The organism is Helicobacter sp. MIT 03-1614 (assembly GCF_000762925.2).
Taxonomy (GTDB): domain Bacteria; phylum Campylobacterota; class Campylobacteria; order Campylobacterales; family Helicobacteraceae; genus Helicobacter_C; species Helicobacter_C hepaticus.
Map to the genome: position 1 here is coordinate 1 of NZ_JRMS02000012.1, position 52,206 is coordinate 52,206.

Annotated in this window: 52 protein-coding genes and 1 CRISPR repeat array; of the genes, 12 read left to right on the top strand and 40 right to left on the bottom strand. The window is 34.2% G+C overall.

All coding sequences use genetic code 11. The features are described 5' to 3' along the window. Positions 1-452: 452 nt before the first annotated feature. The 4 genes from LS66_RS10325 to cas9 all read right to left on the bottom strand — a co-directional run bounded on the left by LS66_RS10325 (position 453) and on the right by cas9 (position 6,325). Entirely contained in the window at positions 453-713 is a 261-nt protein-coding gene (locus LS66_RS10325; RefSeq protein WP_236097018.1) for a hypothetical protein, read from the bottom strand. Positions 714-800: 87 nt separating this feature from the next. Continuing rightward, positions 801-1,695: direct repeats of the CRISPR family, unit length 36 nt; unit sequence GTTTTAGCCGCTTATTAAATTCTTTTATGGTAAAAT. A 236-nt stretch (positions 1,696-1,931) separates the two neighbouring features. Then, positions 1,932-2,255 (bottom strand): CRISPR-associated endonuclease Cas2, encoded by a 324-nt coding sequence (gene cas2 / locus LS66_RS08700; protein WP_034327912.1) that lies wholly within the window; start codon positions 2,253-2,255, stop codon positions 1,932-1,934. Further along, positions 2,218-3,183 carry a type II CRISPR-associated endonuclease Cas1 gene (gene cas1, locus LS66_RS08705; protein ID WP_052057528.1) on the bottom strand — a complete coding sequence of 322 codons (966 nt, stop codon included), beginning with the start codon at positions 3,181-3,183 and terminating at the stop codon, positions 2,218-2,220. Before cas1 ends, cas2 begins: the two co-directional genes overlap by 38 nt. A 22-nt stretch (positions 3,184-3,205) precedes the next feature. Beyond that, positions 3,206-6,325: a type II CRISPR RNA-guided endonuclease Cas9 gene (gene cas9 / locus LS66_RS08710; RefSeq protein ID WP_138092067.1), complete on the bottom strand. Its 3,120-nt coding sequence runs from the start codon at positions 6,323-6,325 to the stop codon at positions 3,206-3,208. Positions 6,326-6,594: 269 nt separating this feature from the next. Here cas9 and LS66_RS08715 point away from each other — a divergent pair, with 269 nt between their 5' ends. The 6 genes from LS66_RS08715 to LS66_RS08740 all read left to right on the top strand — a co-directional run bounded on the left by LS66_RS08715 (position 6,595) and on the right by LS66_RS08740 (position 11,410). Then, positions 6,595-7,632, top strand: a complete 1,038-nt coding sequence (locus LS66_RS08715; protein ID WP_034367259.1) for a 4Fe-4S dicluster domain-containing protein — start codon at positions 6,595-6,597, stop codon at positions 7,630-7,632. After that, complete coding sequence (locus LS66_RS08720; RefSeq protein ID WP_034367257.1) at positions 7,629-8,303, top strand: formate dehydrogenase subunit gamma; 675 nt, start codon at positions 7,629-7,631, stop codon at positions 8,301-8,303. The genes LS66_RS08715 and LS66_RS08720 overlap by 4 nt, the downstream gene beginning before the upstream one ends. A 152-nt stretch (positions 8,304-8,455) precedes the next feature. Next, the gene (locus LS66_RS08725) at positions 8,456-9,184 is read left to right on the top strand and encodes an amino acid ABC transporter ATP-binding protein (protein WP_034367255.1); all 729 of its coding nucleotides are present in this window, start codon (positions 8,456-8,458) and stop codon (positions 9,182-9,184) included. 19 nt (positions 9,185-9,203) lie between these two features. Next, positions 9,204-9,986, top strand: coding sequence for a transporter substrate-binding domain-containing protein (locus LS66_RS08730; protein WP_011116321.1), 783 nt, complete (start codon positions 9,204-9,206; stop codon positions 9,984-9,986). A 1-nt stretch (position 9,987) separates the two neighbouring features. After that, a complete protein-coding gene (locus tag LS66_RS08735; RefSeq protein WP_034367253.1) occupies positions 9,988-10,740 on the top strand; it encodes an amino acid ABC transporter permease in 753 nt (250 codons plus the stop codon). Positions 10,741-10,750: 10 nt separating this feature from the next. Then, positions 10,751-11,410, top strand: coding sequence for an amino acid ABC transporter permease (locus LS66_RS08740; protein ID WP_011116323.1), 660 nt, complete (start codon positions 10,751-10,753; stop codon positions 11,408-11,410). A gap of 639 nt (positions 11,411-12,049) precedes the next feature. Here LS66_RS08740 and LS66_RS08745 read toward each other — a convergent pair. From LS66_RS08745 to LS66_RS08770, 6 genes are all read right to left on the bottom strand, one after another. Continuing rightward, positions 12,050-14,089 (bottom strand): ATP-binding protein, encoded by a 2,040-nt coding sequence (locus LS66_RS08745; RefSeq protein WP_034342980.1) that lies wholly within the window; start codon positions 14,087-14,089, stop codon positions 12,050-12,052. Then, entirely contained in the window at positions 14,086-15,147 is a 1,062-nt protein-coding gene (locus LS66_RS08750; protein WP_034342978.1) for a DNA cytosine methyltransferase, read from the bottom strand. Before LS66_RS08750 ends, LS66_RS08745 begins: the two co-directional genes overlap by 4 nt. Before the next feature lie 149 nt (positions 15,148-15,296). Then, positions 15,297-15,851 (bottom strand): hypothetical protein, encoded by a 555-nt coding sequence (locus LS66_RS08755; RefSeq protein WP_034327567.1) that lies wholly within the window; start codon positions 15,849-15,851, stop codon positions 15,297-15,299. A gap of 56 nt (positions 15,852-15,907) precedes the next feature. Then, a complete protein-coding gene (locus LS66_RS08760; RefSeq protein ID WP_034342975.1) occupies positions 15,908-17,107 on the bottom strand; it encodes a DUF5710 domain-containing protein in 1,200 nt (399 codons plus the stop codon). Continuing rightward, a complete protein-coding gene (locus LS66_RS08765; RefSeq protein ID WP_034342973.1) occupies positions 17,107-17,958 on the bottom strand; it encodes a hypothetical protein in 852 nt (283 codons plus the stop codon). The genes LS66_RS08760 and LS66_RS08765 overlap by 1 nt, the downstream gene beginning before the upstream one ends. Further along, complete coding sequence (locus LS66_RS08770; RefSeq protein ID WP_034342971.1) at positions 17,955-18,215, bottom strand: Ku70/Ku80 C-terminal arm domain-containing protein; 261 nt, start codon at positions 18,213-18,215, stop codon at positions 17,955-17,957. The genes LS66_RS08765 and LS66_RS08770 overlap by 4 nt, the downstream gene beginning before the upstream one ends. Before the next feature lie 387 nt (positions 18,216-18,602). Between LS66_RS08770 and mobC the strand changes: the two genes are divergently transcribed. Continuing rightward, positions 18,603-19,142: a plasmid mobilization relaxosome protein MobC gene (gene mobC, locus LS66_RS08775; RefSeq protein ID WP_138092070.1), complete on the top strand. Its 540-nt coding sequence runs from the start codon at positions 18,603-18,605 to the stop codon at positions 19,140-19,142. Further along, positions 19,139-20,743 carry a MobP1 family relaxase gene (gene mobP1, locus LS66_RS08780; RefSeq protein WP_034342967.1) on the top strand — a complete coding sequence of 535 codons (1,605 nt, stop codon included), beginning with the start codon at positions 19,139-19,141 and terminating at the stop codon, positions 20,741-20,743. The genes mobC and mobP1 overlap by 4 nt, the downstream gene beginning before the upstream one ends. 120 nt (positions 20,744-20,863) lie before the next feature. Here the strand turns inward: mobP1 and LS66_RS08785 are convergent, their stop codons facing one another. The 25 genes from LS66_RS08785 to LS66_RS08895 all read right to left on the bottom strand — a co-directional run bounded on the left by LS66_RS08785 (position 20,864) and on the right by LS66_RS08895 (position 47,280). Continuing rightward, positions 20,864-21,463, bottom strand: a complete 600-nt coding sequence (locus tag LS66_RS08785) for an ATPase (RefSeq protein ID WP_034327557.1) — start codon at positions 21,461-21,463, stop codon at positions 20,864-20,866. After that, positions 21,450-21,755 (bottom strand): hypothetical protein, encoded by a 306-nt coding sequence (locus LS66_RS08790; RefSeq protein WP_034327555.1) that lies wholly within the window; start codon positions 21,753-21,755, stop codon positions 21,450-21,452. The genes LS66_RS08785 and LS66_RS08790 overlap by 14 nt, the downstream gene beginning before the upstream one ends. A 68-nt stretch (positions 21,756-21,823) precedes the next feature. Further along, positions 21,824-22,495, bottom strand: coding sequence for an AAA family ATPase (locus tag LS66_RS08795; protein ID WP_034327553.1), 672 nt, complete (start codon positions 22,493-22,495; stop codon positions 21,824-21,826). After that, positions 22,492-22,818, bottom strand: coding sequence for a hypothetical protein (locus tag LS66_RS08800; RefSeq protein ID WP_023945957.1), 327 nt, complete (start codon positions 22,816-22,818; stop codon positions 22,492-22,494). Before LS66_RS08800 ends, LS66_RS08795 begins: the two co-directional genes overlap by 4 nt. A gap of 167 nt (positions 22,819-22,985) precedes the next feature. Beyond that, entirely contained in the window at positions 22,986-29,120 is a 6,135-nt protein-coding gene (locus tag LS66_RS08805) for an SNF2-related protein (RefSeq protein WP_052057513.1), read from the bottom strand. 55 nt (positions 29,121-29,175) lie between these two features. Continuing rightward, a complete protein-coding gene (locus LS66_RS08810) occupies positions 29,176-31,179 on the bottom strand; it encodes a DNA topoisomerase (RefSeq protein ID WP_034327551.1) in 2,004 nt (667 codons plus the stop codon). A gap of 60 nt (positions 31,180-31,239) precedes the next feature. After that, positions 31,240-31,758 (bottom strand): thermonuclease family protein, encoded by a 519-nt coding sequence (locus tag LS66_RS08815; RefSeq protein ID WP_231944767.1) that lies wholly within the window; start codon positions 31,756-31,758, stop codon positions 31,240-31,242. Then, positions 31,755-32,360, bottom strand: a complete 606-nt coding sequence (locus LS66_RS08820; RefSeq protein ID WP_034327752.1) for a hypothetical protein — start codon at positions 32,358-32,360, stop codon at positions 31,755-31,757. The genes LS66_RS08815 and LS66_RS08820 overlap by 4 nt, the downstream gene beginning before the upstream one ends. Before the next feature lie 61 nt (positions 32,361-32,421). Continuing rightward, positions 32,422-33,036, bottom strand: a complete 615-nt coding sequence (locus LS66_RS10330) for a hypothetical protein (RefSeq protein WP_052057435.1) — start codon at positions 33,034-33,036, stop codon at positions 32,422-32,424. An 89-nt stretch (positions 33,037-33,125) separates the two neighbouring features. Further along, positions 33,126-33,737, bottom strand: coding sequence for a hypothetical protein (locus LS66_RS08830; protein ID WP_034327750.1), 612 nt, complete (start codon positions 33,735-33,737; stop codon positions 33,126-33,128). Between the two features lie 81 nt (positions 33,738-33,818). Further along, complete coding sequence (locus tag LS66_RS08835; protein WP_034327749.1) at positions 33,819-34,787, bottom strand: hypothetical protein; 969 nt, start codon at positions 34,785-34,787, stop codon at positions 33,819-33,821. Continuing rightward, entirely contained in the window at positions 34,777-35,331 is a 555-nt protein-coding gene (locus LS66_RS08840) for a cag pathogenicity island Cag12 family protein (protein ID WP_052057433.1), read from the bottom strand. Before LS66_RS08840 ends, LS66_RS08835 begins: the two co-directional genes overlap by 11 nt. After that, a complete protein-coding gene (locus LS66_RS08845; protein ID WP_034327747.1) occupies positions 35,328-35,615 on the bottom strand; it encodes a hypothetical protein in 288 nt (95 codons plus the stop codon). The genes LS66_RS08840 and LS66_RS08845 overlap by 4 nt, the downstream gene beginning before the upstream one ends. Next, positions 35,616-37,418: a type IV secretory system conjugative DNA transfer family protein gene (locus LS66_RS08850; RefSeq protein WP_034342963.1), complete on the bottom strand. Its 1,803-nt coding sequence runs from the start codon at positions 37,416-37,418 to the stop codon at positions 35,616-35,618. Beyond that, positions 37,408-37,569: a hypothetical protein gene (locus tag LS66_RS10110; protein ID WP_156407289.1), complete on the bottom strand. Its 162-nt coding sequence runs from the start codon at positions 37,567-37,569 to the stop codon at positions 37,408-37,410. Before LS66_RS10110 ends, LS66_RS08850 begins: the two co-directional genes overlap by 11 nt. 34 nt (positions 37,570-37,603) lie before the next feature. After that, positions 37,604-38,308, bottom strand: coding sequence for a hypothetical protein (locus LS66_RS08855; protein WP_052057432.1), 705 nt, complete (start codon positions 38,306-38,308; stop codon positions 37,604-37,606). Beyond that, the gene (gene virB11, locus LS66_RS08860) at positions 38,305-39,294 is read right to left on the bottom strand and encodes a P-type DNA transfer ATPase VirB11 (RefSeq protein ID WP_034327743.1); all 990 of its coding nucleotides are present in this window, start codon (positions 39,292-39,294) and stop codon (positions 38,305-38,307) included. The genes LS66_RS08855 and virB11 overlap by 4 nt, the downstream gene beginning before the upstream one ends. Beyond that, the gene (locus tag LS66_RS08865; RefSeq protein ID WP_052057431.1) at positions 39,291-40,631 is read right to left on the bottom strand and encodes a TrbI/VirB10 family protein; all 1,341 of its coding nucleotides are present in this window, start codon (positions 40,629-40,631) and stop codon (positions 39,291-39,293) included. Before LS66_RS08865 ends, virB11 begins: the two co-directional genes overlap by 4 nt. Then, entirely contained in the window at positions 40,621-41,508 is an 888-nt protein-coding gene (locus LS66_RS08870; protein WP_034327741.1) for a TrbG/VirB9 family P-type conjugative transfer protein, read from the bottom strand. The genes LS66_RS08865 and LS66_RS08870 overlap by 11 nt, the downstream gene beginning before the upstream one ends. After that, positions 41,505-42,269, bottom strand: coding sequence for a virB8 family protein (locus LS66_RS08875; RefSeq protein ID WP_138092073.1), 765 nt, complete (start codon positions 42,267-42,269; stop codon positions 41,505-41,507). Before LS66_RS08875 ends, LS66_RS08870 begins: the two co-directional genes overlap by 4 nt. Next, positions 42,266-42,421, bottom strand: a complete 156-nt coding sequence (locus tag LS66_RS10115; RefSeq protein ID WP_156407288.1) for a hypothetical protein — start codon at positions 42,419-42,421, stop codon at positions 42,266-42,268. The genes LS66_RS08875 and LS66_RS10115 overlap by 4 nt, the downstream gene beginning before the upstream one ends. Before the next feature lie 2 nt (positions 42,422-42,423). Beyond that, positions 42,424-43,494, bottom strand: a complete 1,071-nt coding sequence (locus LS66_RS08880) for a type IV secretion system protein (protein ID WP_034327738.1) — start codon at positions 43,492-43,494, stop codon at positions 42,424-42,426. Next, a complete protein-coding gene (locus LS66_RS08885; RefSeq protein ID WP_034327736.1) occupies positions 43,494-44,237 on the bottom strand; it encodes a type IV secretion system protein in 744 nt (247 codons plus the stop codon). The genes LS66_RS08880 and LS66_RS08885 overlap by 1 nt, the downstream gene beginning before the upstream one ends. After that, a complete protein-coding gene (locus LS66_RS08890) occupies positions 44,230-46,992 on the bottom strand; it encodes a VirB4 family type IV secretion/conjugal transfer ATPase (protein ID WP_034327735.1) in 2,763 nt (920 codons plus the stop codon). Before LS66_RS08890 ends, LS66_RS08885 begins: the two co-directional genes overlap by 8 nt. Positions 46,993-47,007: 15 nt before the next feature. Continuing rightward, positions 47,008-47,280: a TrbC/VirB2 family protein gene (locus LS66_RS08895; protein WP_034327733.1), complete on the bottom strand. Its 273-nt coding sequence runs from the start codon at positions 47,278-47,280 to the stop codon at positions 47,008-47,010. Between the two features lie 81 nt (positions 47,281-47,361). Between LS66_RS08895 and LS66_RS08900 the strand changes: the two genes are divergently transcribed. The 4 genes from LS66_RS08900 to LS66_RS08915 all read left to right on the top strand — a co-directional run bounded on the left by LS66_RS08900 (position 47,362) and on the right by LS66_RS08915 (position 49,268). Beyond that, positions 47,362-47,967 carry a recombinase family protein gene (locus LS66_RS08900; protein ID WP_034327731.1) on the top strand — a complete coding sequence of 202 codons (606 nt, stop codon included), beginning with the start codon at positions 47,362-47,364 and terminating at the stop codon, positions 47,965-47,967. Between the two features lie 94 nt (positions 47,968-48,061). Next, on the top strand, positions 48,062-48,307 hold the full coding sequence (locus tag LS66_RS08905; protein ID WP_034327729.1) for a hypothetical protein: 246 nt from the start codon (positions 48,062-48,064) through the stop codon (positions 48,305-48,307). Continuing rightward, positions 48,304-48,750 carry an EexN family lipoprotein gene (locus LS66_RS08910; protein WP_034327728.1) on the top strand — a complete coding sequence of 149 codons (447 nt, stop codon included), beginning with the start codon at positions 48,304-48,306 and terminating at the stop codon, positions 48,748-48,750. The genes LS66_RS08905 and LS66_RS08910 overlap by 4 nt, the downstream gene beginning before the upstream one ends. A 41-nt stretch (positions 48,751-48,791) precedes the next feature. Then, positions 48,792-49,268 (top strand): hypothetical protein, encoded by a 477-nt coding sequence (locus LS66_RS08915; protein ID WP_034327726.1) that lies wholly within the window; start codon positions 48,792-48,794, stop codon positions 49,266-49,268. 93 nt (positions 49,269-49,361) lie between these two features. On the opposite strand, the gene LS66_RS08920 is transcribed toward LS66_RS08915, so the two are convergent. The 5 genes from LS66_RS08920 to LS66_RS08940 form a co-directional block, all read right to left on the bottom strand. Then, positions 49,362-49,802 carry a virulence-associated protein VapD gene (locus LS66_RS08920; RefSeq protein ID WP_034367195.1) on the bottom strand — a complete coding sequence of 147 codons (441 nt, stop codon included), beginning with the start codon at positions 49,800-49,802 and terminating at the stop codon, positions 49,362-49,364. Continuing rightward, complete coding sequence (locus tag LS66_RS08925; RefSeq protein ID WP_034367189.1) at positions 49,799-50,149, bottom strand: hypothetical protein; 351 nt, start codon at positions 50,147-50,149, stop codon at positions 49,799-49,801. Before LS66_RS08925 ends, LS66_RS08920 begins: the two co-directional genes overlap by 4 nt. Positions 50,150-50,193: 44 nt before the next feature. Continuing rightward, positions 50,194-51,510: an AAA family ATPase gene (locus tag LS66_RS08930; RefSeq protein WP_052057429.1), complete on the bottom strand. Its 1,317-nt coding sequence runs from the start codon at positions 51,508-51,510 to the stop codon at positions 50,194-50,196. Continuing rightward, the gene (locus LS66_RS08935) at positions 51,507-51,803 is read right to left on the bottom strand and encodes a hypothetical protein (protein WP_034342955.1); all 297 of its coding nucleotides are present in this window, start codon (positions 51,801-51,803) and stop codon (positions 51,507-51,509) included. The genes LS66_RS08930 and LS66_RS08935 overlap by 4 nt, the downstream gene beginning before the upstream one ends. A 4-nt stretch (positions 51,804-51,807) precedes the next feature. Next, positions 51,808-52,206, bottom strand: a 399-nt coding sequence (locus LS66_RS08940) for a YopX family protein (RefSeq protein WP_236097019.1), incomplete at its 5' end; no start/stop codon positions are given.

Consider the following 52,206-nt stretch of genomic DNA (forward strand, 5'->3'; position numbering starts at 1 on the left):
TTGCAAATCCAAAATTGCACGATATGCACACTAAAGATAAACATTAAAACTGCTCCTACAACCCACACCGCAAGGCTTAAGGATTCAGGAAGTCCAAGTCTATGGAGTGCAAAGGGCAAAAGCAGTAAAGAGATAAAAATCATATAAATAAAATTCAAAGCATTTTTCTACTTCCCGATAACCTCCCTAATAAGTAATTTTCTTATTTTCTATTATGCGGGTATCTCCTTTCACTTTCATAATCTAATATTTATGAGATTAAATAGATGTTGAAAATATCAAAATCTAATAACTTTAAAATTCCTTCATTATTTTTTGGATTCTCATTTTTTGTTTCTATGAAACTCTCCAATATTCTCTCTCAGTTTTTCTCCCGAGTTGAAGAAACCTTTGCCTACTTCATTCCAATACTCAAAGACCAAAATAATATTATTATAACCTGTATTTTTTCTTTATTGTAATAAAGCCAAGATAAAATCTGACATCCAATCGTAAAAAGCCATAGGATTATTTATACAATCTTTTGTGTGAAATAAAAAAGCATTTTGCATAATATCCATATAATCAATACAATAATCTTTTATATCCTTACCATTTATCTTGACATAAAAAGTATATTTACTTTCTTTTAGATTCTGTGGTATCTCACTTTCATTTTGTATGGTGTAGATTCCGTACTCCATAATCTCATCTTTAATATTTTGTTTTAACACTTTTTGTCCTTTATTTTGGTATCAAATGTATGAAATCATAATAATGATATGGCAAACCTTGTTAATGCTCAACATATCAAAGTATTAGTTTTAGCCGCTTATTAAATTCTTTTATGGTAAAATCTTTGCAAAACGGGTAAACGCCAATCTCCTAGTTTTAGCCGCTTATTAAATTCTTTTATGGTAAAATAAGGATAAGAATCTTACAAAGATTTATGAGGTTTTAGCCGCTTATTAAATTCTTTTATGGTAAAATTGATTGTACATCTAACATTCCTAACTTTTCGTTTTAGCCGCTTATTAAATTCTTTTATGGTAAAATCTCAGACTGATTGTAATCAGCATTGCCTGAGTTTTAGCCGCTTATTAAATTCTTTTATGGTAAAATTTTATAGTTGTTGGGATTATGCTGATCTTAGTTTTAGCCGCTTATTAAATTCTTTTATGGTAAAATAATGAGATTGACCACTAACATTCACACTGCGTTTTAGCCGCTTATTAAATTCTTTTATGGTAAAATCTTATGATCATAAAAGGCATTCGACTATTGGTTTTAGCCGCTTATTAAATTCTTTTATGGTAAAATCTTTAACATTTAACACCTCACTTTACTAGCGTTTTAGCCGCTTATTAAATTCTTTTATGGTAAAATAAGGTTTATTTGCGGCAATATAACCAGCCGGTTTTAGCCGCTTATTAAATTCTTTTATGGTAAAATAAGAACTAAGATGAGAGGGAACTAAAGATTGTTTTAGCCGCTTATTAAATTCTTTTATGGTAAAATTATGTGCTTCCGCAATTGAACGAAATTTAAGTTTTAGCCGCTTATTAAATTCTTTTATGGTAAAATGAAAAGTTCTGGAACCATACTCACCACAAGGTTTTAGCCGCTTATTAAATTCTTTTATGGTAAAATATTTAGCGGGAAATGCCGTTGTCCTAAATGGTTTTAGCCGCTTATTAAATTCTTTTATGGTAAAATACACTTTCTCAATTATCGTATTTTTCGGTATTTGAAAGACTTTAAATATCTTAGATGAGTGATTTTTAAGAAAATCTAAGATATAATCCTAACATAGAATTTAATAAGCGGCTAAAATAAGGAGTTTTCGGTCTCCGCAGGGTTACAATCCCTTTAAAACCGAGTTATCTTATTGATACATTACCTTTTAACAAATCTTTTTAAGAATCTAAGTATTTAGATCTCTATCCTTTAACCTAAAAAAGCGTAAGCTGTCTTGGTGCATTTGCTTTTTCATTCTCGCTTCTACTGCCTAGCAATAATCGCATATTATCAAATTGCTTTTCAGTAAGGATTAATGCCCTAATATGCCCTTTGGGAGGCACAATCAAACCCACCTTATCCAAATAATTATTGGCACTTGCTACACCTTTGCAGATTCTCATATACACGCTATATTGCAGCATCATAAAGCCATCTTTAATAAGATTCTTACGAAATCTCGCATAATCTTTACGCTCTTTTTTACTGCAAGTTGGCATATCAAACATCACTAACACTCTCATAAATTTCTCTTCCATTACTCTTTTCCTCGCAAAATAGCGGCAGTTTAAGCTTAAGATTTTCTCTCTCAAGGCATTTCACTACACTTTGCGCACTCACAACGCCTGCACGAGTAAGTGGATAAAGCTTATTTTCTACGATAACCGCACTCTGCAAAATACTTACCAGCTTCACACGATTTTGCAAACTTAAGCTCTCCTCTAATTCCCCAACTTCAACCATCTGCACGACAACAGAATCTGCAAAGATTCTATAAGGTTCCATCAAATCATCTGCCAAATTAAAGGCATTAAACTGATTTTTATGATTTATCCCAAGTGCAGGATTTAGTCCGCTCACACAAAGGCTTCTTGTAATCACTCCTCGTATAATTGCATAAGCATAATTGAGTGCAGCATTTATCGTTCCCATTTTACTCTCTTCAAAAATTTGCACTTTGCGGGAGAAGTTTTTACCAAAAAGAGCTTTGAAATAAATTACTGCGGCTTTAGCTTCGTTATTGCTTGAATCTCCTAAATTCACGCTTTTTGCTAAAGATTCTAACTCCTCATATTCTTTTTTGTTTTGCATTTTTAGTAAAAGGGCTTGGTTGTGAATTTTTGCCTTGATGATTTGCTGCCACAGAATCGCCCTTCTTTGTTTGCTTAAGTTAATTTGGGATTGCAACACGCTAAAACTTCTAAAATGCCCTAAAAATGGCATAAATAGCCCACTTGGTAGGTGGCATTCATCGCAGGTAAAAACAACAATTTTATGCAGAGCAAATGCATTAAGCAGTGCATTTGTCAATGTGATTTGATGAGATTCTAACATCACGCACAAAATATCCACAAGTGGAATCTTGACGCTCTCTTTGTCCTTTTGGGCTATGCAAAGATGTTTATCCTCTAGGCTTAAGTAGGCAGGTGTGCTTAAAAATAAGGTGCGAAAGGCTGAATCAAACATTCCTTGCCCTCCTTATAGAATCTTAGCCTTTTCTTTTAGAGCTACTTTTGAGCTTAATCTCTTGGCGGGATTCAAACTCTACCTTTTGCACTTTACCCAAAGGTGAGACTTGGTGTTTTTCAAAGGTTTTAAGATTTTGGATTCCTATGCTTTTGCCCACTACCTCCTTTTGTGTAGCATTAGAATAAAGAATCTTTTCATTCTCGCTTAAGCCCTCAAATTTATTATTATGTTTTTCTACTTGAATACTTGCAGTTGAAACACCAAAACCTACAAAATAGCACAACTCCGCCTTTTCCATTTCTTTTTTCTGCACCAAGATTAAATCATCTTTAAAAAGTGAGAAGCAGAATGTATAGTTAGAATCCATTTCTATCCAATCTTTAATCACCCCATCTTCTTTGCTTTTGCCTTGCACTACCGCTTTATTTGGCAGGATTCCAAGTGCAAAGTCCATTGTATAGATTGGCACAGCATAGAATTTACCTTTTTTGTCCTTAAAAATATCTACGCGCACCATTGCACCATTACTCACAATCTTTGTGCCTACTTGGCGGATTTTTCCTAGACTAATCGCCTTTTCTATACCCTGTTTCCCACCATAGCTTTTTAAGAGTTTTTCGTCCTCAAAAGAATAGAATGTCTCCTCGTGCAAAGCTCCTCTCGCTCTTTTTCTAGGAGGCTTAGAGACAAATATTTCATTAATTTTTTCTTCAACTCTTTGCCTAAAATTCGCACAAGGCTCAAAAAATGCTTTTTGCTTTTTATATTCTTGCTCTGAAATTTGCTTAGCATAGAATTTTGCCTTATTTTGTTCTTGCGTTTTCTTAAAATTTGCAAACACATTTTTGGTCTTTGCATTCGTGTAAGCTAAGATGATTGCATCGACTGCGTGGTGGAGGTGATTATTTCTATCTTTATCACCCAAGCCCCAATAATGCCGCAAAGTTGCGGTAAGCTGCCCGCTTACTACTTCTATATGTACTTTGCTATTTTTCTCTCCACTGATTGTGCATTCATTTTCGCTTAGTGGCAAAAACTCCAAACAATCTTTGCTCCATTGACTAGCAAGTCTAGCGATATAGCCTGTATCATTAAGATTTCTTGCAATAAAGCCACGCTCTTTATCTTTAAAGTCCTTATTGCTGATTCTACGTTGCTTTTGTTTAGGAAGATTTGCGCTAAAGCTAAGAATCCTATCCCACTTCTCCTTATCACTCCCAAAGGCTTCAAAGGGTGTTTTATCAAGCTTGTTTTGATTTTCTTTATTAAACACAAGCACCTTATTCATATAGCTATCATCAAAACTGCGCGAATAAGGGTAAATATGATCAATTTGCAAGGCATTAGAAGCTAGCAAATGTTCTCTTGTAATTTTTTGCCCACTATAAATACAACATTCCCCTTGCTCCAACCAAAGCTTCATCTTAAGAATATTTGTGCCATTAATGGGTAATTCTAGAATCTCGCATTGCTGTATTGCTTTTTGATTCACCTCAAAATGCTCTTTTTGTTCTTTTTCATACTTTTGCCTCTCTTTTGCGCTTAGTTTTGCCTCACGCGTAAATTCTAAATGAATCTTATGCACTTTTCCATATTTTCTTAAAAGTGTATTTAGCACCTTACGATACTCACTTAATGCCCTTGCCACAATTGGATTTGCTAAATAGGGTTCATAGTCTTTTAGCGGGATTAAAAACTCGCCCTTTTGCTTATGCTTTCTATGCTCTTGCAATCCTGCCTTTTTCACCGCCTCATCATAGCACAACCCCTCACACATCAAGGGCAGAATCTTATGAAGTGCTTTAAGGCTTAAATCAATATGCTTTGCAAAACTCAAATTGCTTAGGGCTTCTACTTGCTCCTTGCTTAATGCGGAATAGTTCTGCAATTTTTTAGCTAAATTTTCTTTGCTTTTAATGAGGGCAATATCGGTAGCGATTTTATCTAGCTCCTCACGAGGAAACTTGCTAAAGTCTCCACCCATTGCTTTTTTGAAAGCTTTAAGATTTTTTAGCTCAATAAACTTTGCCTTTTCAGCTTCTTGCATTCCTTTGGTATAATCAAGCTTAGAATCTTTAGCAAATAAAATTGACTCATTAAGTTTAAGGATTTTTCGCAATTCTTTATAACTCATCTCGCCTTTATCAAACACATTTTTTAGAATCTCTTGAATCTTATCTTTGCCATAGGTTTCACCAATACCAAGATTCTTACTTTTCTCCTCAAGATTTTTTAGAGTATTGATAATACGCGTGAGTGCGACAAACTCCATAGCACTTAAGGAATCTTTGGGTGCGCGATTTTCATTTTCGTAAAATACACATTTGCCGACTTTATCTTCAAAACTCTTTAAATCTCTTTGGTAAAAGGCGGTTTCTATAATCGCAGAGGTAAAATCTAGCTCTTTTGCCTCACCATTTTCATAAGAAATTTTGTAAGTCTTGGCGCTAAAGGGGAATCCAAATTCTTTTTGCTTTGTAAAGATGAGCTCTAACTCTGCCCTTACTTGCTCTTGTGCCACGCAATGCTCGTAATTTTCGCCCTTATTGCGCACATTTTTAAATTCTTTTGTGGTATTGTTACTTTTTTTCTCACTTTCTAATCTTTCTTTTTGATAAAATTCTTTATAGAGGTATTCACCTACGCTTTGATACTTATCTTTCATAGCTGTTTCATTTACTTTAATCGCACTTAGCACCTTTCCAGAATCTTTATCGCTTCCTGTTTTTGCGTGTTTGTTCCCATAGCCGCGATGTTTAGCGATATGTAAAATCACCCGTGCTAAGTCTTTAGAATCTAGCTTTTGACTTAGGGCTAAAGTGCGTAGCTCATAGGGGCTTTTGGTATCTTTGGTTGTCTCATATGCCTTTGGTAATTCCCCATCATTTGCAAAATAATCGCTTAAATTTAGCCCAAACTCTTTACAAAGCAATCTTTTAATCACATTAAGCCTAGCTTTTCTCCGTGCTAATCTCCGTCTAACCCCTCTTGCTTCTCTACGCGGAGCAGCAAGTGAATCACCATTTTTTGGATTCTCCGCTTTGGTGAAGATTCTCACCCCACAATCTTTTAATTCTTCTCCCTCTACAAAAGCCCAACCAATACTTGTAATACCTATGTCAAAACTTAAAATTTTCACCTACAAACCTCCATCTATTAAAACTCATTAACGATACATTAAATATTGTTTATAATAGCTTAGATTTATATTGCTTTATTCTATTTCGTTATTTTACCACGCTACGCATCATCGTAGACAAATTGCCGCTGCACTAGATATACTCAAATTGAAAATGACTTTAATGGAATGTTTGGGTAGGGCTTAGTGCAAATGTGATAATATCACTTTTATTTTCTTTGCAATTTTATATACTTCCATATTTTTAAGGCTAAATCAAGGTTAAAATTATGGAAGAAACCAATCAAAACAATCAGACAAATACATCGCGTAGAAATTTTTTAAAATTTCTAGGCGTGGCAAGTGTGAGTGCTGTAAGCGTTAATGCGGCACAATCTACAGATTCTAAGCAACCACAATATAAAATGGCTTCCATTATAGATTTGGGATTGTGCGATGGGTGCAGAGATAGGGAGATTCCCGCTTGTGTTGATGCGTGTAAAGCAAAAAATACGACAAATTTTCCCGAGCCAATAGCGGAGATCCCGTATTATTTTCCGCGAAAAGTCTATGAGGATTATTCCAAAGATAGAGCAAATACTAAGCGTTTAACCCCTTATAATTGGACTTATGTGGAATCTCTAAAGGTTGAGGATAGAGATATATATGTGCCTAGACGTTGTATGCACTGCGATGATCCGACTTGCCAGAAGCTCTGCCCCTTTGGTGTTATCTCTAAGGATTCTAATGGCGCGGTAAAAATTGATGATGAATATTGCTTTGGCGGTGCAAAATGTAGAGATGTATGCCCTTGGGGGATTCCACAAAGACAAGCAGGAGTTGGAATCTATTTGAAAATCGCACCTAAACTTGCAGGGGGAGGAGCAATGTATAAATGCGATAGTTGCGCGGATTTACTCGCCAAGAACCAAAAACCAGCTTGTGAGGTGCAATGCCCTAAAAAAGCCATAATCTTTGGAGATAGAGAGGAAATACTTACCAAAGCTAAGGCATTGGAAAAAGCGTATAAGGGAGACAAAGAGGGGACTTATATCTATGGGGATACGCAAAATGGTGGCACTTCTACATTTTATGTCTCGCCAGTGTCGTTTGAGCAAATCCAAGAATCTTTAAACCAAAAACACAATTTCACACAAGAACAACCACAAAAAATGGGGATTCCGCATATGAATCTTGCAATTAAAAACTTTGTGAGTGAAGATTCTGCTTTGATTAAAAGTGTGCTTTTAGCTCCTGTTGCGGGGGTAATAGCAGGAGGTATTGCTGTGGCAATGGCAAATAGAACCGATAAAAAGGAGAGAAAATGAAAGAGGCAAAAATACAAAGACAAAGTGCGCAAAATAGAATCGTGCATTGGGGTGTTGCAATAAGTATTTTTGGGCTTATTTTTAGCGGAATCTTGCAAATGCCAATCAGTAAGCGTTATATGCTCAATGAATTGCCTTTAATGGCTTGGAGCGGGGATTATTCTATCTCTTTAGTTGTGCATTATGTGTTTGCGATTGCTTTATTATTCTTTGTGGGATTCCATTTGATGTTTCATTTTGGGCGAAAGGAGTTTGATATACTCCCTAAAAAGGGCGATTTTGGTAAAAGCATTGCTGTGATTAAGGCGATGTTGTTTAAGGGAGAGGAGCCACCAAGTGAGAAATATTTGCCCGAGCAAAGACTTGCTTATGTGGGAATTGCGATGGTGATTTTGCTTTTGGTTGTTACTGGAATGATTAAAACTTATAAAAACCTAGCGGGATTTAATCTAAGTGAGGGGACAATGTTTTGGGTTACGCAGCTGCATAATTTGGGAATGTTTTTGATGATTTTAGCAATTATTGGGCATTTAGCTGCTTTTATCTTTAAAGCAAATCGTCCTTTGCTTAGTGGAATGTTTAGTGGAAAAGTGAGTGCAGACTACATTTTACACAGGCATACACTATGGAAAAATGGCGTAAAAAAGGCAGAGGAAGCATTGGATTCTTAGAAAAATGCCCATTGATAAATGGTTTGTGGAAAAAATGTGGGCAATTTAATTTAACAATTTTATTATAGAATCTGCTACTTTTTATTTGTTTGGCATTATTTACATTTTTTATGTTAAAGTCGTTTGTTGTATATTTTACATAAGGGTTGAATGTGATTGAATTAAAAAATGTGAATAAATTTTATGGTCGTCATCACGTATTAAAAGATATTAATTTGACAATTAAAGATGGCGAGAAGCTTGTTATCATTGGACCAAGTGGGAGCGGCAAGAGCACGACTATTCGATGTATGAATGGGCTTGAAGAGGTGAGTTCTGGCGAGGTAGTTGTAGAGGGCATTACGCTTAATCATAAAACAAAAACAAAGATTTGTCGAGAATATTGTGCAATGGTGTTTCAGCATTTTAATCTCTATCCACATTTGAATGTGCTTGAGAATCTCACGCTTGCACCTATTAAACTACGAGGTAAAAGTAAAAAAGAGGCTCAAGAATTAGCTTATAAATACCTTGAAGTTGTAGGGCTTGTAGATAAGGCAAAGGTTTATCCAGCGACACTAAGCGGAGGACAGCAGCAACGTGTAGCGATTGCGAGAAGTCTTTGCACCCAAAAGCCCTATATTCTTTTTGATGAGCCTACCTCTGCTCTTGACCCTGAAACTATACAAGAGGTTTTAGATGTTATGCGAGAAATTTCACATCAAAGCAATACAACTATGGTTGTTGTAACGCACGAGATGGGTTTTGCAAGGGAAGTGAGCGATAGAATTATCTTTATGGAAGATGGTGCTATTGTGGAAGAAAGTGTGCCTAAAGAATTTTTTGCGTCTCCAAAAACGGAACGAGCTAAAGCATTCTTGGGAAAAATTTTAAGTCATTAAACCAATGTAAGGAGATGTTATGAGAAGTTGTGTAAATGTGAAAAGATTGCTCAAAGTGGCAGGATTATTTTTGTTTTTAAGTATGTTTGCTTTGCAAGCAAATGCAGGTATGTTGGAAGATATTAAGAAAAAAGATGAGCTTGTGGTAGGTGTCAAAAATGATATTCCACATTTTGCTTTGCTTGACCAAAAAACAAAAGAGATTAAGGGTTTTGAAATTGATGTAGCAAAACTTCTAGCAAAGCATATTTTAGGCAATGAAAATAAACTCAAACTTGTTGCAGTTAATGCCAAGACACGAGGACCATTGCTTGATAATGGGAGCATAGATGTTGTGATTGCGACCTTTACAATTACGCCTGAACGCAAACGCACTTATAACTTTTCTGAACCCTATTATAAGGATTCTGTGGGTTTGCTCGTGCTTAAAGAAAAGGGTTATAAATCACTTGCAGATATGAAAGATGCAACTATTGGGGTAGCTCAAGCCGCAACCTCTAAAAGAGCCATTGCCTCTGCAGCAAAAAAACTAGGCATAAATGTGAAATTTAATGAATTTCCAGATTATCCAAGCATAAAAGCTGCACTTGATGCAAAACGTATTGATGCCTTTAGTGTTGATAAGTCAATTCTTTTAGGTTATGTTGATAAAAAAAGCGAGATTCTCTCTGATAGTTTTGAGCCTCAAGAGTATGGTATTGTAAGTCCAAAAAAAGATAAAGAATTCGCGGCTTTTATTGATACATTTGTAAAAAAGAATAAAGCACAAATTGATGAATTAGCAAAAAAGTGGGGCTTGTAATATCGTGGATAGTGTAAGTTGGGTAGAGAATCTACGCACATTTTTGGAGTATATAGGCTTATATGATGAGGAAAGTTCCAGCCCATTTGCGATGTGGAAGTTTATTGACACTCTTGCTCAAAGTAACGAGTTTCTTTCTGGCTTTGGTTATACTTTGAGTGTGAGCATTTTAGCTTTGCTTATAGCACTTATATTTGGCACGATTGGTGGTGTTATGGCGACAAGCAAGATTACAATTCTTCGTGCTTACACACGAATGTATGTTGAGATTTTTCAAAATACACCTTTAGTGATACAGATATTTTTTCTCTACTTTGCCTTGCCTCCGCTTGGAATCCATCTTGATGTTTTTAGTGTGGGTGTATTAGGAGTGGGTGCATATCACGGTGCTTATGTGAGTGAAGTTGTCCGTAGCGGGATACTTGCTGTGCCTAAAGGACAATTTGAAGCCTCTGCTTCACAGGGCTTTACTTATACACAGCAAATGCGTTATATTATTTTGCCTCAAACTATTAAAATCATCTTGCCTCCAATCACTAATCAAGTAGTGAATCTTATCAAAAATACTTCTGTGCTTTTGATTATTGCAGGTGGAGAAATTATGTATGTAGCTGATAGTTATGCTGGAGATACAAGCAATTATGCACCGGCATATCTTTTTGCGGCATTTTTATATTTTATCGTGTGCTATCCCTTAGCATATTTTGCGAAGTTTTATGAAGATAGACTTAAAACTGCTCACTTAAAGCGATAAGGAAGATATTATGGGAAATGTATTTAATCAATCAAATCTTCATTTTTTACTTGATGGGCTTTATCTAACGCTTGTTGTGGCATTAGCAACTTGTGTGATTTCTATCATTTTTGGCACATTTTTAGCAATTACACGCAATTATGGTGGCAGGATTATAAGTTCTCTTGCAGCTATTTATATTGAAGTATTTAGAAATACACCTTTGCTTTTATGGATGCTTACTGCTGTTTTTGTTTTGCCGAGTTTTTTTGGACGAGCTGAACCTGCAATATGGGGAACTATTGGTTTTTCGCTTTATACAAGCTCGGTTATGGCAGAGATTATTCGCGGCGGGCTTAACTCTGTGCCTAAAGGACAATTTGAAGCAGCATATTCACAGGGTTTTAGCCAATTTTTTACACTTTTTTATATTATTTTGCCTCAAACCTTTAGAAAAGTTATTCCTTCTATGCTTTCGCAGATTATTACGACTTTTAAAGATACTTCATTTTTGGCAGGATTGCAAATAGCAGAGCTTACTTATCAATCTAAGATTATATTAGCCCAACTAGCGAGTTTTCAAGAAATACTTGCTATGATTGGATTGATTGCAGGAGTGTATTTTGTGATTTGTTTTAGTCTTTCTGTGCTTGTGCGTTATCTTGATAAAAAAATGGCATATATTTCATAAAGTTACTTATCAAAAAATGTAAAATCTATGGCAGAGAGGAAGGGATTCTAATAAAATTATCAAATAAGCCTATTTATAGTGTTTTATAAGACTTTAATTGTAAGAAGTTCCCTTAAAAGTTCCCAAATGACAAAAGTTTTTAATTCAGCAAGATAAAAGCTTAAAATTACATTAAATATATAATTTAAGATAAAATCTAATTTTAGATTTTATCTTAAAAATCCTAATCGGTCAAGTAATTTTGCGTAAAGTCAAAATTACCAACATATTTTGTGTGGCAGAACCACACAAATAAATATTGCTTTGATAAATGCCTCGCATTTCTAAAAGCAGAGGAAAAACTCCAAAATAAAAAGCTATTAAGGCAAAAAAACAGGGCGATTATCAATACTAAATTCTTTTTTGGTGTTTCATCACCATTTTTAGAAAAGCGAAGCTCTGCGTAGCTTTTATCAAATATGGCAGAGAGCTGGTCTTACAAAGTAAATGCACAAATCATTGTTTATCCATTTTATCAATTTCTTTAAGTATTTTTAAAATTCTCCCATTCTCTTGGTCTTTATCCATAATTCTTTATAAGAAGTTCTATCTTACAAGGCAGAAGATTTACTTTAATGCGATAACAGGAGATTTAATAAATTAATCAAAATTAGGAATCTTTTTTTCTTGCTTTATGATTTTTATGAACTCATCATAAGATGAATATGCGTTACTAATAATTTGATTATATTTCAACAATTCAATATTAGAATCTTTAAGATACCTCATTTCATCTTCTGAAAATGAAATGGTATTTCCAGTATCTTTCAATCCAGCATCTTCAGAAATAATGTAATATGCTTTAATTTCTGTCGGTTTTATGGGTTTCTGTATATTATTTGGCAAATTTTGCATCACTGCTTGTCTATATTGTTTAATTTGTTTTGTTATATCCTCATATTCTATGTTTGCATGTCCTGTTGGCGTATTTTTCTTTAATTCAACTATGATAGGATATTGTTCTTCCGCTGTTTCAATTAAAATATCAATGAAATTTCTATGTTGATCTCCCTCCTTATCAATACTTTTATAATATTTTTGCCTTATTGTATTAAATGAATCTTGATTGCTAGTTTTTTGATTCCAATATGGATTAATCAACCAAGGATGTTTATATAAATGCTCTTCAAAAAATTTTTCTTTTAATTCTTTTTCTTCCAACATTTTTTCAAGTTCTTTTATTGCCGAAATTCTCTGCTTAGCCAATTCAAAAGCCTTAGTTGCTTCAGATTTTTCTATTTTATTCATTAAGATATTTAAAAAATCAATATACTTATCATCAATTTCTTGTATGTTTAATTTTTTCTCTATTTCCACTATTTGAACATTGTTTATCGTATTTACAATAGATTGTATCATTTGTTTTATTTCCCTATCCTGCATTGTCTCATCTTCTGCTGTATCAATACGCTTCATCATCATATTTAAAAGTTTATCATGCAATTTTTTTTCATTTGGCTCTAGAGTTTCTAACCATTTATTATAACTATCATTGTTCCTAATTGATTCTGGCAAATATTCTATGGTCTCTTTGCTTCTAAATTCATCCCATTTCTCTATAAAAAATTTTCTTATAAAATCAAGATTCTCAATAAATTCTTTTACATATTCATCAGAAGTATCTAATCCTTGTCTGCTTGAAGTAATAGGAGAATCGTCTGAATGCAAAAAATCAGCTTGTATTTCTCCAACTAAATATTGGCTTGCCATACGAGCATTACCGCTATCCTTAAAAATATTCTCATCAGCAATTTTTTTGTGTATATAAACAATGACATTGTTAAAATCATAATCTTTTGTTTGCAATTGTTTCGGTTTTAATGCGCTTCCAAACCATCCTTTGAATCCTGCTTCTACATGTTCATCAATATAATCAACCACTTCTTTGTTTTTAGTATATTTGATTTTTTTATCATTATCTATGTTTGGAAAGATTGAATTTATTTCATCGTTCGTATAGCCAAAATACACAAGAAAATCTATATTTTTATAATATTCATGAGTATATAAATCCACTATTTCATTATTAATATAGAGAGTAAAATTGGTTTCACTAGAAGCAATATAAAATCTTCTTGATAAATGAACTTTTAAATTGGCTATGGTAGATTGTGTTGGCGTTCTAATTGGTCTCTCTATTACCACAATGAAACCTGAATCATAATTGTTATATTGCATTAAATAATCAGGAAGATTATCAACTTCACTCCATTCTACAGGATATGTTATTTCATCATTCATAAAAGCCGAATATAATAACTTGAAAGTAATCCATTTATTCTGCAATGAATTCTTGGTATATACAGAATATTCGTCCCCCAAACTAAAAGCAGCAAGCTTACCAATTCCTTTTTGCCCCATAGGCTTTCTCTCACTTAAGTCATTAATGGGGAATTCTTGAATTTTCCTTTTACCTATTTTCGCATATTTATTACGCAATTCATCTATATTAAGCCCTCTACCATTATCAATCACGCAAATAAAACTATTATTTATCATAATATTGACTTTTGTTGCATATGCATCATAAGAATTGGCTACTAATTCTGCAAGTGCAGGGGGATTGCTATTGTATAATTTTCTGCCTAGATGTGTTGCCGCTTGATTGGCTATTGAAAATTCAATTATATTATCACTCATTTGTAATCCTTTAGATGCTCTTTAATACTCAACCCTATCACTTCTCCAAGTTTTGGTGGAACAGCATTTCCAATGTGCCTTGATATTGTTCCCATTTTCGGAGGCTCGTTCTTGTTTTCAATGAAATCATAGTCTATCGGAAAAGTTTGTAGCAAGCTAGCCTCTCTTAAGCTAATAGCTCTGTCTTGTTCGGGGTGTCCGAATCTTCCATTACCAATCCCTGTGCAAAAAGTTGTCATTGTAGGAGCAGGTTCATCCCATTTCATTCTACCATATACACTGCCATAGCTTTTCCCTATTGGCTTTTTATGACACTTTAAAACTAAAGATTCGTCCCAATCTTTCCAGCTCCCACCATTCTTTGGTGTTGCTTTAATTCTTTGAATGTTTATAGATGTTAGTGCGCGCGAAATATGCAATTTATCAAGTTTGGATTGCTCTCCAGATTTAATTTTTGGTAGATTTCCTATGGTGTCCCTAACGCTTGCATAGTTATCCTTATTATGGGTTTTATCAATAATCTTAATTTCTTTTAACTTTGATGCAAGCAATACCAATCGCTTTCTATTTTGAGGAATCCCATAATCAGGACAAAACACTATGCTATAACTAATGTAGTAATTGTTTTTCTTTAGCTCCTCTATAAAATTATCAAAGATTGGGTATTTCATCAGATTGGGCACATTTTCCACACTAATGATTTCTGGTTGAACCTCCATTGCAATTCTTAAAAATTCGTTCAACAATGTCCATTTTTCATCATCTTTATTATTTATTTTTCGTTTAGATTGTTGTGTATATTGCGAAAATGTTTGGCAGGGAGCACATCCTACAAGTATCCTAATAGATGACTTTGAAGTATTAAAGTAGTTTGTGATTTCACTAGCAAAAGTATTTTTTATGTTTTTATTAATAAAATCTGCTTGAATATTGGTTTCATAAGCATATTTACAAGAAGAATCTACATCATATCCAGCAAGTATATTAAAGCCAGCTTTTTTAAGTCCAAAACTTAAACCACCAACACCGCAAAATAAATCAATGACATTTGCTTTCATAACTTTTAATCCCTAATTTCATAACTCTAATAGAAATCAAATTATACACAATTTTTAATTTTATCTAGCTATTATATAGTATAGATAGACCGCAAAATCCTTTCACAAGAGTAAGAATTAAGGGGGATACCCCTTAATCTATGCTTATTTTACTTCAAAATACTTTCAAGCTCCTTGATAAGTGTTAGAATTGCAGACATATCTTTCGGCTCTTTTACTTCCATTCCAACCTTAAGCTTTTTGCTATTAAGAATCTCTTTGTATCTTTCTTTTGCGATTAGATTAATAGCGTCAAGGATTTCTTTATCTAGAGTGCTGGTTTCTTTGAATACTTCTTTTAGATTCTGATTGTTTTCCTTAATCTCCTCTTGTAACGCTACATAGGCATTAATCGTATCTTTATTGACATCTTTGCCTGATAAAGCTTGTCTGTATGAGTCCATTAAGGCGTATTCCTCCTCTTTCTTGTTGGTTTTATCAAAGAATATTTCATCTATTAATGCCAACAGCAAAGGCATTTTTACCTTGTTTGGCTGGATTTCTCCTTGTTTATTTCTTATATCACATATACTAGCTATTTCCTCTCTCAATGTATCTTCTCTATTTATTTTGAGTATATCAAGTCCAGCTCTGTGATTATAAAGATTTTCAAGCTTTGATAGAAGCTCTTTTGCCTCCTGCTTTTGTTCTTGTGTTAAATTCATCTTAATTCTCCTTGATTGTGATTTTTTCTTATCGCATTCTGCATTACTGCTTTAAATTAGAATCTTACAGCTTCATTTCCCACCTCCTTATCTTGAGATTTGTATTGCATTTGCGTTACTGCTAGTTGTGATTTAACATCTGCTCTTGCCACTGCTACACCCTTAAGACGCATTAAGTCGTTAAAATCACTAATATTTTTATCCGCCATACTTGGCTTAATAACATTGATTTGAGGATACTTTTCTTTACACTTTAATGCGGCATTAAGTCCTGTATTGACTTCATTTTTTAAATCATTATCCGCGCAGATAGTAATTTGTTTATGGGGGTATTTTTCAAGTAGTGCCTCGCATACATTTATTAAATTTCCAGAATCTACCGCCATTATGCTTGGCTTATCAAGCAGAATTTCTATACTCTTAGCAGTTGCAAAGCCCTCGCAGATATAAAACTGCTCGTGCAAATCTAATGGTGCAGAGCTGTAAAAGCACCCTTTTTTCCTTGCTGAGTATTCCTCGCCATTTTCTCTTTCTTTTTGAGTTTTGATTACACCGATAATCTTATTGCCATTAGCAGCAATTCGTTGCACACTCCACATCTTACCATCACTATCACTCAAAGGAATAAGTAAATTACCAAATCTATCCACCCTTAAATTTTGAACTTCAATGCCCTTTGCCTTCAAGTAGGGGTGATTGACTTGCGCTATCTGTGCATTATCGTATTCATCTTTTAATCGTGCAGCTGTTTTTTCGTTAAGTCTTAACTGCTCTTCCTTTCTTTGAGCTGCTCTTAATTCATTTGTTTTTTTAATGGCTTCAATTTCTGCATTACTTAGAGATTTAACTTGAACTTCTTGTTCTAACTTAAATTTCCAATTAACTCTTTCTCCTGTTTTAAAATTCTCAATATATCCAGCAGGGTATCCATTAGTATAACCTACATATGCACCACTTTTTTCGCTTCCTCTATCGCCCTCTACTTTTGCTCGCTTGATTTTGCCATCCATTACAGGTAATCCGTCAATAAGGAATCCACACTCACGCAAGGCATTATTAAATTGCTCCAAAGCTTCGTTCATATCAATTTCATTTTTTTGTGGATATTGCCATTTGCTAAATTTTTCTAAATTCACACCATTTGGCACAAACCACTTTTTAGATTCGCTATCCCATTTTGCACCCAGCTTTTTAGCTTCTTCTCTATCTTTATATGGCACATAAATATAATATTTGTGTGTAGCAACTCGTGGCATTATAGATTCTTTCCCAAAGATGGATTTTGATTGCTTCGCTCCTTTGTCTTATCTTTACTTTTTTTTTGATTTTTTATTGCGATTTCGCTTTTCTTTTTGATTTCATTAATCTTTGTTTGTGAGACTTCATTTTTAGATTCATTATTGAGAGTATTTGGCTTATCTTTTGTCGCATTGCTGTTATTCATAATTTGTTTTGCTTCATCAAGTTGTATGTTGAGCTTTTGAGCCATAAGCTGCACAAATTTTTCATCACCCATTTCTTTGTTTTGTGAATGCTTACCTTGATTCTCTTTGATTGCTCCTTGAAATCCTGCTAAGAATCCAGCTAATTCAGGACTAGATAGCCCTTGTGCCAAAGACGCCATTTTGTCTATCGTGTCCCAACCTCTATCGTCTAGCTCATCTAAGCTTAGTGTCGGTGGCATTTTTAAAGCAGAGCAAAATTTATCTAGTCTAGTATCGGTATGCTCCTTTTCTTTTTGTGCTACTTTGGATTCTAAATCCACTCCAAAATTTTCGCGCAAATGGTTTATACCTTTTTCAAAATGTCCCATACCCAATGGCACAGACATATATTCTTCTACTCTCTTGCCATTTAATCCATAGGCAATGCTAAATTCTATATTCGGTGTATCTATATTGCCATTACTTTTTATATTTTCTTTGCGTGCAACATCAAGTGCGACTAAATGAGAAAGCACACTATCAATTTCATCTTTATTATTGTTTTGTCCATAAGTATCTTTATGTTCATTCACTAAGCTAAGTGTTTTATTGGTCTCATTAGATTCAAAGCTAATTTCAAAAAAATCATCGTCTGTCTTTTTTAAATTATTGAAAATGCTCATTCTTTATCCTTTATATTAGATTTTGTATTTTTTGGTGTAGTTTCATTAAATATTGCTACCAACTTTTGAAAAGATTCGTTGATTTTTGGAGAAGACTTGATAATGTTATTAAGCTCTTCATTGTTTTGTGCCTCATCAAAAATGCTAAGTGAAAGATTTTTATACAAAGTATTGAGCTTTGCATTTTCTTTTGCAATTGCTTTTTTCATAGCAGCCGCATACTGTTCCCTCAAAAATTTAATATATGGCGTTTCCATTTTAAGTTACCTTTCCTTTAGTGTTATATAAAAATAATATCAATCTATAACATAAATTTAAAAATATATAGATATAAAATATCAAAAATACTTGACTATTTGATATTTGTATGAAATAATGCGTTTTTAAGAATATGCAGGATAGGAAAAAAGGTGCAAAATGTAATACATTTTTTAAGCCTTTTTTCCACAAATTTAAAAATTTGTCCTGTGTCTTGCGAAGCTCTTAAGTCTCAATTTTGTAAAACACAAATTTGAGAAAAGTCCTAGCAAAGATTTTGCTAGGAAGTCGTTTTAAAAAATCAAAACGAAGTGTTTTTATTTGATAATACTTTTGCATTACCAAACAAAATAGCAAACACCAAACATAAGGATGAGGATAGGGAAGTGGCAAACAAAAATACGATTATTTCATTTAGAATCTCTTTGCAAAATGCAGATGTTTTAAATCAATTATCCAAAGAATTGCATATGTCAAAATCAAGCATACTTAATGATTTGCTGTATAAACATTTGCAAGGCTCACAACACTTTAAAAGAATAGAATCTGTCAAAGAGTCTTCTAAAGAAGTTTATAAGACTATTAAAATCTCATTCACAAAGAAAGAATACGATTTGCTGAAATGTATAGCGCAAAATACAACTACAAGCTCCGTGCCAAAGTTTATAAAATTCCATACACTTAATATGATTTATAATTCCAAAATACTTGACAATAAAGAGATTGAGGCACTTGCACTTGTTCGAAGCGAACTAAATAAGATTGGTGTCAATATTAATCAAATTGCACGAGTGTTAAACACACAAAGTGAAGCAAACATAGCTTCTAATCTGCTTACAACATTAGAGCACCTAGATAGCAAACTTATACGAATGTCTAGTGAGATTAAAGCACTATGTCATAATTCACAAGGAATTTTACAATGAGTGTTGCTCCAAAAAGATTTAGCGATGATGAACTTGAGTGGAAAGCAAAGAAAATAAAAAATGTGCGAATTGAGCACGCCAAAATTAATCAAATCAATCTCGCAAGAAAAAAATCAAAACCACTTGTCTCTTTCAAGCAAATTGCCCAAAGCAATCCAGCAAAAGCTAAGCTTTTAAAGCGTGAAAAATTATCAAACAATGGCTATGAAGTAGTATTTAAAATCACTTCAAGCGCGAAAAATACAGAGCAATTGAGTGCGCATCTTAATTATATTTCAAGGCAAGGGAGTTTAGAGCTAATAGATTCTGATTTGAATATTTATACCGACAAAAAAGACCTTGTGTATTGCCTTGAAAACTATCAAAATGGCTATGTTATCCCAAATGAAAATGAAAATAAAACAGAGCGGAGAGAAACTTACAATATGGTTTTTTCAATGCGTGATTATGATGACTGCGATGAGAGTTCGCTTAGAAATGCTGCATTTGAAACGATAAAAAATCTCTATCCAAACACGCATTTTACACTTGCCTTTCACAATGATACAGATAATCCTCATTGCCATATTTGTTTAAAGGCTACCAACAACGATGGTTCGCGCATTGATATTAAAAAGGCAGATTGCTTGAAAATTCGTAAGAGCTTTGCCGACAATCTTAACAAGCGTGGAATCTATGCTCTCGCCACAAGCAGAAGAGATAAGGTTCGCGGAAGACAAATCGCAAACAATAATCTAGAATATGTAGAACCAAAAACCTTGCACGAACATAATGCCAAACCACATTATTATAGAGTGCTAGATTTTGGTGAAGCACCATACAATAATGATATTCTCAATAAACCTAGCTATTTTATTAGCTATTACACACGCAAAGGCAATGCAACCATTTGGGGAGAGAATCTGCGGCAGATTGTAGAGGATTCTAAATTACAAAAAGGAGAATATGTGCGCATTGCAAAAATAGGCTATGAGTTGCGTCCTTATGAGTTTGAGAAAAAAATTAAAGGCAGACTTTATACTATTAGCACAGCAACAAAGGTTGCTAAGTGGGATATATCTGTAATGAATCGCGCAGAAAAAAGCTTCATAAAGCTCCCTAAGGTTAAGGTAGTAACGACTATGAAGCTAAAAGAAAGCAATATAAAAAGCACAGATTCTACAAACATCACAAAGAATGCACCAAAACGCTATACTAAGCAAGAGTGGGCAAATTATTACTCCAAAAAAGCAAATTTAACACAAAGGATAGAAAATGCAAAACCTAAGTCAAGAAAATACACAAGAGAACAATGGGCAAAATACAATGCAGAACGAAAGCTTGGAGGACAAGGAGGCATCATTAAACCAAATGCCACTTTATACAAGTCCAACACTCCTTCTCTTAGAAATCCACCCAAATCCTATGCCGATATGTGCGGAATGTCCAAGGGCAATGTGGCATATAAGCAAGGCAGCAGACCAAGCAATGATAAGGTGCTTTTGCCAAGCAATGCACAGCATAACCTACGAAGCAATACAAAGCAAGAATCCAAAGGGCGAAATGATAATAGAGAATTGCGATGGACAATTGGCGGCGATACAGGAATTGCTAGAGAGTGAATCTGATAATAGATAGGTTATAGCTTATGTAAAAAATAATTAAAATCTTTTACAAGTATTTTAAATTAAAATATTGTAAATATAAGATTAAACTTGAAGTCTGTTTTTATAAACAAACATTTATTGCTTAAAATTCTTGTCTTTGTTATCTTTTTCTGAATGTATTGAATCTAGCCACTTAGCTTGTTCAAACAAGCACACTCTGCCACAAATAATCTCTCCAATCTTTTTTAACTTGTGTGAATTATCATATAAAAATACTTCATCACAAAATGGTAGAATCTGCTTTAAATTATTAAGTGAAGCGGTATAACGCCTCTCAATGAGGGTTTCATCAATATTATGCCCGCCTTTTGCCACACGCATTTTTACTCGTTCTTTAGCAATCTCTATACTATCTACCCCAACATAATAAAGACAGATTTTAAAGTCTTGCTCCTTTAATCGCTCAAAAAGTCGCACTATTCCTTTACCACAAAGCGTAGTTTCTTGGTTGAAAGATTCATTGTTTTCAATATGGCTCTTTTGTAATTTTAGAGCTATTCTCGCAGCTCTATTTTGGTCTTTACTGCTGCGCCAATCCCCAAAGCTGCTCACAATTTCGTCCATATTAATTCTCTGCCCAAGTCGCACCCCTTTTTCAACCTCGTTCCAATAAAGTGTGCTTTTCCCAGCACCATTAACACCAGCAAAGATAAAGGCTGTTTTATTTTGATTCATCTTTATCCTCCTTGTTTTCAAACCCCTTACTATCCAGCCACGCATTGAGTGCTTGAGTGAAAATATATGTTTGTGTCTCTATTCTTTTGGCATTTTCACTATTTTGGTAGCGTTTTAGACGCTCTATGAGCTCTATGGGTAGCAAAACGCTAAAAACTTTATTGTCTTTATTTTTAGATTCTTTTGTTTTTACTGCACCCTTTATTTCAGCCCTACCGCCATTCTCAAATTCGTTTTCGCTCACACCTTTACTTTGTAGAGGCTGTGTTGTTTGTTTTTTAAATCCACCCATTTTTAATTCCTTAATCAAAATATTTAAAACATTTTACAATAATTTTATTTACAATATTTTATAAGTATTTATAATGTTTTTCCAAATGCCACGATTTCCTCGCATAAAGCTTGAAATTCGTTCTCTGCCTTATCATCGTTAAACTCATCTAGACTTTTACCATCTATTACAGCCTTCTTATATGCTCTGCGCTCATAAATCAATGATTTTAGAATGGCTACTTCCTCCAAGCTCTTATCTTTAATAGCAGATTCTACAAATTCCCTTAACTCATCTAACTCTTTATGCAAAAATGGATTTGGACTAATTTTGTTAAAGAGGATAAGACAATGAAGCTTTGGATTATTCTCTTTTGCCAAGTTAAACACTTCTAGCATTCTATCTAGCACCACTACATCATATTGTGATGGGATTGTGGGGATAATAAGCAAATTTGCCCTATTCATAGCTATTCGCATCTCTTTACTATCAGCTCCTCCCGTATCAATAATTACACAATCGTTTTTGCTTTCTTGCAAAGTGATTTCATCTTTTAGTGAGCTGCCCAATTTACTTATATTTGAAAATAACGGCTTTAATTCACTATCACTTCTATTATTGCTAAAAACTTCACTGCTCCGCTGTGGGTCTGCGTCAATAAGTGTTACTTTATCACCTTGTTTGGCTAGATAGCACGCTAGATTTACTGCCATTGTAGTTTTGCCACTACCACCCTTTTCATTTGCTATGGCAATGATCATTCCTGCTCCTTTGCTTTAATATTTTTTACACACTCTTTAATGAGCATTTCCATATCAATGTTTTCACAACCAGCATTGAGCCTACTGCCAATTTCTCTTAAAATATCTCTTTGCAACACTTCCTCAAATCTCTCACTTAATTTTTCTCTATCAAGCCCAGAGAATCCTTCCCACTCTTCATCATTTATATATACAGCTATGCTGTTTATCACACCATTGTCTGTATAAACTTCAAGGTTAATTCGCTTAATATGATATATACTAAACAAATCATTTGTATATTTGCTCTCCAACACGACAAAGTCATTTTTTTGCTTATTCATTTTTTATCCTTTATTTTACAAGTATTTATAATTTTATAAAATAAAAGTAAATGAAAATAAATTATTTAAATTTAAATATAAATAATTATAATTTAATATTTTTAAATATATATAAAGAATTTAAAAAAATTTAATATAAAATATATTACTTTTTATTACTTTTTAATTTATTTTTCTACTTGTATTTTTCTGGCAGTTTCATTTGCAGCTTTAATTTCAAATGATTTGGGCGCAAAAGTGCTTACATAGCCTTTCTGTTGGCTCATTTTTTGGATTTCTTTTATTATTTGGTTGTTATCTCTGCGTAAAGCGTCTAAATATGTGGCGTTTGGATATTCATTGTGCTTGATTTGCTTACTTAAATATTCTATAACTTCTGTATTTTTTAGCAATTTTACTTCTTGGCTTTGTATGTGTTCGTAGATATTGGAGAAAAAATTATTAATTCTCGCCCACAATCCATTAAACTTAATCACACTTCTAAAATCGTTCTCTAGTATGTTGCTTGTGTTGATTCTATATGATAGATTATCAGGCTCAATATAATTGTTTTTAGAATCCGCAATGTAAAAGCTAAAGCCTTTCATATCATTGCTAAACGAGCCACCAATGGTAAGTCCGCGATATTTAAAAAATATGCTCTCACCAGCCCCACTATTGAAAAGATTGTCAAAATTATCCCAAAAGGCTTTTTCTAAGGCGACTTGTTGTGGGTTTTGCTTTGTTTGCGTATTGCTAGATTCTACTTTTTTAGAATCTGATATAATCTCATACGCTTTAAACTCGCCATTTTCAAAGCATTCACATTTAAAATGTTCTCCTTTGGGGTTTTCATTCAAAATATCTTTAATGTTTATTAGATTGCTTAACTCCTTTTTAAATAGTGGTCTAGCTTCTTTATTTTTGTGTAGTGTCTCTTCATTATCAAATAACTCTTTCTTAAATGCTGCTTCTTTGGCATTTTCTTTTCTTAACTCGTTTGCTATTTGAATCTGCAAAAGCATAAGTGGATTACCCACAGCCTCAGCTTTCATTTCACCAGCACTAGCACTACCCATAGAGATTTCATCTATTTCTCGCACACTTTTATCTGCATTTCTAAACTGCTCTATACCTTTAGCTTTAGATTCTATAGTTTGCCACATACGCGCGTCATAAGTCTTTTGAGTGGCATATCTTATCTCTTCAATGGCAAAATTATCACCATATTTTGTGTGTAGTAAATTGCCTTGTCTTATGAATCGTCCATTGCTTTGCTCTAAATCACTAGGTCGCCAAGGGCAGTCTAAGTGATGAATAGCTACACCTCTTTGTTGCACATTTGTCCCAGCTCCCATTTTAGAGCGAGAGCCTATAAGAACGCGAATTTCTCCACGATTTACTTTATCAAATAAGGCTTGTTTTTGTAGTGGTGTTTTAGCATCGTGAATAAAAGCAATCTCCCTTTGTGGTATCCCTTTTTTTACAAGCTTTTTAAGCACATCACTATATACATCAAACTTTGCGTTAGAGGCAATTATCTCATCATTACTTTTCTCACTTGATTCTATACCTTCACTAATTTCTGCCGAATCCATTATCTCATTAAGGTTTTTTGCTTCTTGCAATTCCGCTTTAGCAATAGATTCTATCTCACTTTGGCTCATCTCTCTATTGCAAGCAATTTTTTGGCTATGTATCTTTGGTGTGCTTAAGTCGCAAAAGACCAATTGTGTTCCCTTATCTTCCCTCCAATTTTCCCACCGTTTAAATACTTCCTCTGCTAATAGGTTACTTTTAGATTCTGCATAATCCTCGGCTTCTGGGTCAATAAGCCGATAATCCAGTCCCGCTTTTCTTGCATCTGTGGTGCAAGCCAAGACATTGTTGTTTCTAGGGTCGTCTCTAAAGTTTTCCATTCTCCATATGATAGAGCCCCTATTCCATTCACCATTATCACCCTGAATGCCAATGTATTGTGCTATCTCTTTGCTTCGTGGAGCGATAATGTTTGTAGGCTTACCATTTGCAAGAGGCGGCACAAAGTGAGGATTAAGCTTTAGAATATCAGCATTAGTAACAATGTGCGTATTTGCGCGATACATATCACTTAGCTCACTGATGTTATTAAATTTGCTAAAGCGTGTAACGAGTTTATAATTAATGCCGCTAGAATCTAGCTCAAAATCATTCACACTTTCGCCAAAGCAAGAAGCCCAAGAATCAAAAGATTCTATGCCTTTTTCTTGTAATAATTGCGGCTGCAAATATCGCTGCATAGTGTATAGTTCAGTTACAGAGTTACTAATAGGTGTGCCTGTTAGAAACATTACTCGTTTATCATTTGCGTGCAAGTATTTTGTTAGCACATAAAGGTTTTGTGCTTTTTGGCTAGGTTCTCTTGCTCCAAGCCCTAGCACATTTTTCATTTTAGTATTTACTCCTAGATTTTTAAACTCGTGCGCCTCATCAATGACTATGCTATCTACACCCAACTCACTAAAATCAATAGAGTTTGTTTTGGATTCTCTATTTTTATGTAGCTGATTTTCTAGCTTTGTGAGCATTTTATCTATGCGTTGAATATCCCGCCTATTTTCTTTTTCATCTAGCTCACCTCTAAAAGATTCTAATTCTGCTTTAGCTCCACTCACATATTCTTCATAAAAGTCATTGGGCATAGGGATTTTTTCTAATTGTGAATGTGCCATAATTACACAATCCCAATTATTAGAGGCAATTTTTGCATAAAATTCCTCTCGTTTATTCGGGCTTAAATCCTCCCTTGTCGCGACTAGAATGTTTGCATTAGGATATGCATCATAGAAGTCTTTATTCCATTGTTCTGTGATGTGATTTGGCACAATTACCAATGGTTTATTGATTAGTCCCATACGCTTTTGTTCCATAAGGGCGCAGATTGTGCTAAGTGTTTTCCCAGCTCCTACTTGATGATCTAGCAATATAGATTTATTTTGTATTGCTGCCCAAATAGCGTCTTTTTGGTGTGGATAGAGATTCTTGGCAGAGCTGAAGCCGGGCAAAGTCAAATGTGAGCCATCGTATTTTCTTGTGATATGTGTATTGAAAGTATCATTATATATGCGCTCTAAATGCTCACGCCTGTCTATATCTTTAAAAATCCACTCTTTAAACGCATATTTTAGATTGTCAATTTTTTCATTGACAATCGCGGTAGCTTCGTGGTCTGTTTCTCGTTCAGGCTCACCTTTATCATTGAATCTTGTTGTGCTTGGTTTTGTTAGAATTAAGGCAGTGTTAGCAAAAGCATATTCTAGTAATGTGCTAGGTTTTACGCTATGCCTATCGCTAGAATAGCCATATTTATGCTTTGCTTCTGTGCTTACCCTATAATCATCGCACCATACTTGCCAACCCAAGTGCTTTTTTGATTCAATGCTTATGTAGTCTTGTTCCAAGCCAAATTGCTCTGCTATGAACTCTTCATAATACTTTGCTGGTATCCAAGAAGTTCCTATATTTACAGCAATATCAGCAGCCTTTATATCTTTTGGTAAAATCTTCTGTAATGCCTCTAGGTTTACTCTTAAGCTCTCATCGCCATCATTGACTAGATTCTCTACTTCTTTGTGTTTTGCTTTGACATTACCACTTAGGTATAAATCTGCACTTAAAAATTGTGATTTGTTTAAATGATTTACAAAAATTAATTTTTGTTCTAATAGATCATTAAAAATTGCTTCTTTATCTATCTGGGGCAGGGCAGATTCTATCCATTCATTATTGATTTTGCCATAAATGCTAAGACTTGCCATAAGGGCTTCTTTTGGTGTTTCTACTTTGTGTTCTTTGGTAGGGCGTATTGTGCGTGTATTAAAAATATCTGCCTTGATGGCACTAGGCTTTCTTGCTTCCACTCCATTTTTCTTTGCTGCTTCTCTGCCTATGCCCTTATCGTATTGCTTTTCAAGGGCAGTAATTTTGTTTGATTCTATATCTATCCCACGATAAAGCGTTGCGTTGCGTGGATTACTCAAATAGCCAAAATCTTTGGCAAATTTATCATACACACGATTAAGCTCGGCTCTTTTAAGCACTAGCTCCCTATCATCGTCAGCTATATCGCTTTGTTCTAGCCTTACCAACTCATTAAAAGTATCTCTTATGGAGATAAAGCCTTTAATCTTTTCCGCCTCTTTGTCTGTATAGCTTCTATGCGGAGATTTAAGCCGACCTTTTGTATCTGCTACTTGATATACACTACCATCTACTACACATAAACTATCTTTCTTTAAACCGCCTATGTAATTTTTTAGCTCCTCATATTGTGGTGCATTTTGGTTGAGATAGCTACTTTTGTATTTAAATATTGGCTCGTGGTAGTGATAAATATCTCTTGGTAGAGTAGATATTATTTTTTCAATTTCTCTTGGCAAGTCTTTACCGCTATCTTTTACAGCTAATTTTTCGCCAAACTTTGTGCTAACAAATGATAATTCTCCCAAGATATGATTTTTGTGATTCCAAAAATACTCATTTATTTTAGAATTGCTATTATCCACAGCCTTACTATTTATCCACGCTTGATTAATAGACTTATCTACACCTTTCTTGAAGAATACAATATCACTTGTTACACTTGCATTTGTATCTTTGAACACATTATTTGGTAGGCGGATTGCCCCTATGAATGTCGCCTCTTTAGCGATTTTTGCACGAATAGTTTCATTTGATTTGTCTAGGAAGCCATTGCTTACAACAAATGCGGCTATGCCATCGTCTTTTAGATTCTTTATGGCATTAAGCATAAAGAAATCACAGACCTTACCCTCACCATTTTCGTTACCTGTGTCTTTGTCTCCATAAGGTGGATTACCGATAAATGCATCAAAATTGCGGTTAAAATCCACCCTTTCAAATGCTTTATTTTCCAAATTCGCTTGTGGATAAAGTAGTTTTGCTATATTGAAAGTTATGCTGTCTAATTCTGTGCCGTGCATTTTATAATTTGCGTCTGGCATATAGCCTATAAATCTACCATTGCCACAGCTTGGTTCGTATATATGCTTTGTATTAGAATCGTTATTTAATCCAAAATGATTAAGGCTACTATAAATGCTATCAATGATAAATCTAGGTGTGTAGTATGCATCAGTGCAGCTTCGTTCTAGCCTATCTAATTCCTTTTTATCACTTACAACATTTGCAAGTATTTCATATTCTTTTGCATAATCACCATCTTTGCCATTTATAATCTTAGCCATACCGCCAAAACCGCTAAATTTACTTAGAATTTCCTTTTGTTCTTCATTTGGCATTTCACCTTTAAATTGCAATTCCCTAAGTGTAGATATGGCGGCAATATTGGCTTCAAATCTATCTCTAAAGCCCTTAATAGATACATCACTTGCTAATTTATAGTTTTCGCCTATTGGTATATATGTTTCATCACCTATTATGCTGGGTGTTTCACCGATTTTTCTAGCAGTTGCAAAATGTGGTATTATTTGCGCGGTGGATTTATCGCTGCTTGAAGTTTGATTTTCTAGTAAATCTCCTCCGCTAGATTCTGTTTGTGTTCGCCCACTAGAATGTCCCATATATTGTTGTGGTGTGGATTTAGCTTGAATTGCTGCTCCTGCCACGCTAGGCAATATTGATTGGGACTTATCCCCATTGTCTCCAACGCTTGATATGGAGTCAATTCCGCTATGTTTGGTAGCAAAGAGGCTTTCATAAACGCCTCTATTTCTACTTCCAGCTGTTTCTCCACTAAATAAGTCAATCTGTCGTAATCTGCTATTTGTATTGCTTTTGGATAGAGATGTTTTGCCCACCTCGTTAGAATAACCATTATCCACCGATGATGGTATCCTTTCTGTATGGCGGAGTCTAGATTTTCCTCCGCTAGTGGATTGAGGTATTGTCCCACTATTTGCCATTCGCTCTCTATTATCGTCCATATCTTGCGATTGAAATAAAACTCCATTGGCGGATTGGCTAGAATCTGTGGCAACTTCCTTTCTAGTTTGCTTACTTCTATCTCCCATATTTCCTCGTGTATGCTCATTTCGCCGTATCCATCGTATCCCTCCGCTTTCACTTTGGCTAGGAATGCTTCCTGTTGCGCTTGACTTGCTTGATAGTTCCCTCTGCGAATCCCTAAGAGTTCCGCTAATCGCTCCTTGTCTTTGAAATAACTCTCTATTTGCTCTTTGGTCTCTATATCTATTGTTTGGGTTGAGGACATCATTTTGAAGCTCTCCTTTCTCATCATAGTAGTCAAATACACTAAAAAGCGAAAGCTCGTATCCGCTATTTTGTGTTTTTGATTTTGCCATTATAACTCCTTTAAAGTAAATACAATAAAATAAAATTAAATATAAGTAAAAACTTTTATTTACTTATTACATTCAAGACTGGTTTTCCATTTTTCTCTATTGCTGTAAATTTACACCCATTATTGAACTCACTACACCCATAAAATGCACTCTTGACACTTTTGATTCTGCGCAAATGCCCCTTTTTACATTTTGGGCACATTATTACCCCAGCAATTTTTATATCTAAATTTGCTTTTTTGATATTCTCAATTTCAGCTTTTACGGAATCTAACACATCATTCAAAAAGCTCTCTTTACTCATCTCTCCTTTTTCAATGCTTTTTTGATATTCGAACCACAAGGCAGTCATATCAGGATTAGAGAGCATAGGACTAACACTCTTTATTAAATCACGTCCAAGTTGTGTGGCTTTAATGCTTTGCTTTTTGTCTTTACTGCAAGTGATGAATCCTTGTGTAATAAGCTTATCTATCATCTCGCTTCTTGTAGCTGGTGTGCCTATGCCGCCACTTTCACCTTTTTTGTCTTTATCTTTTTCAATGAGTAGCTTTTTAATATTTTCATTTTTTACATATTTTGCTACTTGATTTAAATCTTTAAGAAGCGTAGTCATTGTATATTGTGGTAAAGGTTTTGTTTGGAGTGTTTTAACCTCACTAGATTTTAAAGTGGCAGTGTTGCTTTTGATATTTTCTAAATCTAGTTCCTTTTCATTGTCATCATCATTTTCTTCATTAAATATGCTCCTAAATCCACTTTTGGTAGTTTTGGCTGCACTTGCACTAAATTTTATACCCTCACATTCTAGCTCTACGCTGTAAGCGATATATTCCCTTGCTTCATAAAACTGCATAGCAAAGCGTTTGGTGATAAGTGTATAGATATTTTTCTCTGTTTGGCTTAACTTATCAAACTCAAACCTGCTATTAAGTGGAATTATCCCATAGTGAGCAGAGAGATTTTTATCATTAAACGCTTTGCTTTTGATAGTTAGATTTGCCTTACTTAGAAAGTCTTGTTCGCCTATATTTGACTTCACTGCTTCTAAAATCCCTTTGCTTTGTTCATAAATCTTTTCTGGCAAATATTGGCAATCGCTTCTGTTATAGCTTATTGCTTTATATTTTTCTCTTAGTGTTTGTGTAAAGCTAAGTGTATCTTTAGGAGAGTAGCCATAAAGCTTTGCTGCTTCTGTTTGCAGAATTAAAAGATTATAGGGTAGGGGAGGATATTCTTTTTTTGGTGTTTTTGTAAGCTTTAAAGTAAATTGTTTAGATTCTATATGTGTTTTTATCTTTTCAACCTCTGCTTTATCTAAAATCTTTTGTTCTGTTTTTAGATTTGCTTTAATAAGCGTTGAATCTACTTCAAATTCTCCATTTAGACTATAATAATCTATACTCTTAAAGTTCTCATTTTGCAAGTCTCTATCTACAATAAGGCTAAGAATAGGCGTCATCACTCGTCCAACTCTTAGCGTATTGTCTCCACCCTTAGCACGATAAGCACAGGTATAAGCTCTTGTTAGATTTATTCCTACTATCCAATCTGCAATACTTCTTGCAAATCCTCTATCACTCATTGTTTTAAATTCGCTATTTGGTCGTGCTTTTCTTATCTCATCACGCACTGCTTCAGGTGTAATATCATTTATCAACACTCGTTTTACAGGCTTAGTGTTTTTGGCATAATCCAAAATCTCGTCTATGAGAATCTGTCCTTCATCATCACTATCCCCGCAGTGCATAATTTCATTTATTTCTTTTTTATGGATAAGCTTACTTATTTCCTTGAGTTGTTTTTCACTCTGTTCCAATGGCTTATACTCATACTTTGCAATATTAAATGGCAAATCGTTTATATCCCACTTTTTCCATTCTGCTTTATAATCCTCTGGTTTATAAAGTTCAAGCAAATGCCCAAAACTCCAAGTAATATAATCATTACCTTTTATATAGTATCCTACACCCTTATTAGAATAGTTTTTTAATTCGCCATTTAATGCTGCTGCTATTGCCTTTGCCAAATCAGGTTTTTCTGCTATAAAAAGTCTCATTTTATCTCCTTTTATGTGTTGTTTTAGTTTTTATTGCTCCGAATGTGCAGTGTAAATCTTCTACTGCTGCTTCCTAAACACACTCGGTTTTATAGGATTAGAATCTTTCCATAAGCCTTTATGAGCTAATCTTGCTTTTATTTCTAAATGAGTGTAAGCATTAGAATATTCTTTATAAGCCCAAGCAAAACCATTTTCTACTAAGTTTGCATTGACATCAATATCATTGCAAAAGACTATGGCTACAATTCTGTTGTATTTATCTTTATCTTTGATTTTCAGTGTGGCATTACTTCCTATGGGGCAAAGAGTTAAAAGATGAGATGTAGCCTCTTTGCCATAGCTTTGGTTAGATTCTGGTGCATCAATGCCATAAAGCCTTACTTTAAACTTCTCTCCATTATGAAGTATTGTTAGAGTATCGCCATCATAAACCTTAATAATACTTCCTTGCACTTCTTTACTTGGCATAAGATAGGCAAGATTAAAATTGCTAAATTGGCTAATAATTACGCCAAGAATAATCAAGCAAAATGTTAAAATGTGTTTTTTCTTAATTTTGCTCTTTATAAATTTCATCGTTCCACTCCTTTATCTTTATTATTATCTTTTTTAAAGCCTTTTTGTGCAACTGCATCTATTTTTTGCTGCATTCTTTTAAGTGCAGATTCTGAAACTTTTGTGAGATTGGTTTTGTTTTCTAAAGAAGTTGCACTTTGTGGTATAATGTCGGTAGCAGTCGATGAAATGTTGTTATCAACCAGTCGCTCGTCAAGACTTTGGGCTTGAGTGTAGGAAGTGGGCGTCCCTACCATCGGCTGTTTATACACCACCTCTTTTTTATCAAGTTGTTTTAGCTTTTTAACATTCTTTTCATTAGCGTGAAAAATCTTAACAATATTTTCATCTTGTCTTACGCCAACTTCACCCATTTTTTTATCATTAAGCTTTTTTCCTGCTATGTAGTCCTTTTCACTCATTGGAGAGGGATTTTTAATGATGATTTCAGGCTCACTTACTACTTTTTCTATCACTTCTTTTACTTCATCTTTGTTTTTAAACATTTCAGGGTGTCGTTTATAAAGAAGTGTTAAATCAGCAATGGCTTGTTCTTCTCCCAATAAATCTACGAGAGATTTACAAAGATGAAAAATCGCTAATTCTCTTTCTTTTTCACTCATCGCCTTGCTCCTTTATTTTTAATTTTTCTTATGAGTGGTGAAATGAGAATCTTTTCCCTCATTAACGCTCCATATCATTTTCTTTTTTACCTTCTTTCCTAAATCCTTTTTGTGCAAATGCTTCTATCTTTTGTTGCATCTTGGCAAGGGTAGAATCTGATACATTGAGTGTAGAGCTATTTATGTCTTTGTTGTTTTGATAGTATTGTGTTACTTTAGGATTCTTAAATTCCATTTGTTTGTTAAAGTTTCTATCAGAATAAAAAGATATAATTTGTTCATTAGATGGGTGGAAGGTGGTAGATGTGTGCCCCTGCCCATCTATCCTATCTACAATAGTCCTAAATCTTATACCCTCTTTATTCTCCCATTCATAAATCTTTGCTCCTTTTTCATCAATGAAAGGCTCACTAAAGTTTTTTAAATATTCTCTTAGGGAATGTCCTATGTCTAAAAGTTCTTGTAGTTTTATTTCGCCCTTGCTATTCTCTTTCAAATGTAACTTGATATGTTCCGCACCTCTGCCCTTATCTCTTCTTTCAAGATGAAATCCTTTCACATACATCGCAATATATTCAATCACAGCATCTTCAATAGCTTCAATATCTTTGAGAATAGGCGTAGCTTTTTTGTCATTAAAGGTTACATTGTAAATTCCACGATGTTCTTTATCCATTACCTGTCCATTGTATAGTCTTTTTTGTTTTCTTTCGCAAGTATTTTTATGTTTGGTGTAAGGAAGCAAATGCTTCCTTATGCATAGAGTTATCTCTCATTATCTTTGGTTGGCTGTGATTTGTCCTGCGTAGCAGCTTTAGCAGCATCTTGTTCTTGTTTTGTTGTTACATTAACACCATCTCTGCTTATCACAGCATATGCGCCTTCACCTTTTTCTATGAGAGCTTGTTTAAGATTCTCATCATTGACATTTATTCTTACGGCAAGATTTGTATGCTCAAAGCCATTTTTATCTTGCCAAGTATTTGTAGTTAATGAGTTTGCAAAATTTTTACCCATTTCACTTTGCTCATTTAACATATAAAAGCTTTTGCCATCTTTTTCTACCTTATTAAAGTAGATTAGGTCGCTACCATCTTTGACTTCGCTATTGAATGGCTTGAGACTTACATTGCCATTTTTTTGAATATTGACAAAATAACTTTGCCATTTCGGCTCTTCTCCATCCATACTTTGTTTAAAGCTGACACTAAGCTTTTCAACTCCTATATTTTTAGCTTCAACTGCTTCACTTAAAATATTTATCGCCGCGGTTTTAGCCGACATTATTTTCTTTTCATCAGCCTTATTTACATAATCCATTTGTGAATCACTATTAAGCACCACTTTTTGATTTGAATCTAATCTTGCTATTGCCATTTTTTACTCCTTATAATATGGATTTTTTTTGTATGCCGCCACTTGTTCCATTTCTATTTTGCTTTATTGGGTGCTATGTTTTCATTTTCCACCTCCTAAATTGATTATATGCTCCTTACCATTGCTATTTATCGTTGCACTTTTAGGGACTAAAAGCATAATGTTGTTATTGCTATTTTTAAGGATTTTTACGCTATTAAGTTTCTCGCTTAAGGTGTTAAATTTAGATTCAATCTCTTTGTATTCCTTATATTTGCCAAATGCTAAGAGAGTGAAAGCTCCACACAATATCCCTATAAATACCGCTACGCATATAAATGCCAAAACAAACTTCTTTACATTACCTATATGATTTAGGAGAGAATCTAACTGCTCTTTTTGCATATTTATTTGCTTTTTGAATTCCTCATCTTGAACATTTGCTTGTGATTGTAAGCTTTTGACTTGAGATTCTAAAAACTTATTCATATTTTCACTATGCTTTTGATAGAATCCCTCTTCAACCGCGTTAATTGCGCTTAAATTTGCAGATATTTGTTTTTTGGCATTTTCATCTACGCTTTTTATCAATGACTTTAGGTCTATAAAAAACTGCTTTAAATCAGCTCTTACATCAACACTTTGTCCCACACTATCACTAATGTCTTTTAATGTCTCATCTAGCTTTATAGAATTAAGTTTTTCTACAAAATATTCAAGAGAATCGTTGATAAGTTTTAACTTATTGATAAAATTTAATTCTTTTTGGCTAAGAGAGTTATCAAAGAAATTATCTATTCTTTCAAACTCATTGTTGAGCATATCGCTTTGTATTGCAAAGTCGCTTATAATGCCTAATACCTCGTTAGATTCCATAAATTCACTTTTACTTTTTAGCGAATCTATTTTGCTATTTAAGCCACTTAGCAGTGCTTTAGCATTAGCGATACCATCTATAAAGTGGTAAGCTCTGCCTCCAATCAAATCATTGAGTGCCTCTCTATGTGGATTTGTGGCAGCAGATTCTATAAAATCGCTAGATTCGCCGACTTCACTTGCTTCAGTATTCATTTATGGATTCTCTGCTGCTTTGTGAATTTATGGGATAGTTTGGCTCTTCTATGGGATTAATGATTAATGGATTTACTTCTTTATCATCATCAAGCATAGCCTTAGAGCTAAAAAACATTATTTTGACTCTGTCTCTTAAACCTCTAGCCAAATCAATAGGTTGCACATCTACATATGCAGTTACACCATTTGCTTTAAAATAATTGCGATATTGCAGGGCTAGATTCTTTTCACCCAAAATAATGATTTTATCAGCATTGTGTGCAAGTAAAAAGACTTTTACCATTTGATTATTTTCAAACAAATAATCACCCTTTGCTTGTGCTTCCACTTCATACGCCCAATTGCTTTCTTTCAGCTTTTTATCCTTTGGGACAAAGCTGTATCGTTCTTCTAAAAGCGCATTGTTAATGCTTTGAGATGTCGCTCCCCACTCTATCCTTACAGGCTTTTTGCTACAGCCACTAATTGCTACCATTGCCACTATTGCAGCACCGCAAATCAAACTCTTTTTCATTTTTGCTCCTTGACCAATATGTCTCATCGCTCTACTCCTTTATCTTTGCTTTGGTGTGTTGAATCATCTTGATGAAACCCTTTTTGTGCAAATGCTTCTATCTTTTGCTTCATCTTGGCAAGGGTAGAATTTATGGATGATTGCTCTAGCTCTGCCCCATATTTTTGCTCCGCAGGTATAAAACCTGTTGCTTCTAATTCTTTGATTTCTGTGTGTTCCTCTTTGATCTTCTCAAACAATGAATCTCGTTCTTTAGAATCCAATGATCTAAAAAATGTTAAAAATTCATCAACTTTTGCATTATTTTCCATTTATTGCTCCTTTTGAATTGGTATTTTAATGTTGCACTCTCCTTGTAGGATTGCATTCTCTAGCTCATCTCTGCTAGGTATGCCTTTAATATCTTTTAGCGATTCGCTGACTGCTTTAAACTTATCCATAAAGTAGTAATCGCTGTAATAAAATGCCTTATTTGCAAGTATTGGTTTGCCACTATCAATGGTAATGAGTTCTTTTTCAAATGGCATTTCTCTCAATTCTTGTGGCAACATTAATGCGCGATGAGTTTCGCTAATACTGCGACTACCGCCACCACTTCCGCCGTGATTATGGCTTCTACTTGTTTGTTTAACTGTTTTATTGCCTAGAATCTTACTAATAGCTTCCGCGTCTTCTTGCTCTCTTGGTGCATAGAAAATTTGACACGCGTGATTTGTTAAGAGTGTTTTTGCTCCCTCCTTGCCATAACCATCTGGAACAGGTGTTTCTAGTTGGGATAGTGATTGATAAATGGTAAGTAGTCGTAAGTTGTATCCAGCAATAAAGCTAACACCTTTTTGTAACACAGGGATTCTGCCCGGTGCAGTAAATTCGTCCATAAGCAAAAGTGTTGCATATTTCAAATTTTTGTTTTGCTGTGGCAATTCTTTGGTGTTTAAGAGAATGAGCTGGGACCAAAAAATATTAAGTATAAATTGTGCATTTGCTAATTGGTCAGGTGTAATGCCTATATAAATAGTCATTTTTTTCTTACGCAATTCTCTTAAGTCAAAATCACTTGTAGCTGTTGATAGTCTTAATGTATCACTTTCAAATGAGCTAATTGGCGCATTAAAACTTGCCATTATGCTTGATTTTGTATTATCACTATCCACATTAAAATATGTGCTAAGGCGGCGATTTGTCGCTTCACTAATAATATCTAGCTCTTTTAAGAATCTATAAGTCTCCTCAAAACCCTTGACTTCATTATCACCCACTTTAAATTCAAAACCTTTGCTTAGTTGCAAAAGTCCATAGAAATTAAACTCTGCCTTTAGTCCATACAATGTTAAAAATGCTCTACCATCTTCACTTAATGCTAAATCTTTATAGAGATAACAAAGTCCTATAAAGAGATTCTGTGCTTGCTGACTCCAAAAGGCATCTTTACCATCACTTGGATAGATAATATTTGCTAAATCCATAAGCTGCGAATCACAATGCTCTGTATCTAGCATATCAATATAAGTAAAAGGATTGTAGCGATGAGTGCGAGATGAAAATGGATTAAACAAAAATACTTCATTATCCAGCTTTTCTGCACGATAACGACTCGTATAATCAAAGCACTCTTGCTTAATATCCTGCACCACAGCAGATTCTGCCCACTCTAAAAGATTAGGAATGACAATCCCTACACCTTTTCCGCTTCGTGTAGGCGCACCAAGCGCGACAAACTGCGCTCCGCCAAATTTCAAAAACTTATCACCATACTTACCAATAATAATGCCGCGCTTAACATTATTGTTTTTATCGCCAAAAAGCCCAGCTTTACGAATCTCATTGATATTAGCAAATCTTGCTTCACCGTGCAAACTCTCTTTTTGTTGCATAAAGACAATTGCCGACACTAACATAAGCACACTTAAAACAATTGCTATTATAAGTGATAGCCACGCATTTGGATAGCCTTTATCTATGGCTTCATAAATAAAATTTAAATGCCATACTTGAATCAGTTTTGCTATAGGAACTTTATTGATGATAAGCACTATAAAGCCACTAAAAATCCAACTTATAGCCAAAAGTGGAATGCTTAAAAAGGCAGCTTTTGCTAGATTATTATCTTTCATAATCTTTTGCCTTTGGCTTCTCTTGCTCCATTTTACGCAAAGAGTTCTTTAAAATGGTAATTCTTGCTTGCATTTGCTCTACAAACTCATCTAATTTATCTTCCATATCTAAGATTTGCTCTTTCAAATCTCTTGCTTGTTCTTCACTCATTTTGTCTCCTTTTGTATGATTAAGTTTGCACATTTCATCTATCTTTTCCTTTGTCGATAGATTGTTGCTTAGCTTTTGTGTTGCTGCTAAAGCCTTTTTGTGCAACTGCATCTATTTTTTGCTGCATTCTTTTAAGTGCAGATTCTGAAACTTTTGTGAGATTGGTTTTATTTTGTGCTATACTTTCATTGGCAGAGTTGTGAAAATTGAGGTCGTTAATCTGTCGGTGGGGCTGACCTCGCTCACCCCTCTCTGTCCTTGAATGAGCTGTTAATAATCTATGTCCTTTTCCATAATCTCTTTCTCCATAATTTATAATACTCTCATCATTGGCTTTAACCCTCCAATTGTAGCCCTGATATTCCGCATTAAACTCCGCTCCCACATTCCTAGCTACCTTAGGAAAAGAAAGCATTTCTTCTGTGGTTACCATTCCTCTTAGGGCTGGATTATCAAGATGTTTGTGTATTTCTTTTTCCATAAACTCCCTATCAACCACTACATCACCTACATTACCTTTAACAATTGTGCTAGACTTTTCATTCTCTAGCACTTTATACATCTTGCTACTTTCTTTTTTGGATTCTCTCTCCCAAGCAATTTCTTTTAATGTTTGTATAGCTTTTTCACATTGTTTAATATTTTCTTCAGCCTTTGCTATATTTTGCTTTGTTTCTTTGACATAATTTTCAAGCTCTAGTATTTTGTTTTGTAAATCTTGTTTTTCTTTATCACTCATCGCATAGCCTCTTTGAAATAAATTTCACTAATCCTACGCTTTCCATTGTGTGCATAAATATGGACAATTACATCTATGAGGTCTTGTAGCATTGCCATAATCTGTTCGTAAGGTATTTTTTGTCCTTGAGGATTTTGCAATATCATCATTGCAAGGCGTTTAAAGCAATCTGCGCTATTCCCAGCGTGGCAGCTTGTAAGACTTCCTCCGTGTCCAGAGCTTAAAACATTGATAAAATCATAGGTTTCAGCTCCACGAAGCTCTGCTAATAAAATGCGGTCAGGCTTCATACGCAAACAGCTTTTAAGAAGTGTTGCTGAATTTAAGAAATCATCACTCTTTGCTTCACTTGGATAAAAAAGTTGCACAAAGTTTTTATGTGTAAAAAATACAATTTCCTCCACATCTTCAATGGTTATGAGCCTTGAATCTAGCGGAATAAAATCTATGAGACTTTTCATAAAGGTGGTTTTACCGCTACCTGTTTCGCCACAGATAATTACATTTTTGCCATAGGCGACAGCACTGCTTATAAATCTCTCATACTCACCTTTTTCATATAAGCTTAGCAGCTCACTATCTTTTTGGCTTAAAGTATGGCTAATTGGCTTTATCTCACTAAAGAGTCCCTGTTTAGAAAAATCACTCATTACAAATCTTGTGCGGCTAGGTTTTCTAATAGTGATTGAAATATGGTCTTTTTTACTTGCGGGAGGCAATACGATTTGCACCCTTTCGCCACTTACCAATACACAGCTTAGAATAGGTCTTGCCTTGTCTATTTGGTCTTCTTTGTAGCTTGCAGCTGCTTGAGCAAATGCTTCGGCATTTTCATAGGTTATATGTGTAGATTCGCACTGCCATTCGCCACTTGTATTTTGAAACCAAATAAGATCATCTCCGTTGTAGCAAATCTCATTGATTGAATCTTCTTTTAAATACTTGCCAAATAAATTATCAGCATATTTTTGCAAACTTACACTCATTTTTTGCTCCTTAGGCGCAGCTGATACACCTTACTAAAATCTATATCTTTATTGACATACACTCCGACTAAGTCGCCGTGATTACGATAAATAGTAGGTTTTATGTTTATAGTTTGGCGCAGAGCTGTATTTGCCAATTGATTTGCTTGCATAGGGCTATACATTTGAGCATTTGGCGCAATTTGGGCATTCACATATTGCCCAAGTGATTTAATTGTGCCATCAATAACACTTAGTAGAATGGCAGCACCAAATCTTGTTGCATAATGGTTATCCCTATTACCCTCAATACCTGCTCCACCTAGAGCATCTACTCCACCGCTATCCACAGGAATAACAATATTATTTGGTGTTCTTATCTCACTCCATATCACATAAAGCCTTGAGCTACCATCTGTTACATCTGCATTTGTGTAACTGCCGCTTATTTGGCTGCCTTTTTCTATTAAAAGTGTTTGTCCATTTGCTGAATAAATATCACTTGCTACTATGCAGCCTATACTCCCTTTTAATTCACTTACAATTTTAGTTTGCAAACTACAAGGGATATAAGTGTTTTTAGGTAAGAGCAATGATTGATTAAATGGACTATAAAATGCACTTGTAGGTTGATAAACTTCACCTTTAAAGTCGGTATTTTGTCTATATGAAGTATCACTGCCAAAATCCATACCACTTAAACCAGCAGCAGCTTGTGCTTCAGCATTTGCACTCATTAGCGCGTTATAATCTATATTTTTGGTTTGGTCTAGCATATTATTTAATGCTTGAAGTGTCTTTTGCTCCATTTCTGCTGGGTTTAGCTTATCTTGTTTCTTTTGTTGTTCGTTAGATTCTTTTGCTGCTTCGCCACCGCGTGGGCTTATTACTCCAGCACTAGAACCTTTTATAATTCGTGGCTTCATAAAACCATCTTTTGTAAGCCACCAAGGTTGTTCTTCCTTTGGGGATTGATTGCCAAAATTTTCATTAAAAGTTAGCTGTGGCTCAAATGTTTGATTGTTTTTTACACTATCAACCAAGTCATTGCTATTTTGTTCTAAACCCAAATCATTTAATAACCCTTTACCACTAGATTCAACCTCCATAAAGCCATTGTCCTGCCCAAATTCAGCTTCGTTACCTAAGTCATTATTGTTTGCATTAAGCATATTGAGGGCATTTTTGTTGTTTTCATCTTTTTCTTTATCACCCGAATCACTACCAAAACTCAAGCTTAGTAATATCAACAACAAGATAAATAACGCACCGCCTACTATTGCTACTACGCCTATTATACGCTTACTTCCACCCTCACTTTCTAAGAGAACATTGCTATTTGCCTCTCTATTTTCCATTTAAAAGCTCCCTTTTTACTTCGGTTTCATTACTTGTCTCTGGTGCTTTTGGTAATGGATTTAACGCATAGCCTTTGTTTAAAATGCCGACTAATTTATCACCGCTTCTAAGCAGAATCTTTTTATGGATAGAATGAATAACAAGAACTGAAAATTTGCCCTCTTTTTTAATGTGCTGATTCACTATTTGCTCCTCTCTATCGTAAGCAAATGCACTTGGGAACACCTTTGTATTGTCAAATCCAAGATAAGTGAATACACCATCATCATATGCAAAGTCAGGGGCGATGTTATCAGCACCATTATTTACTCTCATATAATAATCCCAATTACGAGGCACTGCCGTGCGATTAAGGCTTTTTTGCAGTTTGTCAATTTCTATGGCTCTATCAAGCCTCTTTTGAGCATTTTGTATTGCTTTATCTTCCATTTGAGGATAGGTAAAAGTCATTTTATAAACTTTATTCTTGGCGTTTAAAACTAAATCAAACACATAAAAATTAGCATTTGTCGTTACAATTAAGTTGGTCTTCCAAGTCTGCGGTATAGGGTCTATCACCATTTCTTTTTCAGCTCCATTAAACATAGGGTCTGGATTATGCACAAATTTAGTTGTTACTGCTTTTGGCTTGATAAAGAGTAGATTTTCTCTATCCACAATCTCCCAACCCTCACTAAATCCAGCTGCAATATTGATTACTCGCTCATTTGGAGCAAACTCTATCACGCTTACATAGCCATTTGCTGCCGTGATAGTTAGCACATCTTGTGCGTTAAACACTGCATAGGCTATCTTTGAATCAAAGCTACTCTTAGTAGGCACACTTGCTCCAAAACCAACCGCAATAAATACGCAAATTAATACTATCTGTTTCATCGTTTTATGTCCTCATCTATTCTGTAAGTTAAAACTTTAAAGCCAAGTGGATTGATATGTCGCAAGTTTTCTCTAAATGCTAGGTTTTGATACTCATAGCTAAGAGTAATAATGCGATATTGATTGATGATGCTTCTATTACTTAGATTCTTAATTGCTAGATTTGTTCTAATCGTGGCAGTTTTTACCCCAGCAGATTCTGTAAGAACAATTGATAGGACATCAACGCTAATTTGTATGTTGTTTTTAAAAACTTTATCTCGCGCGTCTTCACCTTTATAAATATCTTTATAATCTGCTGCTACTCTATCACTGCTTAAAGTAAGAACAAGTTCATAATCTCTATTTAACATATCATAGAAATAACCCTCTCTTGCACGAACATAGCTATTTATAAAATGTTTATCTAGGGCTTCATTATTACTTATTTGCTGAACATCTAAAATGCTTATAATATCCACCGCTCCTGTAGTGTCATTCACGCGAACAAGATATGGCTCGGTAGTTTTTAATGGTGTTAGAAGCATTACTGCTATGATTGCTAATACAGATAAAACACCACAAAAAACAGCAAATAAATAAGCTCTCTTGTTACTTTGTTCTATCATATAGCGCAAACTAGATTCAAAATCTAAAGCTTCCTTATAGTTACCCTGAATATCATATTCATATGAATGATTAAATTCATTAGAATCTGCATTATCAAACTCTTTGTGTTTAGTATTCAATAGGGCTTTGAGTTTTTCTATGATTTGCTTCATTTAACTTCCTTTAGCTCTTTGGTATTAATAGGGACAAATTTATGTTTATCACTAAAGATTTCATCATAAGGATTTGCCTCTTTATTGCTACACGCCATAAATAAAAATGCTATGAAACTTGCTGCCAAGATTGATTTTAGATTTATATTCATTTTTAACCTCTCATTTTTGATAATAGAGCTTTACCTGCACTTGCAGCCATTTTTGCTCCAGTGGCTGCTACTCCAATCCCTCCAACCATACCACTAGTAGCAAGATTGCCTGCTACTCCTGCTAAACCACCCTTTTCCATAGCTGAACCTACACTTTTCCCAGTTAATCCACCTATTCCACCAATAGCTGCTTTATTTATACCTCTTGTTGCTCCACCTACTACTGCCCCAGCTACTTGTGAAGCCCCAACACCACTCATAGCAGAATCTAGACTGACTTGTGCGAGATTTTGCGCAAGAGATTTAATGACTTTAATGATTTGCACTAGCACAAAGCACATAAGCGTTACTTCCAATGTTTGCAAAAGAATATTTTTTAAATCAAATTCCTTTAACGCCTCAAGGCTAAAAACTTGTTCCAAAACCGATTGACAAAATGACATAAACATAAACAAGAATAAGAGTGTAAAAGTATTTGAAAGCAGGAGCTGACACCATTGTGTGAAAACTTGCTTTGTTTGATTCCACATTAGGCAAAAAAGTGCTAGGGGTAAAACTATAATAAGGAATGTATTGCTTACACTGCACGCGATAATAGAGAAAAATAACTCAAAACAAATCGCAACAAAACATATCCCTACGATGACTATCATAAATGCTGCCATAATAGTTTTTCCAGCACTCATTCCGCTTTCTTTCCACAGACTTGCCATATATTTTAATACAGCATCTACAAGCCCATCAAGTTGCTGATAAAAGCCTATGCCACCACCAGCCCATTCATAAATCCCTTTAACCGCTTCAATAGAATAGTTAAGCCAAACTCCAGCTCCCATAGCAAAGGATAAAATAAATGCTTTTCGTCCTAAATCCCATACAAGCTCTCTTATAGGGTCTTGACTTTTTCCTGCTAATACCATATAACCTTTATACATAATACTTAGCGTTATAATTGCACTAACTATAAGTTGAAGCTGTTGCATTTTGTTATTAAGGCTCATTTGTTGCAGGTTTGAGAGTAGGTTTTCAATGGTATAACCTATGCCTGTGAACATTTGTGAAGAATCTGCCATTATTTTAATCCTACATTTCTATACTTTTCTGCTACTGAATATGTTGTATTAAGACTCTTTAGAAAAAGTTCATCTTCTTGCTCTTGCACTATGCGCTCATTATTTCTATATTCAAGTGAATCTAACTCATTAAGTGCTTTTGCTTTTTCCATTTCTGCCTGTGTAGCACGAATAGCCAAAGCTGCATTTTCTCTATCTTTTTGGCTGCTTGCTCTATCAAATTCTTTGATTTGTTTATCTAATTGTTTTTGCAATCTGCGAATAATATTTCCATAGTCGCTATGCTGTTTTATCCCTGCAGCATAATTGATTCTATCTCTTAGGCAAATATTGAGTGCGCCGTCTTTAAGCCCACTACACTTATCGTAAAGATTATAGGTGTCTGTGTATTTTTTATATTTATCGTTAAAAAAACCCTGTGGGTCGCTTAGCACTTCTTTGTTGAATTGCTCCATATCCTCTTTGGCTTTATAAATATCATTTATATCTTTGCTGATATTATTTATATCCCCTAGTAAATCATCAAGCCCCAGCGTTTCATTAGTAAATTCAGTAGCGTGTTTATCAAACTCTTGAATCTGACGCACTGAATCACTCACTTGCTTTGCATAACTTGCTATTTGTTGTATTGCAGTTATGGTATTTTGCACCAAATTGGTTGGGTCAATTACAGGAATGGCATTTGCATTTATACTTAACCCTATCCACAGAGCCACTGCTCCCACTAACTTCTTGTTACGCATTTCTATATACCTCCTTTAATGCGATTATTTTTGCCTCAAGGCTTTTTTCTTTATCATCAAATATATTTTCAATCGTATCTATATAAGAAGCACCTGTGCTAAGAATCATTAGATTCTCCTTGCCCAGAGTGCTTAAATCAAGAGTAGCAATGACACTCTCATCTTGTCTCTTAATTAAAAATTGTCTTTTTACAGGCTGAAAATCTCTAATGATTTGATATTCATCTTCACTAAGATTTAGTCCATTTATATAATCATCTGCCTTTGCTAAAGGATTTGGCAAGAAAATCTTTGTGGCACTTTGTTCTATTAAAGTTTTTGCAATAGGAAGTTTTAAGAAGTCCTCTACACTTTGTGTAGCAAGGCGTAAGAAACCATTTTGTTTTCTTATAGTTTTAAACTTGTTTTTTACCTCCTCTGCAACCACTTCATTTTCTAGCCATTTCCACGCTTCGTCTATGTCAATAACAAGCCTACGCCCATCTGCTAAACTCATAACGCGCCACAAAATAAAATAGCTTAGAATCCCATTGATATCTTTATCATCTAAAAACTCTGTCCCATCAATGCCATAAATACTTATTTCATCACTAAACTCTAAAATGTCATTTTCATTATCAAACACCCAACCAAATTGCTTACCTTTTTTAAATGCCATTAACCTTGCTTTAAGAGAGTTATCATCATTAATATCTTCTGTTAGATTCTCCAATAAAAGCGAAATGGGGTATTTGCGCTCATCTTTTTTAAATTCCCTCATAATAAATTCCACTGCATCACTTAGCTTTTTCTCTTCTTTAGCATTCAAAAACTCTCCCTTGCGCGTAACTAGCATTGTTACTAAGCCTTTTAATGTTCTTAGATTTTCTTGTGTGGCTTCCACCTTAAAGGGATTAAATCCTGTAGGTTTCCCATTTTCTATTTTTATATATTTACCACCAGCACAAAGAATATTCCCCAAAGCTCCGTAGTCTTTGTCTAAATAAACACTTGTAAATTTACGCTTATCTAGTGGGGTAGATTCAGGAAAAGTGCTCGGGTCTTTGTATTTTTGCATTTGATTAAAAGTGAAGTTCATAAACACCGTCTTTCCACCACCGCTTTGCCCTAAAATCAATGAATTTGCCAAAAACAACTCTCCAAAATCATCTTTATTATTATTGCTTTGATGAAAATTAAGATAATAAGGACTTTTATTTGGTGTTTTAAGCATACATACTGCCTCGCCCCAGCAGTTCTTATCTCTTTTGCCACTGCTAAAATTATGTAAAGCAATAAGGCTTGAATAATTTGCAGTGCTGATTTTGTGGATTCTTGGGCGAAAAGCGAAATTACAAGGCATTTGAGAGAAGTAACTTGCTGGTAATGCAATTTCTGCAATGCTTGTTAAAATCCCTATTTCATTTAAGAGTGTAATAGTTTGGTTTGTGTTGTCTTTACATTCTTTTAAACTATCTCCAAAAACAATAATAACAAAATGATAATTGCCAAAACCAATTTCTCCACTTGCCAAATCATCTAAAGCTTGTTCTATTTGTGCGGTTTGGGATATAGAATCATCTTCTACACTTTTTAGTTGATTTGCCTGTGTTTTAAGAGCAGATTTTGCCTCTATTTGCGAAAGTGGAATATAACTTTGAGTTATAGTAAATTCACAATTTAAATACATTAATGCGTCTAAAATCCCTGCATAAGTAGTATTTGAATAATCTTTGACTTCAATAGCTCTACAAAATTTGTAAGTATCATCATTGTAATTTATTTGTGCGCTCTTATGTTCAAAATAAATATTATTTAATCCACCGCTTAGATATTCATATAATGGCATATCCAAAATGCGAGTGGGTGTAAATCTACCACCTATTAAATAGTTATAAAACTCAAGCTGCTTAGAAAACTTAATACCATTTTTCTCATATTCTCCTAAAAGAGCAACACCAAACTGCTTGATATTACTTTCAAATCTTGCTTTGTATTCTTTGAATATATAAAGAAAACTTGTAAGTTGCTTTTGTTTGTCTTTTACACTTGCTTTTTTAAATACCCCTTTATCCAAACGCCCAAGAGGTGAGTAGATAATAGTAATAAAAAGACTATTTTTTAAAAGTGTCTTATCTTTAAAAGACTGCTTATATTTCTCATCAACATCTTTTAAATAAGGATTGTCAAATGCAGAATCTAGGCTATCATTGATTCTATGGCGGACATTATGAAAATAAAAGCTAACAGGCTCATTACTGAATGCGCGAAAGCACATATTAAGAGATTCATTGATAAAAGAAAGATTTATATCACTTTCAGCCTCAAAACAAATACCATCAATTCGGTAAGTGCTTAAAAGCAAGTAATCCTTTGTCATTACCACACTTGGTGCAATAATGCTTGAATAAGGAATTAGCTTTTCAAAATTTGGCTCATTATTAAGGGCTATTATATTAAGTTTTGGCACTTCTGCTCTTGCCATTTGCTTTTTGGTGTAACTTGTTGCAGAGTATGTTTTAACGCTATGAAATTTTTTGCTAAATGGATTTGTTAGAAACATTGCCTTTAGCATAAAAAGTCGAAAAATATAAGGATCTTTCTTTGCCATTGCTTTTTCTATAAAAAATAAAGGAATAGCAAGAAATAATAAGGCAAAGCTCTGTGTCCAAAAAGTTATTAAAAGTAATAACCCAAATGTTGCCAAAAGAGGCAACATAGGAACGCCAAATAATAATGCAGGACGAGTTAATCCTTTAAATAGCGGTTGCACCATTCCTCACCCTTAAAATTAGCTAATTAAAAGTCCAGCAATACCACTTGCAGCACCGATTAGAATCCCACCAAGCAATGGTGGAGCTACTTCGCGTAAAGTCTGCCCTTGAAACATAATCTTAAATCCAGCCCACATAATTGCAATAGTTAAAACAACTACACCCACAGCATATAAAGCATTACTAATGCTAGTCATAAGAGTATTTACCTTATTTAATCCGCCTGCACCAAATGTAAAGCTAGGCAACAATAAAATAGCTATAATCACGCTATTAAACAACTTAATCATATTTACTCCTTATGGAATTAAAATTGAACGATTTTTATTCCTTTGATATAATTAAAATTTAGTTTAAAAATGGGGGAAAATATGAATTTGGCATATATTAGGATTAGCACAAATAAGCAGGATACGCAAACACAGAAGTTACAAATTCAAGAATACTGCAGAATAAATGACATACATATTGATAAATTCATAGAGATAGAGCAAAGCAGTAAAAAGAGTCAAGAAATCCGCAAAATAGGAGAATTAAAAACAAAATTAAATCGTGGTGATTTGCTCATTGTAGTAGAACTTTCAAGGCTTGGAAGAAGTATGTTAGAAGTGATGAACTTAGTGCTAGAGTTAAGCAATAATGGTGTGCAAATGATTTTTCTTAGGCAACCTGAACTTAGCACATTTAATAGTGCTTATGCTAAATTGCTCCTTGCTATCTATGCCTATATTGATGAGACAGAGCGAGAATTTATAAGTCAAAGAACAAAGGCAGGGCTTGAAAAAGCAATGGCTAATGGCAAAAAGTTAGGGCGTCCAAAGGGTAGCTTCAGTAGCGAATACGATAAGGATATAGACAAGATTAAGATTCTGCTAAATAGAGGAGAATCTAAGCGTCAAGTATGGCAAAAGCTAGGTTATACCCATAAAACACTTAAAAGTTTTACAAATTTTTTAAAGAGTAGAAAAATTATCTAATTTTTGCTACAATAATCGTTCAATTTTAATTCCATATTGTAATAGCATTTGTATTATTTGGTTACAACTCTTTATTTTTTGATAAGGAACAACAATGAAAAAAGCTTTAGTATTTAGTGTAGTGATAGCAACAATGTTAGCATCTAGTGGCTGTGCGGAATATGTAAAATTCACAGAAAAAATGATTTTAGGTGATGAAACAGATTATTCAAAATGCGAGTATCTTGAGCAAAAGGCTAATGATTCTACCTTGAGTATGCCACAAAGAGAGCAGGCATTGTTAGATTTAGATAAATGCCGCAAAGAGCAAAAAAATAAGCAAAATAAGGAGAAAAAATGAAAAAGATAGTAGTATTTAGCGTAGTGGTGGTAGCGACACTTACGCTTAGTGGTTGTGGAGATTCTGTAAAAAGTGTAGAGGAATATTCTAAGTTAGAAAAGGCAGAGTTAGGTAAAATGCTTAAAGAGTGTGAAAATAAATTTGAAAAGATTTTTGATTCACCAGAAGCTTGGGAAGGAAAAGGAGAAGCTGCTGAACTAGAGGGGATAAGTCAAAAAATATACAAATCTCGTGGTGGTGAAGAGAAGCATCCTAGCAAGGATTATTTTGGATTTGTAGGGTATGGGCTAGTAACTGATGATGAGCTTAAGAAATTTGGCAATAGTAGATATGCCGAGCTTGTAGAGTGTGGGAGAATACAAATTGCCGAAAAGGGCGGTATGGAAGTCATCAATAAGCCTAGAAAATCTATAGCAGAAAAGTATAGAAATGTAGGCAAGTAGCCATAAATTTTGAATAGGTTAGTTAAAGGGACACATGTAGTATGGACATAAATGAGGTAACACAAGGAGAATATCTTTCCAAGAAGTATAAACTTTCTTGGGTTGCATATGTTGAGATGATACTTGCACATATTATTTTTATAGCTATAGTTGTGTTTTGCTCTAGTTTTTTTTCACACCAAACAATTATACTTTCCTGTTTTTTTGTTTTTGAGGCTATTTTTATTTTTTTAGTTGTATTGTCAATGAAAGCAAAATATGTTTTTATAGATGAGAGGGGAGTTTGGTATCACAGAGGAATTCTTCCTTGGACTAAAGGGGTTAATGGAATTTTATGGCACGATTGTGGTGGCTCTTCTTATAAACAAGGTTTTTTTGCTTATATTTTCAACACTTACACTATTTATATCACCCATAAATATACAGAATCTATGCAGATTGCAGTTCATCATATCTACAATGGTAAGGAGTTTTGCGGGGTTGTTTCAGACTATTTGCATAAACTACACAATAATTGAGGTTTATAATTTTACAAGCAATATACGCTCAATATAAATATAGAATAATCATACTTGATTACGCTTTAATTATTATTTGTAAATGATATAAAATTAGCGGTCAATATCCCTATCTTTCTTTTTAGGACGCATTTCTTTTAGCTTACCTGATTTATCAATCTCATTAATTTTTTGCTTCATTCTTTTTATAGCTAAGTTTTGTTTGTTTTCCAAACTTAAATCTTGCGTGAATCTATCTTTAAGTTGTTGTGTATAATCAATCATTACGGGTTGGTCATAACCTCTTATGCTTTTAACACATTGAGGAAGCCAAGTGAGTGTATCACTCATTTTCAAAATTAATACGCCCAATTCATCATCACTAAACTTGGTTGTAGAATCATACACAGAGCCTTGTGTATGCTCAAAATGATGTTTATGCAAAAAACTGCCTATATCATTATAGGCGTTATGCCAATCACCCTTAATATAATGTTCTTGTAAGGCTTTGGTATCTAAATCAAAGGCTATGGATTTAAGCTTTTTCTCACTCACGCCCAAACACCTATTTTTTCCTTTTTAAGCAATGCAATCATATCCCCCACATAGTTTTCATTATTGCTATCCCCTAGCCATTCCCAGCTTTTGACATTTGTAGTGAACCAATCACATTTTGATAAGCAATTAAACACTAAAATCCCCAAATGTGCTTGAGCATTCTTTTCCCCTCTAAACTCATAGTGATTCTTAGAGACTTTTGTTAGCCCAGCTCTTTTTGTGGCAAACTCCTCTATCTTTGCATACATCATATCAAGGTCATATATGTTCTCTCTTAAGATTTTCTCCTCGTCAAGTTCAAATCGTGTGCCAAATATTGCCTTTTGTGTCGCAGGTGCTGTCATAAGTTCTCCTCATAATTTCAAAATATATGGGCAATTATAGCAAATTAACCCACCATTATTTCACTATTCATACTTTTATTGGAATCTAGCAGTGGCAAATATATTTTAGTAATACCATAACCACTTTTTCTATATGTCTTTTCTGCCCTATAAAACACTCCATCATACTTATCAAGTAGCTTCCATAATGAATTTTTGCCCACGATTTCTAAGTTGTTTGCCGCCTTTTTGCAAACTAGCTCTGCTAAATCTTTTTGTGCAATTCCATTTTTAGATTCCGTGATGACTGCTTTAATGAGATTGAGCGTATTTTCTATTTTAGTTTCGATTTTATTTGATGTTTTAGATTCTATGGCAGTATTAAGTGGAGTGTAGATTTTTCGCACACCACCACCTTTTGGCGTGAAAGTATGGATTTTAAAGAGTTTGTTTTCAAATTCAGCAAGTAAATTCCATAATGAATTTTTACCTACAATCTCATAGTAATTTGCATTTGCAATCTTTACTATTTGTCTCGCTAAATCACTTTGAATAATGCCATTTGGATTAGCATTAATAACTTCTTGAGCAAGTTCAAGTGTTATTTGCTGCTTTTGACTTAGTCCTATCCTAATATCATCACGAAAAAATATCGTATGTGTCTTATTATCTATAATTGCTCTTTGTGCTTTTGTATCTAACCTATATTTTTGTGGCTCTAAATCTAGGCTAAGAGTTTTGGAGTTACTATTTTGAATAAAGGATTTTGATACATACCACGCTTCATCTACGCTATCTATAAAGGCTGTTGCACCTTTATACATCTTATTATTCTCTTCACCATATTGTTTTGGTTGATGGTGCAAGAAAATAATAGTCGCTCCTTTGCTTCTAAGTTTTTGCAATCTTTGCAGATAGCGAGTTACCTTGATGTCATCTTTAATATCAAAATTAATAAAGTTGCGAATGCTATCTATGATAAGCACGACATTTTCTAGGTTGTATTCTTTGAGTTTATTAAAGATACTAAAATATTTATGAGGATTTACAAAGTAATACTCCAGCTTTGCACCGCTAGATTCTACAATCTCATTTAACCCGCGCGCAGTTAATGCAGCTTCACTATTATCGCCATCTAGGTAAATGACTTTTGATACATTTGGCTTTTTAGCTAAAAAATAGGCTAATTCAAGTGATAAAAGTGATTTTCCCACTCCTGCAGAGGCATAAACCATATTTAAACTGCCGCGCATTAAAAAGTTATCTATTAACCATTTTGACCTTTCTGTTGCCTGAGCCATATATTCCTTACTAGCCAACTTGGCACAATTGCTAAATATTCCATTTACCAGAGGTAAATTTTCTACTTTTTCTGTTTTCATTGTATCTCCTTTATATTGAAATTCATATCTATTTGTTCTTTACCAAATAGCTCAATCTCTTGTGGATTCTCTGCTTGGATAGTAAATTTCTCTTTTGCCTTTAGATTGAGCGATTCTCTTATTTGAAAATCATCTAGCATATAGAGGATTCCTTTTTTATCTCTTGACAAGAATAGATGAATTGTTGCTATTCTCTTATTTTTAGTATCAAGTAAATCCCAAATTTTAAAGGATTTTGTATCTTTTGCCATCAAGAATCCTACGCATTCTTGTTTTTCATTGTAGATTTTCATCTCTCTAACCTTTTAATAACTCGGGATTTTCGTGGATATTGCCGATGACTTCAACCTCATAATATTCAAAATCAAAAACATCATTATTATTTGTTGTTTTATACATCATAAAATACAAAGGTATAGAATCATCGTGATATTTCTTGACTATTGCTATAAATAGCTCTGCTTCCTTTGGATAATCTGGGTCTATAATTCTTTCTTTAGCCTTTACAATATCCCCTTCGTAAATCTTTACACCATTTTTATCTTTAAGCCTTATCCATAGTTCAATTTCACAATCTTTAATTTCTTGATGTCCAAAAAGCTCATTAAATTCTGTTACGAAAGGCTGTTTGCTACACTCTGAAATTCCTATCGCAATAGGTTCATTCCCTGCATACAAAAGCCTTTTATTCTTATT

Bases quoted from the DNA above. Each gene is read 5' to 3' on its own strand.
- cas2 (WP_034327912.1), bottom strand. From the start codon at position 2,255: ATGGAAGAGAAATTTATGAGAGTGTTAGTGATGTTTGATATGCCAACT.
- cas1 (WP_052057528.1), bottom strand. From the start codon at position 3,183: ATGTTTGATTCAGCCTTTCGCACCTTATTTTTAAGCACACCTGCCTAC.
- LS66_RS08715 (WP_034367259.1), top strand. From the start codon at position 6,595: ATGGAAGAAACCAATCAAAACAATCAGACAAATACATCGCGTAGAAAT.
- LS66_RS08720 (WP_034367257.1), top strand. From the start codon at position 7,629: ATGAAAGAGGCAAAAATACAAAGACAAAGTGCGCAAAATAGAATCGTG.
- LS66_RS08730 (WP_011116321.1), top strand. From the start codon at position 9,204: ATGAGAAGTTGTGTAAATGTGAAAAGATTGCTCAAAGTGGCAGGATTA.
- LS66_RS08740 (WP_011116323.1), top strand. From the start codon at position 10,751: ATGGGAAATGTATTTAATCAATCAAATCTTCATTTTTTACTTGATGGG.
- LS66_RS08745 (WP_034342980.1), bottom strand. From the start codon at position 14,089: ATGAGTGATAATATAATTGAATTTTCAATAGCCAATCAAGCGGCAACA.
- LS66_RS08750 (WP_034342978.1), bottom strand. From the start codon at position 15,147: ATGAAAGCAAATGTCATTGATTTATTTTGCGGTGTTGGTGGTTTAAGT.
- LS66_RS08755 (WP_034327567.1), bottom strand. From the start codon at position 15,851: ATGAATTTAACACAAGAACAAAAGCAGGAGGCAAAAGAGCTTCTATCA.
- LS66_RS08760 (WP_034342975.1), bottom strand. From the start codon at position 17,107: ATGCCACGAGTTGCTACACACAAATATTATATTTATGTGCCATATAAA.
- LS66_RS08765 (WP_034342973.1), bottom strand. From the start codon at position 17,958: ATGAGCATTTTCAATAATTTAAAAAAGACAGACGATGATTTTTTTGAA.
- LS66_RS08770 (WP_034342971.1), bottom strand. From the start codon at position 18,215: ATGGAAACGCCATATATTAAATTTTTGAGGGAACAGTATGCGGCTGCT.
- mobP1 (WP_034342967.1), top strand. From the start codon at position 19,139: ATGAGTGTTGCTCCAAAAAGATTTAGCGATGATGAACTTGAGTGGAAA.
- LS66_RS08785 (WP_034327557.1), bottom strand. From the start codon at position 21,463: ATGAATCAAAATAAAACAGCCTTTATCTTTGCTGGTGTTAATGGTGCT.
- LS66_RS08790 (WP_034327555.1), bottom strand. From the start codon at position 21,755: ATGGGTGGATTTAAAAAACAAACAACACAGCCTCTACAAAGTAAAGGT.
- LS66_RS08795 (WP_034327553.1), bottom strand. From the start codon at position 22,495: ATGATCATTGCCATAGCAAATGAAAAGGGTGGTAGTGGCAAAACTACA.
- LS66_RS08800 (WP_023945957.1), bottom strand. From the start codon at position 22,818: ATGAATAAGCAAAAAAATGACTTTGTCGTGTTGGAGAGCAAATATACA.
- LS66_RS08805 (WP_052057513.1), bottom strand. From the start codon at position 29,120: ATGGCAAAATCAAAAACACAAAATAGCGGATACGAGCTTTCGCTTTTT.
- LS66_RS08810 (WP_034327551.1), bottom strand. From the start codon at position 31,179: ATGAGACTTTTTATAGCAGAAAAACCTGATTTGGCAAAGGCAATAGCA.
- LS66_RS08815 (WP_231944767.1), bottom strand. From the start codon at position 31,758: ATGAAATTTATAAAGAGCAAAATTAAGAAAAAACACATTTTAACATTT.
- LS66_RS08820 (WP_034327752.1), bottom strand. From the start codon at position 32,360: ATGAGTGAAAAAGAAAGAGAATTAGCGATTTTTCATCTTTGTAAATCT.
- LS66_RS10330 (WP_052057435.1), bottom strand. From the start codon at position 33,036: ATGGATAAAGAACATCGTGGAATTTACAATGTAACCTTTAATGACAAA.
- LS66_RS08830 (WP_034327750.1), bottom strand. From the start codon at position 33,737: ATGGCAATAGCAAGATTAGATTCAAATCAAAAAGTGGTGCTTAATAGT.
- LS66_RS08835 (WP_034327749.1), bottom strand. From the start codon at position 34,787: ATGAATACTGAAGCAAGTGAAGTCGGCGAATCTAGCGATTTTATAGAA.
- LS66_RS08840 (WP_052057433.1), bottom strand. From the start codon at position 35,331: ATGAGACATATTGGTCAAGGAGCAAAAATGAAAAAGAGTTTGATTTGC.
- LS66_RS08845 (WP_034327747.1), bottom strand. From the start codon at position 35,615: ATGGAAAATAATGCAAAAGTTGATGAATTTTTAACATTTTTTAGATCA.
- LS66_RS08850 (WP_034342963.1), bottom strand. From the start codon at position 37,418: ATGAAAGATAATAATCTAGCAAAAGCTGCCTTTTTAAGCATTCCACTT.
- LS66_RS10110 (WP_156407289.1), bottom strand. From the start codon at position 37,569: ATGAGTGAAGAACAAGCAAGAGATTTGAAAGAGCAAATCTTAGATATG.
- LS66_RS08855 (WP_052057432.1), bottom strand. From the start codon at position 38,308: ATGAGTGATAAAGAAAAACAAGATTTACAAAACAAAATACTAGAGCTT.
- virB11 (WP_034327743.1), bottom strand. From the start codon at position 39,294: ATGAGTGTAAGTTTGCAAAAATATGCTGATAATTTATTTGGCAAGTAT.
- LS66_RS08865 (WP_052057431.1), bottom strand. From the start codon at position 40,631: ATGGAAAATAGAGAGGCAAATAGCAATGTTCTCTTAGAAAGTGAGGGT.
- LS66_RS08870 (WP_034327741.1), bottom strand. From the start codon at position 41,508: ATGAAACAGATAGTATTAATTTGCGTATTTATTGCGGTTGGTTTTGGA.
- LS66_RS08875 (WP_138092073.1), bottom strand. From the start codon at position 42,269: ATGAAGCAAATCATAGAAAAACTCAAAGCCCTATTGAATACTAAACAC.
- LS66_RS10115 (WP_156407288.1), bottom strand. From the start codon at position 42,421: ATGAATATAAATCTAAAATCAATCTTGGCAGCAAGTTTCATAGCATTT.
- LS66_RS08880 (WP_034327738.1), bottom strand. From the start codon at position 43,494: ATGGCAGATTCTTCACAAATGTTCACAGGCATAGGTTATACCATTGAA.
- LS66_RS08885 (WP_034327736.1), bottom strand. From the start codon at position 44,237: ATGCGTAACAAGAAGTTAGTGGGAGCAGTGGCTCTGTGGATAGGGTTA.
- LS66_RS08890 (WP_034327735.1), bottom strand. From the start codon at position 46,992: ATGGTGCAACCGCTATTTAAAGGATTAACTCGTCCTGCATTATTATTT.
- LS66_RS08895 (WP_034327733.1), bottom strand. From the start codon at position 47,280: ATGATTAAGTTGTTTAATAGCGTGATTATAGCTATTTTATTGTTGCCT.
- LS66_RS08900 (WP_034327731.1), top strand. From the start codon at position 47,362: ATGAATTTGGCATATATTAGGATTAGCACAAATAAGCAGGATACGCAA.
- LS66_RS08905 (WP_034327729.1), top strand. From the start codon at position 48,062: ATGAAAAAAGCTTTAGTATTTAGTGTAGTGATAGCAACAATGTTAGCA.
- LS66_RS08910 (WP_034327728.1), top strand. From the start codon at position 48,304: ATGAAAAAGATAGTAGTATTTAGCGTAGTGGTGGTAGCGACACTTACG.
- LS66_RS08915 (WP_034327726.1), top strand. From the start codon at position 48,792: ATGGACATAAATGAGGTAACACAAGGAGAATATCTTTCCAAGAAGTAT.
- LS66_RS08925 (WP_034367189.1), bottom strand. From the start codon at position 50,149: ATGACAGCACCTGCGACACAAAAGGCAATATTTGGCACACGATTTGAA.
- LS66_RS08930 (WP_052057429.1), bottom strand. From the start codon at position 51,510: ATGAAAACAGAAAAAGTAGAAAATTTACCTCTGGTAAATGGAATATTT.
- LS66_RS08935 (WP_034342955.1), bottom strand. From the start codon at position 51,803: ATGAAAATCTACAATGAAAAACAAGAATGCGTAGGATTCTTGATGGCA.